This window comes from Amycolatopsis keratiniphila subsp. keratiniphila (assembly GCF_001620365.2).
In the GTDB taxonomy this organism is placed as follows: domain Bacteria; phylum Actinomycetota; class Actinomycetes; order Mycobacteriales; family Pseudonocardiaceae; genus Amycolatopsis; species Amycolatopsis keratiniphila.
This window is the reverse complement of record NZ_LQMT02000007.1, coordinates 69,498-127,168: the sequence shown is the minus strand read 5'-3', so window position 1 is coordinate 127,168 and position 57,671 is coordinate 69,498. Positions and strand designations below refer to the sequence as shown.

The following is a 57,671-nucleotide window of genomic DNA, read 5'->3' as shown; positions in this document are numbered from 1 at the left end:
TCCACCACGAGCCGTTCCCGCTGCGCCAGCTGCTCGACTACGTCGGCACGACCTTCCGGCCGCTGACCGCGGAGAAGGGGCTCGACTTCCAGGTCACCGTCGAACCCAACGTGCCGGAGCTGCTGTTCACCGACGAGCAGCGGCTGCGGCAGGTGCTGCGGAACCTGCTGTCGAACGCGGTCAAGTTCACCGAAGACGGCAGCGTCGAGCTACGGGTGAAGATGGTCGACACGGTCGTTTCGCCATCGAGAGGGCTCCCGCACGAATCCCTGGTGGCCTTCAGCGTCACCGACACCGGGATCGGGATCGCCGAGGAGAACCTCGATTCGATCTTCGGCGCCTTCCAGCAGGCCGACGGGACCACCAGTCGCAAGTACGGCGGCACCGGGCTCGGCCTGTCGATCAGCCGCGAGGTCGCGTACCTGCTCGGCGGCGAGATCCGGGCGGACAGCGTCCTGGGGACCGGCAGCACGTTCACCCTCTACCTGCCGGTGGCCAGGTTCACCGCGCCCGCGAGCCTCGACGAGTCCACTGTGGACATCGCGGCCGCGGAGCGACGGGTGCTGGTGGTGGAGAGCGAGCAGAACAGTCTGCTGACCCTGCTCGCCCGCGGGGTCGCGGCCGACATCGCGGACAGCCACGGCTCGGTCCAGGTCCGCGCGGTGTCGGATCCGGCGGAAGCGTTCGAGGAACTGCGGCGCGACAGCTACCGCTGCGTCGTGCTCGACACCAGCATCCCCGGGACGAGTGCCTTGACGTTCCTCAAACGGCTCGTCGACGGGCCGGATCCGGTCGAGGTCCCGGTGCTGGCGTACGCGACCCGCAAGCTCAGCGCCGCGCAGGAACGGTTGCTGCACGGGCACGCGCGGGTGCATCCGGTCGAACTCCTGCCGTCGCTGGACATGCTGCGGGAACGGATCATGCTGCACATCTCGGCGAGTGAACTCGAAGGCATCCTGCCGCTGATGCGCCAGCCCGAGGTGTCCCCGGAGGAGACGGTGCCCGCCGTGGACCAGCCGTCCGATCCGCCCGCCGGACCGGCGAGGCTGCAGGGACGCAAGGTCCTGCTCGTCGACGACGACGCCCGCAACGTGTACGCGATCTCGGGAATGCTCGAACTGCACGGACTTTCGGTCGTGCACGCGCCCAACGGCCGCAAAGGTATCGAGGAACTGCTGGCCGACGACGGGATCGACCTGATCCTGATGGACGTGATGATGCCGGAGATGGACGGCCACGCGACCACGGCGGCGATCCGCGAGATGCCGAAGTTCGCGGGCCTGCCGATCATCACCGTGACCGCGAAGGCGATGGAGGGGGACCGCGAGAAGAGCCTCGCCGCCGGGGCGAGCGACTACGTGACCAAACCCGTGAACGCGGAGGAACTCCTGGCTTGTATGGAACGCTGGCTCACGGACTGATGGCCCGGCTACTCGGTCCCGTTGGCCCTGTTCGCGCAGATACGGCGGATGGCCGCGACGATCTCGGTGTTGGGGCTGCCCTTCACGAGGTACTCGGTGACGCCCGCGGACGCCATCTGGGCGATGGACCGGGTGTCGCTGTGCGCGGAGAACGCCATCAACCGCGTGTGGGGCACCCGCCGCCGGATCTCCCGTGCCATCCACGCGCCGCCACCGCCGGGGATCCGGACGTCCAGCACGGCGACCTCGGGGGAGAGCAGCTCGGCGAGCGCGACCGCTTCGCCGGCGTCCAGCGCGACGGCGACCACTTCGATGTCGGGCTCGGAGTCCAGGAGGGCGCGCAGGGCATCGCCGATGACCGGGTTGTCGTCCGCGACGAGCACCCGAAGTCTGGGGGGCGGCGTACGGTTCATCACCCAGTCCGTGCCCGCGCGGTCTGCGGCGCCGGTGGTGGTCGCGGGCCCCCCTCCGAACATGGTGTGACTCAGCAGGAGATCCGGCTGTCGCCTTCGCTCGGCTGCTCGATGAGCGTCCTCGCGACGTCGTGGATCTTCATGTTGTTGTTGCGGCAGAACGAGCGCAGCAGCTCGAACGCGGCGTCGATGTCGATCTGGTACCGCTCGGCGAGAATCCCCTTCGCCTGCTCGATGGGGAGCCGGTGATCCAGCGCGTACTGGAGTTGCTCGGCGCGGTTCCGGTAGAAGCGGATGCGGTCGCGCATCGCCACGAGGTCGTCGGCCGGGTCGGACGACGGGGAAGGCGAAAGCGTGGTCTCGGGCATGAAGCGATCGTCGCAGCGGCCGGACTGCTTCGGGAAGAACAGAACGTCCTGACTCGAATGATGCAAATGAACCTGGTCCGGTCGGCGGCAGCCACCCGAACGGGCGCCGAACAGGGCCCTTTGGCCTGTCGCAGTGACCGGCCGTGCACCGTACGCTCAGCCGAGGAGAGGGAACCGTGGAGGTCGGAATGCTCCGGGTGTTTCTGGTCGACGACCACGAGGTGGTCCGCCGAGGGGTCGCGGACATGCTCGAGGACGATGCCGCCCTGTGCGTCGTCGGACAGGCGGCGACCTTTTCCCAAGCGCTGGCGAGGATCCCGGCGCTGCGGCCGGATGTCGCCGTGCTCGACGTGCGGCTGCCGGACGGCAACGGCGTCGAACTCGCGCGGGAACTGAGATCCCGGATGCCCGAACTGAAATGCCTGATGCTCACCTCCTACACCGACGAACAGGCGATGCTGGACGCGATCATGGCGGGCGCGAGCGGTTACGTCATCAAGGACATCCGCGGCATGGACCTGGTGGCGGCGGTCAAGGAGGTCGGCCTCGGCCGGTCGCTGCTGGACGCGAGGGCCGCCGCGACGCTGATGGCCAAGTTCCGCGACGACGCCGCCAAGAAGGGCCCGCTGGCCGGCCTTTCCGATCAGGAACGCACGCTGCTGGAGCTGATCGGTGAGGGGCTGACCAACCGGCAGATCGCCGAACGGATGTTCCTCGCCGAGAAGACGGTGAAGAACTACGTGTCGCGGTTGCTGACGAAACTCGGGATGCAGCGGCGTACCCAGGCGGCGGTGCTGGCGACGGAACTGCGGCGGCAGTGACGGGTGATCGCTGGTCCAGCGGGTCGTGAGTGGCGATTCGGGTTCTAACCCGAATCGCCACTCACGACCACCGCGGTTTGGGTCCCTGAAGTACGTGAAGGCCCCCTTCATTGCGACTGGCGCAGTGAAGGGGGCCTTCATGTACTTGGGGAAGGTGTGAAGGTCGAGTTTCCTCGGCTGAGCCGAGGGAAGGGGGCCTTCACGCGCCGTCGTGGTGGTTGCTGTGGTTGCTGGTGCAGGTGGGCTGCGGGTGGCGATCGCTGATGGTAGTGAAGGCCTCCTTCACTACCTTCAGGGTAGGCAAGCAGGCCTTCACGGACCCGACCCGCGATCAGCCACGGCCAAAGTCCAGCGCAACAACACCATCGGCTGCCGCACGCGCCGGCCGGACGTCGGCAGCCGGGTCTCGTAGATGAGGGATTTGGCACGCTCAAGCCGAAATGAGCGTATCGAGCAGCACGTCGTCCAGCGGGCGGCGCGGCGTCCACGGCAGCGGAGAGCCGTAGCCGAGCCGAAGCAGCACTTGCGGCCACACCCCGCAGCCGAGAATCCGCCGCAGTTCGGCACGTGCCTCGCGGACCATGATCGGCGGCGAGATGAACGACGCGTCGAGACCCGCACCGGTCGCGGTGAGCAGCACCCGTTGCAGGGCCTGGCCCGCCTGTAGCCGGTCGAGCCGGTCGTCGGTCAGCGATCCGATCGCCACCACGAGCGGGGCGGGCCGCGGATCGCCCGCCGTTTCGCCGAATTCGTCGAGGAGCCAGCTTTCGTCGGCAGGGCTGCCCTCCAGCGCATAGGACGGCACACCGTCGCGGACGTTCGCGCCCAGTCCGGTCCAGCGGCCGAGTTCGGCGAGGAAGGCGGGGTCGGAGAGCTGCTCCCGGCGGGCGCGGGCGGTGAGGTCGCGCAGGAGACGGCACTGCTCGGCGTCGAGGTTCGGCATCCACGCGTGCTCCAGCTCGGTGGCGTGGCGAAGCGCCGCGAGCGTCGGTTTCGGGACGACGCTGGAGAGGAACGGCCGCCGGTTGGTCCGGCGGTGGGGGATCGCGCGCGCGAGCCGCACGACCTTCTGATCGGGCATGCGTTCGGCGAGCGGGCGCACGACGGCCAGCAGATCGGGATCGGCGCGGCTGGGCATCAGGGTCGTCGCCGGGTGGAAGCCCAGTGCGTGAATCGCCGTCCGGAGCGTGAACAGGGCGGCACCACACGAGAGCACGAGTTCGCGTCCGTCCGGGTCCGTGACGGGTAAAATACGACGCGGATCGGCGTGGAGTTCGATCCCGGTGCCGGTGCACCGGAAAAGCCACGGCTGGGTGTTGTGCGTCGACGGGGCCAGCATGGCCGACCGGAGCACGGAATTCACCTGTTCGGAGTTCAAACGTCCGACCCTGGTGACTTGTATGGTCATGGTTTCCCCCGCCGCTGCGCCACGGGCAATACGGTTGTCTGATGAGACGGTCCCGCCCGCGGTGCGGGGCCGAAAGAGGAGAAAGTCACCACGGCCGGGAGTCGTCCCGATCTTCGGAGGCGGAGCAGGATGTCGGCTCATGACCGGCTGGGCGGAAGCGACGACCGGATCACCGGCGCCCTGTCCCAGCTGAGGGTTCGTGAGGTGCTGCGCGATCTCCAGGACCGCATCGAGCGGCTCATCGGCACGCGCGACAAGATGGACGGCCTGCTCGAAGCGGTGCTCGCGGTCGCGTCGGGGCTGGAGCTGGACACGACGCTGCACCGGATCGTGCAGGCGGCGATCGATCTCGGTGAAGCCACTTATGGCGCACTCGGGGTGATCGCGGACGACGGTTCGCTCGCCGAATTCGTCTATCACGGCATCGACGGCGAAACGAAGGAACAGATCGGGCATCTCCCGAAAGGTCACGGTCTGCTGGGTTTCGTCATCGACGAGGCGAAACCGGTGCGACTGGCCGATATCTCCCGGCATCCCGCGTCGGTCGGCTTCCCGCCGTGCCATCCGCCGATGAGTTCGTTCCTCGGCGTGCCGATCCGGGTCCGCGACGAGGTGTTCGGGAATCTCTACCTCACCGAGAAACGCGGGGAAAGCTTCACCGACGACGACGAGGTGGTCGTCCAGGCGCTCGCCGCCGCGGCCGGGATCGCGATCGAGAACGCCCACCTGTACGAGCAGACGCGGATCCGCCAGCGGTGGCAGGCGGCCACCAGCGAGGTCACCACGGAACTGCTGGGTGGCACCGACCCGGTCGACGCGCTCAACCTGATCGCCGGCCGGGCGCTCGAACTCACCGGTTCCGATCTCACTTTGCTGGCACTGCCCGGTCCCGGCAGGCTCGACGTCGGGCCGGACGGCGAGGACGAGGCCGACGAACTCACCATCGCCGTCTGCGCGGGCGCGCGGGCGGTCGAGCTGACCGGGGTGCGGATCTGCGTAGCCACGTCGTTGCCCGGTGCGGTCTACCGCGACCGGACCCCGCGCAGCGTGCCGGAACTGGTACTCGGTTCCGACGGGGAGATCGGCCTCGGCCCGACGCTCGTCGTGCCGCTCCGCGCGCGGGAGCGGACGTCCGGGGTGCTGATGGCGGTGCGGAACGCGGGCGCGGTCCCGTTCGAGCTCGCTCAGCTGCCGGTGGTGGCCTCGTTCGCCGACCAGGCCGCGCTCGCGCTCCAGCTGGCCGCGCGGCAGCGCACCGCCAGGGAGCTCGACGTGCTCGCCGACCGCGACCGGATCGCCAGGGATCTGCACGACCACGTCATCCAGCGGCTGTTCGCGGTCGGTCTCGCCATGCAGAGCACGCACCGCCGCGCGGACTCGCCGGAACTGCGGCGGCGGATCGGCGAGAGCATCGACCAGATGCACGAGATCGTGCACGAGATCCGCACGGCGATCTTCGATCTCCACGGTGGTGAGGCGGGCCAGCAGGGCGTGCGGTTGCGGCATCGCCTCTACGACTCGATCACCGAGCTCACCGACGACACTCCCATCCATCCGACGGTCAGCCTTTCCGGACCGCTCGACTCGATCCCGCTGCCGTTCGCCGAACACGCCGAGGCGGTGGTGCGGGAGACGGTCGGCAACGTGGTCCGGCACGCGCGGGCGAGCGGCGTTTCGGTGAGTGTGTCGGTGAAGGACGACGTCCTGCGGATCGTGGTCACCGACGACGGCACCGGGATCGGCGAGTCCGGTGGGTTCGGCGGGCTGCGGAATCTGCGTGAGCGCGCGGAGAAGGCGGGCGGGACGTTCCGGGCGGAGACGCGCGAAGGGGGCGGAACCAGGATCGACTGGTCCGCCCCCTTGCGCTGACCGGTTTTCAGTTCTTCGACGGCGTGGCGAGGAGCCCGTCGACCTCGATCGAGCGGGCGACGTCGGAGGCGACGGTCTCCAGCAGTTCCGCGGTGAGGTCAGAAAGCGCCCGGGTGACCGCGAGATAGGCCCCGATCTGGGAGGTCGAGCCGTTTCTCAGCCCGGCCTCCGCGATTCCGACACCGACGAACTCGCCACCGTCTTCGAGACGGAGCAATGCTTCCGCGCGTACCCGGTACGGCTCGTGCTGCAGGGACACGTCGATGGTCCATTTGTCCGTCATCGTGGGCTCCGTTCCGGTCATCGAGACTCTCATCGCGGCCGTCCGTGGCACAGGGTCCTTGGTCCTCGCTCTCCGCGAATCGGGGGCGAAAGTCCTCGGAACTCGTGACCGGCGGCCGCTGCGGTCGCCGGATACCCCGGCCGATGGTGGATCAACCGCTTTCCTTGGGAGCCCACGATGAAGATCCCGTTGCCGACCCACGTCGACCAGGCGGTGGCGGCCGCCGTCCGCGCGCCGTCCCCGCTCAACACCCAGCCGTGGCGGTTCGTCGTCGACCGGAGGCGGGTCGAAGTGCGGCTCGATCGCGCCAGGGTGCTGCGGATCGCCGACCCGGACGCCCGCGAGGCGCGGCTTTCGTGCGGCGCGGCGCTGTTCAACCTGATCGTTTCGTTGCGGTCCAACGGCAAGACCGTCTCGCTGCGGGTGGTGCCGAAGCCGGCGGAGCCGGACCTGCTCGCCGAACTCGTGATCGGTGGCGACCGGTTCTCGTCGCCGGAGGAACGGAGACTGGCCGAAGTCGTCTTCCGCCGTCACACGAACCGCCGTCCGTTCTCGGACCGGCCGGTACCCGTCTGGGCGCGGACGACGTTGCGCGCGGCGGCGCTGGTGGAAGGCGGGCTGCTGGAACTGTTCGGCCGCGGCGACCGGGCGAACGCGGTCGCGCGCGTGCTGCACCGGGCCGAGGCCGCGCAGGCGCGCAACGGCGCGTTCCAGGCGGAGGTCGCGCTGTGGACGCGGCGGACGGCTCACGCGCCGGACGGTGTCCAGGCGCCGGCCAGACCGCCGTCACCGCACGGCATTCCCGCACAGGAGTCCTTCATCGCCGCCGAACCCGAGGGCAGTGAGCCGGTGCTCGGCGCGGTCCTCACCACCGACGGCGGGCCCGCCGCGGACCTGCGGGCGGGAATGGTGCTGCAGCGGGTACTGCTGACCGCGACGGCCGCCGGTCTCGCGACGTCGTTCGTCGGCAGGCCGTTCGAAACCCCGGAGACCCGGGCGGCGATGGACCGGGTGTTCGCCGACCTCGGCCGCCCGCACGCCGTGCTGCGCTTCGGATACGGCCGCCCGGCTCCGATGACGGCACGCCGTCCGATCGGTGAAGTACTGTTCCGGCGGTCCGAGGCGAGCCTCTGAGCAGAGTCACCTCGTCGACATCCACGTTTCCGATCGCCGCCACCCACCGGTCATCCCGGGCGGGTTCGGTCTGGGTATGAAGATCATGCGGAAATCCTTGGTGGCGCTGGCCATCGCGGGCCTTTCGGTCGCGGCGTCCGCGCCGGCGGACGCGGACGCCGCCGGGCGCGATCGCGGCTCGATCGTCATCACCGAGCAGGCGTCCAAGCGGATCCTGGTCCTGCCCGCCGACCGTGCCTCCTGGCGGGAGCGGAAGGTGAGCTGGGCGTGGGCGCCGAACGCCGCCAACGGGCTGGCGGACCTGGCGGGCTCCTGGAGCAACCCGAGCGACGCGAAGCTCGCCGAACGAGGCGGCGAGAAGTACCTGTTGACGTCGGCGTCCGGTGGTTTCGCGGCCGTCGTGCCGTACCCGGCGGGCGACCGGGCGTACTGGGCTGCGAACGTAGGGGGCCCTGCCAATCCGCACAGCATCGAACTGCTGCCGGACGGGAACGTCGCGGTGGCGGCCAGCACCGGCGGCTGGGTACGGGTCTACACCGCCTCGCAGGGGCAGCGCTCGACGACCTACGCCGAATACCGGCTGGTGGGGGCGCACGGAGTGGTGTGGGACGCCGGACGAAACGTGTTGTGGGCCCTGGGCACGGACGCGCTCGTCGCGTTGAGCATCGGCGGGACACCCACCGCTCCGGTGCTCACTGAACAGCGGTCCGTCCCGGTCCCGACCAAGGGCGGGCACGACCTCCAGCCGGTCCCGGACCGGCCGGATCTGCTGTGGGTGACGACGGAAGCGGGCGTGTACCAGTTCTCGAAGACGAGCGGCGGGTTCAGCCGGCACTACGCGGGCGCTCGGGAGATCGACCGGCCGCATGTGAAGAGCGTGTCGACGAACCCGCGGACCGGGCAGATCCTGACGGCCTCGGTGCAGGAAGGTCACCTGTGCACCTGGTGCACGGACACCGTCCGGCTGGCCTTTCCACGCGCCGAGCTGGCGCTGCACGGCGCGTGGATCTACAAGGCCCGCTGGTGGATCGGTTGAGCTGAACTTCCATGTCGGTACCGGCCGTTCGGGGGGCTGCCCGGCCGGTACCGACACACCAGAGAAGAGGGGACCTCGCCGCGAGAATGACGCCTCGCCGCGTCTTTCACCTGACCGAGTGAATCGGCGCGCTCGGCGCGCGGCGTTGACCCATTCGGGGTATACGCCTCACCCGAGGAAGGACCGCAACTCGTCGATGACCGTCCGCGGCTGTTCCTCGGCGACGAAGTGGCCGGAACCGGCGACCTTCCGCACCCGGACATCGGCCGCCTTGGACGGCAGGACGGCGGCGAGGTAGTCGAAGTTGAACTCGGAGCCCAGCCCCAGCATGGGCGCGGTGATCTTCCCGTACGCCTTCTGATCCTCGATGTCCTGGCCGAACGCCTGGTACCAGCCGTTCCCGGCGCGGATGGCGTCCGGGCGGTCGTACGCGGCGGCGTAGATGGCCCGGTCCCGGCTCCCGATGGAGGCCGGGTCGGCCGCCAGGTGGTCGAACATCCAGTCGACGAGGAAGCGCGACCGGCCGGCCAGCAGCTGCTCGGGCAGCGTCGCGACCTGGTTGAAGGCGAACCACCAGACGTTCACCGGCTGCCCCAGCGGGGCCAGCATCGGAAGCTGGTACAGGCTTTCGTCGGGGTGGGAGACGTCCATGAGCGTGACGGTCTTCGTGGCTTCGGCGTGGTTGGCGGCGAAGGCGAACGCGACCATGGCGCCGATGTCGTGCCCGGCGACATGCGCCTGCCGGTGGCCCAGCGCGCGGACGAGTTCGAAGATGTCGCGGGCCATCGTCTTCTTGTCGTACCCGCCTCGGGGCTTGTCCGAGCCGCCCATGCCCCGCAGGTCGACGGCGATCACGCGATACCGCTTCGCCAGCTCCGGCATGACCTTGCGGTACTGCCACCAGGTCTCCGGCCAGCCCGGCAGCAGGATCAGCGGTTCACCCCGGCCGCCGGCGACGTAATGCAGCCGGACCCCGTTGACCTGGGCGTACTCGCTGCGGAAACCGCCGGGCAGCGACCGCGCGAGTTCGGCGTCGGAGGCGGTCGGCCTGCTCGCCTCGGCGACGCCACCCGACGCCACCAGCGCGGCCGCGGCCCCCGCGCCGAGGGTGAGCATGGACCGGCGGTTGAGGAAGGAACGGCTGTTTTCGGTCATGCCCTGATCGTGGCCCGGCCGCGGCGCCCGTCGTGAGTGGTGTTTTCGCCAACCGGCGGCAGTTTTAAGACAGGATGGGTTCCGGTACGCCCAGCCTGGTCCCGAACGTCTCCCGATACGACACCGGCGTCACCCCGACCTGACGGCGGAAATGCGGCCGGAGCGCCGCGGACGAGGAGAACCCGCAGTATCTGGCGATCTCGTCGACCGGGAGATCGGTGGATTCGAGCAGTTGCTGCGCGCGGATGACGCGCTGATGGGTGAGCCACGTGCCGGGTGCGGCGCCGGTGATCTCGCGGAACCGGCGGTCGTAGTTACGCCTGCTCATATGCGCCCGCCTGGCGAGTTCGTCGACCGGGAGCGCCGTGTCCAGCCTGGTCAGCGCCCAGGCCATCGTCTCCGACACCGGGTCGCCCTCGTCGAGTTCCGGCATCGGCGATTCGATGTACTGCGCCTGTCCGCCGGGCCGGTGCGGAGGGACGACCATGCCCTTCGCCAGCCGGTTCGCCACCTCCGCGCCGCACCAGGAGCGGATCAGATGCAGGCCGAGGTCCATCCCCGCCGCGCCACCGCCCGCGGTGAGGATGTCGCCGTCGTCGATGTAGAGCACCGATTCGTCGAGGCGGACGGCGGGGAACCGGGCCGCGAGCAGCGGCGCCATCGCCCAGTGCGTGGTCGCGGGGCGCCCGTCGAGCAGTCCGGCGGCGGCCAGCACGAAGGCTCCGCTGCACAGTCCGGCCACCCGGGCACCACGGTCGTGCGCCGCGCGGAGAGCCGCCAGCGCCGCTTCCGGCGGATCCTCCATCGGCGACCGCCAGTTGGGGACCAGTACCAGATCCGCGTCGCGGACCGCGTCGAGGTCTTCGGGGACCGGGACGGTCAGGCCGCCGCCCCGCAACGCGGTGCCCGGTTCGCCGCCGACGACCTTGAGGTCGAGGTCGGGCAGCTCCCCGAAGGCCGAAGCCATCTCGAACACGCCGAACGCGAAGGACATCGCGCCGAGCGACGCCCCGTTGAAGACCACCACGGCCAGTCGTCTCATGGGTCGATTCTAGGGAGACCCGACCTGCGACGGAGCCGGTTTTCGACTGTCCGAAGGGGACGGTAGATTCCTCGCGCACCAGCCGGCCGGGGGAAGGAACCGTCGATGTCGTATCCGCAGGGACCGCAAGGGCCGCAGTGGCATCCGCAGCAGCAGTATCCCCAGCAGCAGTACCCGCCGCAGGGTTATCCGCAGCAGGGGTACCCGCCGCCGAAGAAGGGCAACGGCCTGCTGATCGGCTTGATCGCCGGTGGTGGCGCGCTCGTGGTGGTCGTCTTCGTGATCCTCGCGTTCGTCGCGCCCGGATTCCTGCTGAGCGACAGCAAGTCTTCGAGCTCGGCCGAGGCGACGCAGACCCCGTTGCAGCTCAACTGGGGCCCGGTGCTGGCAGGCAAATTCATCCTCGCGGTGTTCGGTGACGAGCCCGACAAGGCCGCCGAGTCGGCCTGTGCGGACGCCAAGGACAAGGTCCGTCAGGCCGCGAAGGAGTACGGCGACCGAAACGCGTCGCTCAGCGCGAAGGATCCGCGTGCGGCGAGCCCGGACCTGATCGTGGTGACGATGACCGGGACCCTGGACCGGACCGAGCCCCACAGCGGGACGATGGAGGTCCGGCGAGAGGCGGGCGACAAGTACTGCATTTCCTCGGTCTCGCCCGTTCCCGCGGGTTGAGTCAGGGGAGCAGCCCCGCCCGGCGCGCGTGCGTGACGGCCTGCAACCGCGAGGTCGCGTCGAGTTTGCGCATCGCGTCCCGCAGGTAGCTCTTGACCGTTTCCGCGGTCAGGCCCAGCCGGTGCGCGATCTCGGCGTTCGTCAGCCCGAGCGCGACGAGCGAGACGGTGTCCAGCTCCCGCGGCGCGAGGCGCAGTGCCGGGGAAACCGCGCCGGTGAGGTTGTCGCACACCGCGTCGAGGCGGTCACGGAGAACGCCGTCGCCGATCTGGGCGGAGAGCGCCCGTAATTCCGCGTAGACCTCGCGAAGACGCTCACGCGGCGCGGCCTCCTCGCGGTGTTCGGCCAGAGGCTGTGCCTCGGCCAGCCTTTTCTCGATTTCGTCCTCGACGGCCAGCGTCTGTTCGAGGTCGCGCGCGGCGTGCAGGGCGGCGGTGATCGTCCGGTCGGAAAGGGTCGCCTCGTCCCGCAGGCCGCCGTAGAGCACGGCGCGGACGCGACGGCGCACGACCACCGGGATGGCGACCACCGAGTGGATCCCCTCGTCGCGGACCGGCTCGTCGTAGTCGTGACTGATCGTGGTGGCGCGGTGGTAGTCGTTGGCGACCACCGGCCGGGTCAGCGCGAGCGCCTTGCCGCCGAGGCCGCAGCCCGCGCGGACGGACAGGCCGTTCAGTGCGGTGCCCCGGTTGCCGAGGAACGCGGTCAGCCGCATCCGCGGCGAGGTGCCGGCGATCCCGGCGAATCCGACCGGCAGGCCGGTGTCCCGGCGCAGGTCCGAGACCGCGCCGAGCAGCTGGGCGTCGTCGACCGGCATCGGCTCACCCTCCTCGGTGATCCCCCTCGATCGGGGGTGGTGGGCAGGTCGGGCCCGCCCGCACGATTTCCGGAACTGTACGCCTTCGCCACGTCCCGGGAGAAACGATGACCGAAGCTCACGTCCGGCGGTTGCTCGAGGTCTACGACGACGAGCGGGCCGGTGCGGCGACGCTGTTGTGCGACCGGCATCCGGCGGAGGCGGTCGCGTTCACCGTGGTCGACGCGGATCTGACCAGTGTGGACCTCACCTACGGCGAACTGCGTGAACGGTCGGAGCGGTTCGCCGGGGCACTGCTCGAACTCGGGGTCGGACCAGGGGACCGGGTGGCGACGCTGATGGGCAAGTCGGCGGAGCTGGTGGTGGCGCTGCTAGCGATCTGGCGGCTGGGCGCGGTGCACGTCCCGCTGTTCACCGCGTTCGCCCCGCCCGCCATCGCGCTGCGCATCACCGGCAACGGCACCAAGGTCGTCATCGCCGACGCCGGTCAGCGTTCGAAGCTGACGCCGTCCGCCGATCTGCCCGCCGACCCGTCGCGGCGGATCGTGGTGGTCGGTGACGGCGAGGACGGCGACCTCTCGTTCCGCGAGATGCCGGCCGGCGCCGCGCCGCTGTCCGGAGCCGCGGAGACCGGTGGGGCAGGGGTCCTGGTCGAGCTGTTCACCTCCGGGACCACGGGTACGCCCAAAGCCGTCCCGATCCCCCTCCGTGCGCTCGCGGGTTTCCAGGCGTACCAAGACTTCGCGCTCGACGTCCGCGCCGACGACGTGTTCTGGAACGCCGCCGACCCGGGCTGGGCCTACGGTCTGTACTACGCGATCATGACCCCGATGGCGACCGGCAGGCGGAGCCTGTTGCTGCACGCGGGTTTCTCGGCCGAGCTGACCTGGGCGGTGCTGGAGAAGTACGGCGTCACCAACTTCGCCGCCGCGCCCACGGTGTACCGCGCGCTCCGGAACTCGGCCGCCCCGGTGCCGGACGGCCTGAGGCTGCGGCACTGTTCGTCGGCGGGCGAACCGCTGACCCCGGACGTCCTGGAGTGGGCGGAGTCGAAGCTCGGTGTCGGCGTTTACGACCACTATGGACAGACGGAACTGGGCATGGTGGTCGGCAACGCGTGGCATCCGGACCTCCGCTCGGAGGTCAAGCCCGGTTCGATGGGACGCGTCCTGCCGGGTTTCGCCGTCGAGGTCCTTCGCGAAGACGCCGACGTAGTGGCCGAGCCGGGTGAACGCGGACGCGTCGCCGTGGACCTCTCGGCGAGCCCGCTGGTGTGGTTCCGCGGCTACCGCGACGCCCCCGAGCGCACCGCCGCGCGATTCAGCCCCGACGGCCGCTGGTACTACACCGGCGACGTGGCCGCCAAGGACGCCTCCGGCTACCTCACCTTCGCGTCGCGGGATGACGACGTCATCCTGATGGCCGGCTACCGCATCGGCCCGTTCGACGTGGAAAGCGTTCTGCAGCAGCATTCCGCGGTGGCCGAATGCGCCGTGATCGGGGTCCCGGACGAGCTGCGCGGCGAGGTGGTCGTGGCGTACGTGGTGGCGCGCGACGGCGTTTCCGCCGATGCCGCACTGGTTTCCGAACTGCAGCAGTTGGTGAAGACCCGGTTCGCCGCGCACGCCTACCCGCGTGAGGTGCGTTTCGTGCCGGAGCTGCCCAAGACACCCAGCGGGAAGATCCAGCGATTCCTCCTGCGGAAGCGGCACTCGAACCCGGAACTCGCGTGATCGGAGGCGTAACTCGCGTGATTGGAGGCGGAACACCGTCTTCCGGCCCCAATCACGCGTGATCCGCCTTCAAACACGCGAGTTGCGGGTCGGCTCACTGATCGATCGGCCAGGTTTCGTCCCGTAGCAACCGTTTGAGCACCTTTCCGGTCGCGTTCCGGGGCAGCTCCTCGACGAAGTACACGTCTCGTGGGACCGCGAAGCGGGCCAGCCGGTGGTGGATGTAGGCGCGGACGTCGTCCGCGCTCATGCGCGCGCCGCGTTTCGGGACGATGTACGCCGCGAACCGTTGCCCGAACTCGCGGTCCGGAACGCCGATCACGGCGGCTTCGTGGACGCCGGGCAGGGCGACGATGGCCTCCTCGACCGGGCGCGGGGACACGTTCTCCCCACCGGAGACGATCATCTCGTCCGCCCGGCCGGTGACGAAGAGGCGGCCGGCGGCGTCCTGGTAGCCGACGTCGCCGGTGGCCATCAGGTTCTCCGCCCGGGGCACGCTGGCGCCGTCGGTGTAGCCCTCGAACAGCATGTCGTTGCCGACGAAGATCTGTCCCTCCCAGCCCGGCGGGACACGGTTGTGGTCGTCGTCGAGGATGGCGACCCGGGTGCCCGGCGGGCAGCGGCCCGCGGTGGTCGGCGCGGCGCGCAGGTCCTCGGGCGTGGCGATGCTGGCCCACGAAACCTCTGTGGAGCCGTAGAAGTTGTAAAGCACGTCGCCGAAGGTGTCCATGAACTCGGTGACGATCGTGCCCGGCAGCGCGGATCCGCTGCTGGCGACGATCCTCAGCGAAGAGAGGTCGTAGCGGCTGCGGATCCGTTCCGGCAGGTCGAGGATGCGCTGCAACATGATGGGCACGGCGAACAGCACGCCGCACCGATGTTCGGCGATGGTCCGCAGGATCTCTTCGGCGTCGAACCGGCGGATCAGCGACAGCGACGCCCGCACGGCCATCCCGATCTGCATCCCGGCGAGCCCCCAGCTGTGGAACAGCGGGGCGGCCACGACGAATCGGTCTCCGGAATGGAGCGGAATGCGGTCGAGCATGGCGGCCGACGTCGACAGTCCCTTCGGCGTCGGACGGCGTGCGCCTTTCGGGGTTCCCGTGGTACCCGAGGTGAGGACGACGAGCCTGCCGATCCGGTCCACCGGTTTGAGTTTGGTGGCGGGCACCCCGGCGATGAGCTGATCGATCGTCGGGTAGCCGTTCTCGGTCTCCGGCCAGGTGGACAGCCGCAGGAAATCGCCGGGAATGTCGGCGATGATCCGCGAGAACTCGTCGTCGGCGAGCACCGCGACCGGTTTGTGCAGCCCGATCACGTCCGCGACCGCGCCGGCGGACAGACCGGTGTTGAGCAGGATCGCGTCCACCCCGAGTTTGCTGCACGCGATCAGCGACTCGACCATCGCCGCGTGATTGCGGCACAGCAAGGCGATCCGGTCGCGGGCGCGCACGCCGCGGGCCGCCAGCGCGTTCGCGAGCTGATTGCTGCGATCGGCCGCCTGCTTGAACGTCCGGACGTTGCGTTCGTCGCGCAATGCGACTTCTTCGGGGACGCGGGCGGCGTTGGCCGAGTACCCGCCGGCGACGGTGGCGCCCCACTGCGAAAGCGAGGTGAGCTGCCGCGCGATCTTGTCCGGTCGCGCGGCGGCGAGCACCCCGGCCTTGATCAGCGTGCTCGCCGTGTGCAGCGTGGTGGCCTTGGTATGCGCCGGTTCGTCCTGGGGTGACGCCGCCCGGCCCGACAGGTGGAGATCGATCCGCCGGGCCGCGGCGCGGACGGTGCGTTTGAAGGACGCGGCGGAAACGAGAGCGGAGTGCGGCGCGGGAAGCATCAATTGCGCGAGGAGTTCCGTGCCGCCACCGGGAGCCTGCCGCAGCTCGACCGAAACCCAGATGCCGTCGTTCTCGACGCCGCACCACACGACGTGTTCGCCCGGCCGCCAGACGCGGGCCTCGATGTCGCCGACGACGAGCGTTCCCGGCCGCGGTTCCAGCCGGACAAGGCATTTCGGGCCGCGCCCGCGTTCGGCGGGACGCTGGATCTCGCACCAGCTGATCTCCGCGACGAACCTCGAATAGGACTCGGGATCGCCGAGCACTTCCCAAACCTGGCCGGGGGAATGCCCGAGAATCGAGCTCGCCTGGACCACATCGTCTCGCATGCGATTCGCCTCACCACGCGCGTTCGGGTGTTGACCGGGCCGCTGCCGGCGCCTCCTTCGTCGTTCAAGTTCGGCGAACCTACCAGCAATCGGCCGAACGCAATACTCCGAACGACCGCGGGTTCGCGTCCGCCCAAGGGAACCGTCTCGGAAGAGGGTAAGTGCTCGGACGGTGCTGTGCCGTCCGCCGACGGTGTTGATCGCGACGTCCGATTCTCGCCAGCCTCCGGTGCGTGAGGCGGCGAAGCTGACGAACGTGACAGTTTCCACGACGGCGGCCGAGGCCGCGCACACCCGTATCGAGCCCGGAATCCTCTACTTCGGCACCCCGGTGGTGCTCCTTTCGACGGCCGACCAGGCGGGCACCGCGAACCTGGCCCCGATGTCGTCGGCGTTCTGGCTCGGCTGGCGGGGCATGCTCGGGCTGGGCGCGAAATCCAAGACCGCGCAGAATCTCATGCGCAATCGTGAATGTGTTCTGAATCTCCCTTCCGACGCGCTGGCGGCCGCCGTCGACCGGCTGGCGCTGACCACCGGAGCCGATCCGGTCCCGTCCCGCAAGTACGAACGCGGCTACCGGCACGAACCGGACAAGTTCGCCCGCGCCGGGCTCACCCCGGTCGGCTCGGAGACGGTCCGGCCGCCCCGCGTCGCGGAATGCCCGGTGACGATGGAGGCCGTCGTCGAGGCCGTGCACCCCCTCGCCGAGGACGATCCGAAACAACGCGGCGGCGTGCTCGTGTTCGAGGTGCGGGTCCAGCGCGTCCACGTCCACGACGACGTGCGGATGCCGGGCACCGAGGACCGCATCGATCCCGACCGCTGGCGTCCGCTGATCATGAGCTTCCAGAAGCTTTACGGCCTCGGCCCGCAGGTCCATCCGTCGACACTGGCGAAGATCCCGGAGCGGCTCTACCGCGGGCCCGACATCGAGCGTTCGCGGGCGAACGAGAACCGGTTCACCAACGGCAGCCAGCGCTGATAGGAGCCGGCCAGGAGCGGCCACGAGCCGCCGGACAGGCCGCGTTCGAGCTTCGGCCGCAGTTCGTGGTCGTTCATCGACGACACGACCTCGAGGGCGCTGTCGCCGGGATCCGTCCCGTCGAGGTTGGTGAACCATCGGACGGCGTCCGGATGCCCGACGTGGACCGCGAGCAGCACCAGCACCGCGCGGAACGGTGCCTCGCGGTCGCCGTCGGCGAGGAATCCGGCCAGTTCCTCTCCGGAAAAGCGCGCTCGTAGCAGGCGATACAGGTTCAGGAGCCGCTTCGCGGCCCGCGGCGACCGGATGAACGGGGCCAGCGTCGGCAGGAAGTCCAGCTCGGCCGAAGAGATCACCAGACGAGGAGGGCGGACGTCTATTGTGGACTGTTCGGACGACGGTGCCGGTTCTTCCGAGGGAGGAGGCGGAGCGACCGTCGCCGGAGGGCGGTCGCCGGTGGCCAGACCCGTTCCGGCGGGTGCGGGCGCCGGGGTGGAGTCCGGGACCTCGGTTTCGGCGAGCCCGCGCACGAGCCCCGCGAACCCTGGATCGTCCATGGGGGACAACGTGAACGGCACCTGGAAGATCTTTTCGAGGTAGTTCTCGGCGAAGGTTTCCGGGTTGTCGCCGAGCATCTGCTCGTAATGCTGCTCGACGGCCTTCTTGAGCCATCGGGAGTCGACCCCCACCACGACGACGAACACCGGCAAGGCCAGCAGGAGGTGGATGGCTTCGAGGACCTGGACGACGACCTTGGGCGGGCAGCGATCGAGGTCGTCGATGTAGAGCACGGTCCGCTCGATCTTGCCGGAACCGTGCGGCACCTCGGCGAGCATCGTCGCGAAGGTTTCGAGATCCTTGCGCAGCAAGGAAACCACGCCCAGGTGCTCGACGTAGTCCGAGACCCGGGACTCGGCGAACGACACGAGGTCCAGCCCTGGCGCGAGTTCGGCGACCGCCTTCTCGAGCCGGTCGGATTCCGCGTCCAGTTCGGCGAGGCGCCGCTCGGTCTCTTCGTCCTCTTCGGACGGACCGCCGAGTTTGCCCAACGCCTGGTGGATCCGTTCCGCACTGGCGCGCATCCGCAGGACGACGGTCAGCACGGAACTCACCACCGTGAGCCCGCCGAGCACGCCGGACACCTGCGACCGGCCGACGAGCAACGTGACGACCAGTACCGTCACCAGCCCGCCGATCAGGACCAGCAGCGGGACGGGGTCCTGCCGGAGCCGTCGCCAGAATTCGGCGACGTCCGAACGCAGCCCGCCGGTTTCCTGTGCCAGCCGTTCGAGGTCTTCGGCGGTCGGCCGGTCGACACCGATCCTGGAGGCGATCCACGCCTTGTCCGCGTCGGTGAGGCTGTCGAAGACCGCGCGGACGTACTCGCGCGGTTTCCGTCGCCTCCGGCTCGCTTGTTTCTGCTGGGCCGTCAGGGTTCTGCGTTCGAGCCGGACCGCGCTGAGCCTGCCGAGCAGGGTCTTCTCGGTCTTGCGGCGCTCCGCGAGCAGGTCGGCCTGGCGCTGAAGGTCGTTCTCGGCGCCGCTCGCGGCGAGGTTGTCGAAGATATGCGTGGCGAGGCTGGCGAGAAGGTTCGCTTCGCTGTAGTGCCAGGCGTTGAAGCTGATCTGACGGACACTCGAACAGTAGGAGGAGACGGACTTCCCGTGCGCGCCCGCCTCGGTTTCGGCCGCCCGCGCGGAATCGGCGAGTTCGCGGACGCGCAGTTGCATCTGCCGCATGAAGAAGCTCTTGCCCGAACCCCAGCTGCCGAACAGGCCGATCGACAGGGGAGGGGTGATCATCCGGGAGACCACCAGATCGGCGAGCATGCGCACGTCGGTGCCGATGCCGAGGCGGTCGACACCGTCGTCGGTATCGGGCCGGTAATCGGCGACGTGGGCGGCGAACGGGTCCGGATCGGCGTGTTCGGCACCGGCGGAATTCGAGGCTACGGCGATCTCGTCGATCGTGAGGATGGGGCCCGCCCCTGGGAACATTTGTTCGGCGAGCATGCGTTCCCGCGAGGAGAGGACTCCATTGACCCGGACAACGGTGGGCCGGAGGGAATCGATCGCCGCGCGCAGGCCGGAGTGGTCATACTGGCTTTCACCGACGAGACCGAGAAGCCGCCGCTGGGGATCCTTCTTCAGCCATGCGCCGATCGCGGCTGAATCGTTGAGCAGGGTCTGAGGCAGATTTCGATCGAGCCAGAGCACGGCCGGGCCGTTGTGCGCATCCGCGGTGAGCTGGTGGATCTCGGGCTCCACCAGCAGTTCTGCTCCGGCGTGTGTCGCGGTCAAAGCTTCCAAGGCCGACCGCCGTGCGCCCGAGTAGACCTCGTAGACGACGAGAGTGAACGGTGTGGCCGAGAGCGCCTCGATGAGCTGCCGGTCGATGTCCCTGGGCAGATACCGTCCCGGTTTCGTGCCCGGCGACTTGTTGATCAGCAGGATCGCCGGATCGACGTCGCGCACCAGTACCATCCGTGGTCCCCTCCCAAGGCCGAACGGAAGGGCAGTCTAGAGGGCGATTACTCAGCTGTGGGTGAAACTCCGCATCCGCTCGGTCACCGGTCGCTACGTTCGATCTCATGACTGGGGAGCGGTTGGACGGCAGATACGTGAAGCTCTGGGCGGCCAGTACGACGTCCGCGCTGGGCAGTGGCCTCGCCACGGTGGCGGCGCCGCTGCTGATCGCTTCCCGCACCGACGAACCGCTCGTGGTCTCGGGCGGATTCGCGGTGGCGTGGTTGCCTTGGCTGCTCTTCGCGCTGCCGGGCGGGGTGCTGGTCGACAGGGTGGACCGGCGGAAGCTGATGATCATCCTGGATTGGATCCGCGTACCCGCCGTCGCGTTGCTGGCCGTCGCGATCACGGCGGGGGACGTCGGCATCGCCCTGCTGTACTCGGTCCTCTTCGTGATCAACGCGAGTGAGGTCGTGTTCCGGACGGCGAGCGGGGCGATGCTGCCCGCCATCGTTCCGAAGTCGTTGCTGGAGCGGGCGAACGGGCGGCTGTACGCGGGAACGACGCTGGCCCACGGCATGCTTTCCGGTCCGCTGAGCGGATTCCTGTTCGGCGTCGCGGCGAGCATCCCGTTCTACGTCAACGCCGGCACATACGCGGTCAGCGCCCTGCTGCTCGGCCTCATCGCCGGTGCGTATCGATCGCGGCCCGGCGACTATCCTGTCGTGCGTCGTTCGATGCGGTCGGAGGTGGCCGAGGGATTCCGGTGGCTGGCCGGTCAGCGTCTGCTGCGGACCATGGTCGGGCTGATCGGCATGCTGAACCTGACACTCGTCGCGGCCACGTCGGTGCTGGTGTTGCTGGCGAAGGAGCGGCTCCAGCTGGGTGCCGTCGGATACGGCCTGCTCTTCACCTGCATGGCGGTGGGCGGCCTGCTCGGCTCGGTCACCGGAGACCGGCTGATCGCGTGGTGCACACCGACCTGGACGTTGCGGATCGGGCTGCTGATCGAGGCCGCGACGCATCTGGTGCTGGCGACGAGCACGAACGCGCCGGTCGTCGGGGTGACGTTGTTCCTGTTCGGGGTGCACGGCGCGTTGTGGGGCATCGTCGCCAGCTCCCTTCGGCAACGGCTCACCCCGCCCGACATGCTCGGCCGGGTCGGAAGCACCAGCCTGTTCATCATCGCGGGCGGCAATTGCGTCGGCGCGTTGCTCGGCGGGGCGGTGGCGTCGAAGTTCGGGCTGACGACGCCGTACTGGGCCGGTTTCGTGGTGGCGGTGCTCGTTTCCGCGCTCACTTGGCGGGTGTTCGACCGTGAAGTCGTCTCCGCGGCCTACGCGGAAGAGCCCGCTGTCAGCCGTTGATACCGGTGAGAGCGAAGAACTCCTGCCGGGAGCGGGCGTCTTCGCGGAGCGTGCCGAGCAGGGTGGAGGTGACGGTGCTCGACCCGACGGCCTGGACGCCGCGCAGCGTCATGCACGAGTGCTCCGCCTCGATCACCACGCCGACGCCACGGGGTTCGAGCTGCTCTTCGAGCCAGTCCGCGACCTGCTTCGTCAGGCGCTCCTGAACCTGCGGACGGCACGCGAAATGCTCGACGATCCTCGCCAGCTTGGACAGGCCGAGGATCCGGTCGCCGGGCAGGTAACCCACGTGCGCGACGCCGACGAACGGCAGCAAGTGGTGCTCGCAGACGGACCGGACCGGGATTCCCCTGGCGAGGACGAGTTCGTCGTAGCCCTCGTCGTTGGGAAAGGTCGTGAGGTCGAACGGCCGAGGGGTGAACAGCTCGGCGTACGCGCGCGCCATCCGGCCCGGGGTGCCGCGGAGGCTCTCAGAATCCAGCGGGATGCCCAGCGCGGTGAGGAGATCGGCGGCCGCGGCCTCGGCGGCCACCAAGTCCGGCCCCGGCCCGGGTTCATGCACGACGCGCAAGGCGGGAGTGGACATTGGGCCTCCTAGGCTGGACGTGATCCCCAGTGGTTATTTAACCAAGACTTTTGGGTGTTTTGCCACCCGCGGGCTCATCTTACATGGTAGATCCGTGATCCAAGGTGTTCCGTCGGTTGAGATAGGCGATATCGTGGTGTACGTGACAGTGCCCGATCCGGACGGCCTCGACGTCCCCGCCATCGCCGCGGTGGCGGCTCTCGACGACGACCTTCGCCGGGGTATGTACGCCTACGCGCGGCGCGCGCGGCGCCCGGTCACCCGGGACGAGGCGGCGGCCGCGGTGGGGATCTCCCGCAAGCTCGCCGCCTTCCATCTCGACAAACTCGTGGACGCCGGCCTGCTCAGATTCGGGTTCGCGGCGGGCCCGGTGGTGAAGGTGGGGCGCAGGCCGAAGGTCTACGAACCCGTCGACGACACCATTCAGGTGCAGCTTCCCGCGCGACGGCACGAAGTCCTCGCGGGGATCCTCGCCGAGGCCGTGCTCGCCGAAGAGAGCGGCGAGACGGCGAGGGAAGCGGTGCGCCGGGTCGCGGGGGAGCGCGGCTTCGCGGCGGGCGAGGAGGAACGCGCGCGGACGCGGCCCGGCAGGCTCGGTCCCGAACGCGCGCTCACCGTGGCCGAAGGGATGCTTCGCCGCTACGGTTTCGAGCCGAGCCGGGACAGCAGGACCTGCGTCCGGCTGCGGAATTGCCCGTTCCACCCGCTGGCCGCGAAGGCCCCGGACCTGGTCTGCGGGATCAACCAGGCCTTCTTGGCCGGTTTCCTGAACGGCGTCCGCGCCGGGAACGTGGAAGCGGCCCTCGTTCCCGGCGTGGCCGAGTGCTGTGTGGAGCTGCGGCAGGCCGAATAGCCCGGTCAGGCGGCGCCGGCGATCTGCCGGGTGGCGACGTTGAGCCGGTTCCAGGTGTTTATGGCGGCGATGGAGAGGACCAGGCTCGAGAGCTGCTTTTCGTCGTAGTGACGAGCGGCCTCGTCCCAGACCGCGTCGTCGACCGGGTCGGCCCGGTCCGCGATGCGGGTGAGGGCCTCGGTCAGCGCGAGTGCCGCGCGTTCGGCGTCGGTGTAGTAGGCCGTGTCACGCCACGCGGCCACGGTGAAGATCCGCTCGTCGGACTCGCCCGCCTTGCGCATCTCCTTGGTGTGCATCTCCAGACAGCCGCTGCATCCGTTGATCTGGCTCGCGCGGACGTGCATGAGGTAGTGCGTGGTCTTCGGGACACCGGTGTCGCCGGTCGACTCCGCCAACGCGATCAGGGCCTTCAGTGTGGCGGGATTCGACAGGGCGGGGTTCGGGATTCGGGTTTCCATACCGTGCTGACGGATCCCGAAGCGGAGATGTGACCGCTCAGGCGGGCACCGACGCGCGATCGCGGAGCGAGACCTTCAGTTTGAAACCTTCCGGCTTGAGAGTGAGCAGCTCCTGCACCTTCAGCCGATAGGACGGGTCGCTCCGCAGGTCGTACCGGCTCAGCAGCATGCCGAGCACCAGCGTCGCCTCGTGCAGGGCGAACTGCCGTCCGATGCAGGCGCGCTCGCCGGTTCCGAAGGGTTTGTAGACGTGTGCCGGACGGGCACGGTTGCGTTCCGGGGAGAAGCGATCCGGGTCGAAGGACTCGGGGTCGTCGCCCCAGACGGGATCGCGGTGCAGCGCCGGGATGAGGACCAGGGCCCACTGCCCCTTCCGCATCGGGTACTCGCCGCCGACGACGGTGTCCACCTGGGCTTGGCGGGCGAACGCGGGCGCCGTCGGCCAGAGCCGGAGTGCTTCGTCGAGCACCCGCCGGACGTAGCGGAGCTTGGCGACCTCCTCGTAGGACGGATCCGGGTTCTCGCCCCAGACCTTGTCCACTTCGGACCGTGCGCGGGCAAGGACGTCCGGATTGCGGGCGAGGTAGTACAGGGCGAACGACAGCGCGCCCGACGTGGTTTCGTGGCCCGCCACCAGGAAGGTGATGATCTGGTGCCGGATGTTGTCCTCGTCCAGCGCCGCGCCGGTGCTCGGCTGCGTGGTGTTCAGCATGAGCCCGAGCAGGTCTTCGGTACTCGGATCGTTCCGGCGTGCCTCGATGACGTCGGCGACGACGGAGTGCAGGAACGCGAGGTCTGCTTCGTTGCGCTGGTTGGCTTTCCGGCTCAAGAGCGGGCCGATGACCGGCGGCTGGATCGCCGTCCGCTGCGCGTGCCGCAGCGTGCGGACCATCGCGGCGACGAACGGATGCGGTTCGGCGCGTTCGAACGACGAGAAGCTGTAGCCGAAGCCCGTCCGGCCGATGGTCTCCAGCGTCAGCTTGGTCATGTCGTCCGCGACGTCGACCTCGCCGCCCCTATCCCACGTCGCCAGCAGTTCGCGGGTGATCGCCAGCATCGTGGGGTGGTAGCGCTGCATGGCGTTGCGGCTGAAGGCGGGCGCGAGGATCTCGTGCGCGCGCCGCCAGTTCGCCTCTTCGTTGTGCGCGGTGAACAGCCCGTCGCCGCCGAGCGGCCGGAGATTCGCGATCGCGGGGGTGACGTGCTTCGCGAACCGCTTCTCGTCGGAGAGGTCGGCGACGATCCCGGCGCCGTGGACGAACACGATGCTGCGGCCGAACACCTTGCGCTCGAAGACGGGGCCCAGCTCGGCCGCGTGCCGCATCGAATCCTGGACCGGCGTCTTCGGCGAGACGCCGAGCACGTCGCCGATCAGCGGAATCCGTCGCGGGGGATGGGGGAGAGCGGTGGCCATCGAGCCCCTCCAGGGTGAGCGCTGTTGAACCGGCATCCAATAGCGAGCGTGGCCTGTTACTGAACCCGTGTCAAGTAAGTACGATGCCCGGATGGCGCCGAGTACTTCCGGGAAGCCCCGCAGCAGGCTGACCACCGCCGAGCGGCGGGAACAACTGCTGCGGATCGGTGCCCGCCTGTTCGCGGAGCGGCCGTACGACGACGTGTGGATCGAGCAGGTCGCGGACATCGCCGAAGTGTCCCGGGGGCTGCTGTACCACTACTTCCCGACGAAACGGGACTTCGTCACCGAGGTCATCAGGTCACAGGGCGAACGCCTGCTCGAGATGACCAAGTCCGACCCCACGCTGCCGGTCGAAGAACAGCTGACGGCCGGCCTCGACGCGTACCTCCGCTACGTCGAAGCCAACGAGGACGGGTACCGGGCGCTGCACTCGGGCACGTCGATCGCCGTCGACGGTGTCCGCGAGGTCCTGGACAACAACTTCGCCGAACAGGGCCGCCGTATCCTCGAGGTGCTGTGCCCGGACGGCGAGCCGCCGGAGGCCCTGCGGGTGCTCGTCCGCGGTTGGCTGGCCTTCGTCGTGGCTGTCTGCCTCGACTGGCTCAAGTACCGGAGGCTGACCCGGGACGAGATCCGGGATCTGTGCGCGAAGGCGTTGCTCGACATCGTCGACCTGCCGACATGACCTCGGCGCGTTCCCCGATCAGCCTCATCCGCGCGAGCCGCTCGCCGTCGTCGTTGTGCGCCGCGGACCTGGTGACCTGTCCGGGCCACTTGCGGTAGAACATGCCGCACGTGGCGATGAAGTAGCCGTCCGAGCAGGCGTTGGCGGCGAGGACCAGCCCGGTGTCCTCCGACGCGGGCAGCGCCATCCAGCCGCCGAGCTCCAGCAGCAGTTCGCGGCGGATGCACAAGGTCCCGGCCACCACCGACGACACGTAGCCGTTGCGCTGCCAGTGCCGCAGGATCGCTCCGCGCTCGATGGGTCCCTCGTCGGGGTCGCTGTCGAAGCCGGTCGTGGTGCCGTCCGGCAGGAGGTCCAGGACCCGGCACGTGGTCCAGTCGATCGCGGGGTCCGAGAGCGCGGCGATGTCCCGGGAGAGTGCGCCGGGCGCCAACAGGTCGTCCGCGTCGAGGGCTTTGATCAGCTCCCCGGAGGAGCGGGACAGGGCCATCATCCGCGCGACCCCGGGGCCGCCCCGGCGGCCCGAGCCGGGCAGCACCCGTGCGTCCGCGGGGAGGGCGCCGTCGAGCAGCCCGGTCTCGCCGTCCTCCTGCACCAGCCATTCCCAGGCCCAGCCCGGCGGGAGTTCCTGCGCGGCGAGGGATTCGAAGGCCTCGGCCAAGTACGGCAGGCTCGGCGGATGGACCGGGGTGATCACGCTGATGGTCGGCATGATCAGGCCGGACGCCGGGCGGTGATCAGGAGGTGTTCCTCCGGCGGGGTCCCCGGCTCGTCGGCGGTGAAGACCTCGGAATGCGTGCCGGTGACCTCCAGCCCGGCCGCCTCGACCCGCCGGACGAGGTCGTCCGGCGCGAAACTGGTCACGAGGAAGGAGCGGCTGAAGAACTCAGCCGGCGCGTCCTCGGCGTCCTTCGGAACGGTGACCAGCGCGAAAAGACCTCCCGGGACCAGCCAGCGCGCGATGTCGGCGAGTACGGCTTCGGTGTCCTTGCGGGGCATCTGGAGGAACGGGAAGAAGGCGCAGACGGCTTCCCAGGTCTCGGGCGGCGAGGTCCACTCGCGCACATCGGCGTGCACGAACGTGGCGGCCGGAACCTGCTCGCGCGCGATGTCGATCATCACCGACGACACGTCGAGCCCGGTCACCCGATGGCCTGCGGACGACAGGTCCTCGGCGACCGGTTTTCCGGTGCCGCTGCCGATGTCGAGCACCCTCGACGACGGCGGCAGGGCGCTCAGCAGATGCCGCACCGCCCGGTCGACCGCCGGGGCCCGCCCGAAGACGTCTTCGTAGTCGGAACCGATGGCGTCGAACAGTTCCGCCGCGGTGACGGGTCGGTCCATTACGCAGCTCCCCGGATCGAGTGGATCTTCCTCGGGCGAATCTACCGCTGCTTCGTATCGCCGTCTCGCGTCCTCAAAGGAAGTGGCCGTTTAGACTGGGACGGACGGAGTTCCTGGGGTTTGGGGTTCAGATGAGCGTGTCGAGTGACGAGTTCCACCGGATGCTGAAGACGCTCGCCGACGTCGAGCGCTCCGACGCGAAGGAGTGGGAGTCGTTCAGCGTGCGCGGGAAGCGGTTCGGCTACTACTGGCCGCGGACCCAGACCGTCGGCCTGAAGCAGACCCTCTCGGAGCAGGAAGCCCTCGTGGCCGAACGGCCCGACGTCTTCGAGGTGCAGTTCACGGCCGGGGGATTCGGCTGGGTGGTGGTCTACCTCGACGGCATCGAATCCGACGAGCTGACCGAATTGGTCTACGAGGCGTGGCGGCTTTCCGCTCCCGAGGAACTCGTCGCCCAGGTTCCGCCGCCTTGCTGAGCGTTAGCGCATTCGTGTGTTGACGCGCGTCACTCTTTTCGGGGGGAACGTTTTCGGGGGCGTGGCGTTGTAGAGGGTGTCGGTACGGATGGTGCCCCCGGGCCTCACCCTTCGCCTTCATGGAATACCGGTCCGGCCGGAGCCATGTCGTGCCTTTCGCCGAGAGGCGGCCCACCGTATCGGCCTTTGCTCCCGCTTCCGCTCGCAGGTAACCCCCAGGCCTTCGCTGAGCGGGAGCGGGTCTTTTTGTTCGTTGTAGACGCGGGTCACATCGATTCGGGCACGCCGACGGGGAACATTTCCGGCGGTGGTGCGTTGTAGAGAGTGTCGGTACGGATGGTGCCCCCGGGCCTCACCCTTCGCCTTCACGGAATACCGGTCCGGCCGGAGCCGTGTCGAGCCACTCGCCGAGAGGCGGCCCCCGTACCGGCCACAAACTCCCGCTTCCTGCTCGCAGGAACCCCCAGCCTTCGCTGAGCGGAAGCGGGACCTTTTCTTTTCTGCGGGGGATTGTCGCTATTCGGTCGAGCGTCGGCGACGGACTGTGTGGATTTTGGGGCGTTGGACGACCTGATATCCACACGTAACGAATTTCTAGCCAAGGGTGTCTTAGGTACCTACGGTCGCGCGGTGGTAGCGCTCGGCCGTCGCCGCCGACGTTGCGAAAGCCACTTTCGCAACCTTCAACGTTGCGAAAGTGGCTTTCGCAACCTCGACCGCGGCCGGGCCCGATACCGCACTGGCGATCATGTCGCGAAAGCCACTTTCGCGACGTCAGACGTCCTGAAAGTGGCTTTCGCGACACACCTCCAGCACCGGAAGCCGGTAGGCAGCCAAGGCCCCCTTGGTCAGAACCGTCCTTACCACTGCCGAGCCACTCAACCCGCCGCCGAATCAGGACTCCACAAGAGCCCCATCGGCCAACCGAACCCGCCGATCCACCTTGATCTCCTTCAGGAACCGCTCATCGTGGCTCACCACCACGAAAGCCCCCTGATAGGCCCCCAGCGCGCTCTCCAGCTGTCCGACGCTGACCAGGTCCAGATTGTTGGTCGGCTCGTCCAGCAGGAGCAGTTGCGGCGCGGGTTCGGCGAACAGGACGCAGGCCAGCGTGGCTCGCAGGCGCTCGCCGCCGGAGAGCACGCCGACGGGAAGCTGGCTTCGCGCGCCTCGAAACAGGAAGCGGGCGAGGAGGGTCATCCGCTGCGACTCGGGGAGGCTCGGGGCGAACGTGGCGAAGTTCTCGGCGATGGTCCGGTCGAGGTCCAGCAGATCGAGCCGCTGGGAGAGGTACGCGATCCGGCCCTCCGACCGCTTCAGCACGCCGCTGTCCGGGACGAGGTCGCCGTTGAGCACCCGCAGGAGTGTCGACTTCCCCGTACCGTTCCCGCCGGTCAGCGCGATCCGCTCGGGGCCGCGGATCGTCAGGTCGACGCCGTCGCCCGCGAAGATGTTCCGGTCGCCGTAGCGGACTTGGATGTGCTCGCCGTGGAACATCGTGCGCCCGGCGGGGACGTTGGTGCCCGGCAGGATCAACGCGATCTTGTGATCGTCGCGAAGGGAGCGTTCGGCCTCGTCGAGACGGTTCTTCGCATCGCTGACGCGGGCCGCGTGCGTCTCGTTCGCCTTGCCGGCGGACTCCTGGGCGTTGCGTTTCATGGTGCCGGCGAAGATCTTCGGCAGACCGGCGTTGCCGAGGTTGCGTGCCGCGTTGCCCGCGCGCCGCGCCGCCCGTTCGCGCGCCTGCTGCATCTCCCGCTTCTCGCGTTTGACCTCTTGCTCGGCGCTGCGGACGTTGCGTTCGGCGACCTCCTGCTCGGCCTTGACCGCCGCTTCGTATTGAGTGAAGTTCCCGCCGTGGTACCGGAGATCGCCGCGGTCGAGTTCGGCGATCCGGTCCATCCGGTCGAGCAATTCCCGGTCGTGACTTACCAGCAGAAGGCAGCCGGACCAGTCCTCGAGCACGCCGTAGAGCTTGCGGCGGGCGTCGAGGTCGAGGTTGTTGGTCGGTTCGTCCAGCAGCAGGACGTCCGGCCGTTTGAGCAGCTGGGCGGCCAGGCCGAGGGAGATGATCTGCCCGCCGCTCAACGTCCGCAGGCTCCGGTCCAGCGAGATGCCGTCGAGGCCGAGCCGGTCGAGTTGCGCGCGGGTGCGCTCCTCGATGTCCCAGTCGGTCCCGATGGTGGTGAAGTGCTCGTCGCTCGCGTCACCGGACTCGATGGCGCTCAACGCCGCGAGCTGCGGCGCGATGCCCAGCACCTCGGCCACGTCCAGGTCGGCGGTGAGCGGCAGCGACTGCGGCAGATAGCCAAGGACTCCCTGGACGGAGACGGATCCGGAGAGCGGCCGAAGCTCGCCGGCGATCAGTTTGAGAAGCGTGCTCTTGCCCGCCCCGTTCGGCGCGACCAGGCCGGTGCGGCCTCCGGGCACGGTGAAGGACAGGTCGTCGAAGACCTGGGTGTCGTCCGGCCAGGCGAACGACAAGGCGGACACGACGACGAAGGCGTCTGACATGGAAATGACCTCGTGAAAGACAGCGGGCGCCGCAAGGCAGCACCGCGGTGGACGTGGCTTAGAGGGGACGACAAAGTGGCCACATCGGCATCAACGCCGGTGGCCTGCCAACTCCGGCTCACCCGGAGATGTCGTCTTCACCTGCCACGTCTGGTCTCCCTGTTTCTCGATCAGGTCCGCTCCACGATAACAAGACCCGCCGGGACGCGGCCACCGCAATCCCGGCGGGGTGACTCAGCTCAGCCCGTTCCGGCTGATCGTCCTGGCGTACCAGAGCGCACTCCGCTTCGGCGTCCGCCGCTGGGTCTCGTAGTCGACGTGCACGAGGCCGAACCGTTTGGCGTACCCCTCGGCCCACTCGAAGTTGTCGAGCAGCGACCAGTAGAAGTAGCCGCGCAGGTCGACGCCCGCCTCGATCGCGTCGTACGCGGCGCGCAGATGCGAGTCGAGGAAGGCGATCCGGTCGGTGTCCGCGATGTCCCCACCGATCAGCGCGTCGGGATAGGATGCGCCGTTTTCGGTGATGTACAACGGGATCGGCCGATAGTCGCGGTGGACTCGCAGCAGGCATTCGGTGAGCCGCGACGGCTGGACCTCCCAGCCCGAGTCGGTGCGGGGCGCCGCCTCGTCGGGGACGAAGTGGACGTCGGGGGCGCCGAGCCAGTCGGCGCCCGCCGGTTCACTGCCGGGCAGGGGAGTGCCCGCGACCTGGTAGCCGCGGTAGTAGTTGATGCCCAGCCAATCGATCGGGGCGGCTATGGTCGCGAGATCGCCGTCCCGCACGAGTTCCTCGATGCCGAGCGGCGCCAGGTCGGCCCGCAGATCGGCGGGGTAGGAGCCACGAAGCACCGGATCCAGGAACAGCCGGTTCTGCAGGCCGTCGATCCGGCGCGCCGCCTCCGCGTCCACAGTGGACGACGGGTCGACCGCCGACACCGGATACAGGTTCAGCGTCACCCCCGACGACGCGGCCGGGGCGTGCCGCCGCAGGACGTCCATCGCGAGCCCGTGCCCGAGCAGCAGATGGTGCGCGGCCGCGACGGCGGCGCGAGGCTCCTGCCTGCCGGGCGCGTGGATCCCGCGCGCGTAGCCCAGCATCGCGGCGCACCACGGCTCGTTCAGGGTGGACCAGCGCGGCACACGGTCACCCAGGTGTGCGACGACCGTCTCGGCGTATTCGGCGAACCGGAACGCGGTCTCGCGTGCCGCCCAGCCGCCCTGGTCTTCCAAGGATTGGGGGAGATCCCAGTGATACAGCGTTGCCCAGGGTTCCACTCCGGCTTCGAGCAGCTTGTCGACGAGCCGGTCGTAGAACGCGAGCCCCCGCGGGTTCGGGGCGCCGCCGTCGGGCCGGATCCGGGGCCACGACAGGGAGAACCGGTACGCGCCGAGCCCGAGCCGCCGCATCAGGTCGACGTCTTCGGCATAGCGCCGGTAGTGATCGGCGCCGGGCTCCCCGGTGTCGCCGCCGACGACGGCGCCCGGGCGGCGGGCGAAGACGTCCCAGATCGAGTCGGTCCGGCCGTCGGCGGAAGTCGCCCCTTCGACCTGGAAGGCCGCGGTGGCGGCGCCCCACACGAATCCGGGCGGGAACAGCAGCGCGGTCTTCGCCCGGACACTGTCGGGATGAGCGGACATGGTCACCCTTTCACGGCACCTTGCATGATCCCGGCCACGATCTGGCGGCCGAGGAGGAGGAAGACGATGAGGATCGGGATGGTGGCCAGGGTGGTTCCTGCCAGCACCAGCGAATAGTCGACGTAATAACCGCTCTGCAGCTTCTCCAGGGCCAGCTGGACGGTGGGGTTGCCGGCGTCCAGCACCACGAGCGGCCAGAGGAAGTCGTTCCACGACGTCATGAACGTGAACATCGCCAGGATCGCCGCCGCCGGGCGGACCGCGGGCAGGCAGACGTTCCAGAAGATCCGGATCATGCTGCAGCCGTCGACCCTGGCCGCCTCGATCAGTTCGTACGGCACCGCGTCCAGCGTGTACTGCCGCATCCAGAAGACACCGAACGCGGTCACCAGGTTCGGCACGATCACCGACTGCAACCCGCCGGCCCAGCCGAATTCCGACATCGCCATGAACAGCGGGATGATGCCGAGCTGGGTCGGCACGGCGAGGGTGATGACGATGAACACGAACAGGCCGTTCCGGCCGCGGAACCGCAGTTTGGCGAACGCGAACCCGGCGAGCGCCGAGAACAACACCGTGGTGAGGGTGACCGTGCCGGACACGATCAGGCTGTTCGCGAGCGCCTTCCAGAACGGCACCGTGTCGAACACCCTCGCCGCGTTGGCGAAGAAGTTCCCGCCCGGCAGGAAGGGCGGCACCCGCTCGGTGAGCATCCCGCTGTCCCGGCTGGCCACCAGGAACGACCAGTAGAACGGGAAGAGCGAGCCCAGCACGAAGATCGTGAGCACGACATAGGTCGCCCGGCGTGGTTTGCCGAGTGCCGAGACGCCCCGCTTGAGTCCATTGTGGATCGTGGTCATTTCTTCTTCACCGCCGTGAGCCTGCCGGTGAGGAAGAAGTTCACCAGCGCGATCAGCACGATGATCACGAACAGCAGCCACGCGATCGCCGAGGCGTAGCCGAGTTCGTAGTTCTCGAAGGCCGTTTGGTAGAGGTACAACGTCACGGTCTGGAACTGGTTGGACGAGCCGCCGTTGTTCGAACCCGGCATGGCGTCGAACAGCTTGGGCTCGGTGAAGATCTGCAGGCCGCCGATGGTCGAAGTGATCGTGACGAAGATCAGCGTCGGCTTCAGCAACGGCAGTGTGATGCTGAAGAACCGGCGCGCGGTCCCCGCGCCGTCGATCAGCGCGGCCTCGTGCAGTTCCTTCGGGATGGCCTGCATCGCCGCCAGCACGATCAGCGCGTTGTACCCGGTCCAGCGCCAGTTCACCATGATCGCGATCGCGACATGGCTGCTGAACCGGCCGGCCTGCCAGTCGACCGGATCCAGCCCGATCGTCTGCAGAAGACCGTTGACCAGCCCGTACTTCGGCCCGAACAGGTTCGCGAAGATGATCCCGAGTGCCACCAGGCTGGCGGCGTAGGGGAGCAGGACGCCGACGCGCCAGCCGGTCGCCCCGCGGATCCTGGCGCTGAGCAGCGCCGCCAGGAGCACCGCGATGATCAGCTGCGGAACACTGGAGAGCAGGAAGATGCTGACGGTGTTCTCGAGCGCGTTCCAGAACTGCGTGTCGGCGAACAGTTCCTTGAAGTTGTCGAGGCCGAGGAAGGTGGGGTCGTCATCGCCCGCCTCCCAGCTGAACAAGGACACGTATGCCGTGTACAGCAGCGGGAACAACCCGACGATCCCGAACACCACGAAGAACGGGGCGATGTAGAGGTACGGCGAAACCTTGACGTCCCACCGGCTCAGCCGATGGCGGAGGGTGGGCCGGGGCGGCGTGCGCGCCCCGGCCTTCTCCTCGTCCGGCGCGATCTTGTCGACGACGGTCATCGGTCAGCGCGTGATCTTCTTCGCGGCGTCGAGCAGTTGCGTCCAGCCCTCGGCCGCGGACTTGCCCTGTTCGACGGCCTGCAGCGCCGGGCTCGACGCGTTCTCCTGGATCTGGCCGTCACCGGGGCCCTTGTACTGCGGCTTCGCGACCTTCTTGGCCTGCTCGGCGAACAGCTGCCCGATCTTGGCGCCACCGAAGTACGCGTCGGTCTCGCTCAGCAGCGCCGGGTCCTCCAGCGCCTTGACCTGGCTGGGGAAGGTGCCCTTCGCCTTGAACGCCTTGATCTGCTGCTCGGGCGCGGTCAGCCAGGCGGCGAGTTCGGCCGCCTCCTTCGGGTGTTTCGACTGCGTGGGCACAGTGAGGTACGAACCGCCCCAGTTGCCGCCGCCACCGGGGAAGGCCGCGGTGACCGCCCACTTGCCGGCGTTCTCCGGGCCGGAGTGCTCCTCGATCACACCGAGCATCCAGGCGGGGCACACCTTCGTGGCGAAGGCTCCCTGCTTGAACCCGGAATTCCACTCGTTGCTGAACGCGGTGAGCTTGGCCGACTGTCCTTTCGCGACGGCGCCGGTCACCTTGGCCCAAGCGTCCTTGATGCCCTGGTTGGTTTCCACCGCGAGCTTGTCGTCGCTGCCGATGTAGCCGGTGGGGAGCTGGTTGACCATGGCGTTGAAGTTCTGCGCGGCCGAGTCGAACCACGCCTTCCCGCCGGACTTGGCGACGTACTGCTCGCCCGCCGCGAAGTAGCTGTCCCAGGTCGCGAACAGTGGTTTGACCGCTTCGGGGTCGGACGGCATCCCCGCCGCTTCGAGCATGTCCTTGCGGTAGCACATGGCCAGCGGGCCGATATCCGTCCCGTAGCCGATGACCTTGCCGTCCTTGGTCTTCGCCGCGTCGTACTTCCAGCCGAGCCAGCGGTCGGGGGACACCTCCGCCGGGCCGATCTCGGTCAGGTCGTTGAACTTCGAACCCTTGTCGAGGACGTTCGACAAATGCCCTTCCTCGACGGCGGTGACGTCGGCGAGTCCGGAACCGGCGGCCAGTTTCGTGATCAGGTCCTGGTGGTACGGCCCGCCCTGACCGGTCTTGCGGTGGGTGATCTTGATGTTCGGGTGCAGCCGCTCGTACTCGGGGATCAGCTCCTCGTAGCCGAACTCGGTGAACGTCGCCAGTGACAGTTCGACCTTCGCGTTCGGGTCCGACGCGGCGGGCGCGCCGCCGTCGTCACCGCCGCACGCCGCCAGTCCGAACGTCGTCATCGTGATACCCAGTGCCAGCACCAGGCCGTTCCGGATGCTTCTCACGTCAATGTCCCTTGCAGGTGGGTGGGAAGAAATGGGAGCGCTCCCAGGATGGGCAGAGTCTGTCGCCAAGGTATGGCCGTGTCAATAGCTTGTAATGAGAGTGTTTCCGACAGGGGAGCGCTCTCAGTGCGATGCCTCGCCGGACACTAAGCTGTCGGTGTCCGGATGGAGCTGAAGAGTGAAGGTGGCGCTGGTGGGGCCTCGACCAGGGGAAGACGGCAGGCCGACGCTGGAAGACGTCGCCGCGTCCGCCGGGGTCAGCCGGTCGACGGCGTCCCGTGCGCTGAACGACGACGGCTACGTCAGCGCGCGCTCCCGCGAGAAGGTCCAGGCCGCGGCCCGCGAACTCGGGTACTCCCCGAACCAGGCGGCGAGATCCCTGGTGACCAAGCGGACCGGCGCGGTCGCGGTGGTCCTGTCGGAGCCGGAGGCGCGGCTGCTCGACGACCCGTACCGCACCGCGGTCATGCGTGCGGGCTATCGCGAGCTCGCCGACATCGGCTGTCAGATGGTCTTGATCTTCAGTGACACTCGCGAGGACCTCGACCGCACGGTCCGGTTCCTCGACGGCGGGCACGTCGACGGCGTGCTGGTGTTCGCGCCGCATCGCACCGACCCGCTGCCCAAGGCGTTGCGGCAGTTGAGGATCCCGGTGGTGTACGGCGGGCAGGCCGCCGGGCTCAAACGCGGTGTCCACGTCGTCGACTTCGACAACGAGGGCGGCGCGAAGCTCGCGGTCGCGCATCTGGTCGAGGCCGGCCACCGGCGGATCGCCACGATCGCGGGCCCGCAGGACCAGAGCGCGGCGATCGACCGGCTCTCCGGCTGGCGCAAGACCCTTCTCGACGCCGGGCTCGACCCGGCGGATCTGATGGAGGAGGGCGACTTCACCCTGACCGGCGGAGCGAAGGCGATGACGAACCTGCTCGCCCGGCGGCCCGACCTCGACGCGGTCTTCGTGGCCAGCGACATGATGGCCCTCGGCGCGCTCCGCACGCTGCATTCCGCCGGGCGGCGGATTCCCGCGGACGTCGCCGTCGTCAGCTTCGACGACAACGCGACCCTCGCGCCGGAGATGGACCCGCCGCTGACATCGGTCCATCAGGATCCTCGGGAACAGGTCCACGCGATGGTGGAGACGCTGCTCGCGGTGATGGACGACCGGGATCTCAAGCCCCGTCAGCGGATCTTGCCGGTCTCGCTCACGCATCGCGCCTCCAGTTGAGCCGAGGGTGGTCGTGAGTGGCGTTTCGGGTTCTAACCCGAATTGCCACTCACGAGGTCCCTTGTGCGGAGCCGGTCGTTTCGCGTGAGTGGACGGACGGCACCGCGAGTCGTCCCTCGGGACACATGTGTCGTCCAGGCAGTCACGCGAGTTGTCCCGCTGATCACGTGTGTCGTCCATCTGTACACGGCGGTAGGTGCCGAAGGCGTCCTTGGCACGTTCCGGCGACACCTCCCGGCTGGCACACCGAGCGGGTCCGTGACCCGACTGTGACTCGGCGAGCGCTTGACCCGGTTCGTGTTATCGCTAACACTTGCGGCACTCGTCACACGGTACCGGGATTGGGAGACAGGCGATGGCACGCGAAACCACCGAGAGCAAGCAGGCCAGTCTCACCGACGTGGCCGCGCTCGCGGGCGTTTCGCATATGACGGTCTCGCGCGTCATCAACGGCACCGGCCCGGTCCGCGCCGAGACGCGGGTCCGCGTCAACGCGGCGATCGAGCAACTGGACTACCGGCCGAACTCGGTCGCCCGCGCGCTGGTCACCGGCCGTTCGGGCACGCTCGGCGTGGTCGCGCTCGAGGCCAACCTCTACGGCCCGGCCAGCACTTTGAGCGGCATCGAGCACGCCGCTCGCGAGGCCGGCTACGCGACGACCATAACCAGCATCAGCCGCCCGGGCCGGTCGTCCATCACCGACGCCGTGGAGCGCCTCCGCCGCCAGGCCGTCGAGGGCATCGTCGTGATCGCGCCGCACGTCACCGCCGCCCGTGCGCTGGAGGCGGCGCCCAGTGACGTGCCGCTCGTCGCGGTCGGCGGCGGTGAGAAAGCGCCGGTCCCGGTGATCTCGGTCGATCAGTACGACGGCGCGCGCCGCGCCACCGAACACCTTCTCGGCCTCGGGCACGACACCGTCTGGCATGTGGCCGGGCCCGAGGACTGGCTGGAGGCGCTCGACCGCGAACGCGGCTGGCGCGAGACCTTGGAACGGCACGGCGCGCCGATCCCGCCCGTCATCCGCGGTGACTGGAGCGCCCGGTCCGGGTACGCGGCGGGGCGATCCCTCGTCGGTGAAAAGGGCCTGGACGCGGTGTTCGTGGCCAACGACCAGATGGCCCTCGGCTTCCTCCGCGCCTGCACCGAGGCGGGCGTGAACGTGCCGGGGGAGATGCGGATCGTCGGCTTCGACGACGTTCCCGAGGCGGCGTACTACACGCCGCCGCTGACGACGGTGCGCCAGGACTTCGTCGAAGTCGGCAGGCGCACGTTCGACCTGCTCCGCCGCCGCATGAACGGCGGTGAGAACCGAGATCGCGACCTGGTGGTCCCCGAACTGATCGTGCGGGAGAGCACCGGTCTTTCGTAGCGCCGAGAGCGGTCCCTGCGTCTCAAGGCGCGAATGTTAACGCTAACTCAATTGATCAGTGCGGATCTAGGAGTCGATGTGGCAAGAAAACCGTGGACGGCGATCGTGGCCGGAGTGGCCGGGCTGCTCCTGCTCTCCGCGTGCGGCGGTGGCGGCGGGACGGGTGGCGGCGGCGCCCTCACCCTCGGGTTCGCCCAGGTGGGCGCGGAAAGCGGCTGGCGCACGGCGAACACGAAGTCGATCCAGGAGTCCGCGAAGGCGGCCGGGATCGAGCTGAAGTTCTCCGACGCGCAGCAGAAGCAGGAGAACCAGATCGCCGCGATCCGGTCCTACATCCAGCAGAAGGTCAAGGTGATCGCCTTCTCGCCGGTCGTGGAATCCGGCTGGGACACCGTGCTCAAGGAGGCGAAGACGGCGAACATCCCGGTGATCCTCACCGACCGGGCCGTCGACTCGCCGGACAAGTCGCTGTACAAGACCTTCCTCGGTTCGGACTTCGTCGCCGAGGGCAAAAAGGCGGGCGAGTGGCTGGCCAAGGAATTCGGCTCCGCGGCGGGTGACGTCAGCATCGTGGAACTGCAGGGCACCACCGGTTCCGCGCCGGCGAACGACCGTAAGAAGGGCTTCGCCGACGTCATCGCGTCGAACCCGAAGTTCAAGGTCGTCGCGTCGCAGACCGGTGAGTTCACGCGCGCCAAGGGCAAGGAGGTCATGGAGGCCTTCCTGAAGTCCCAGCCCAAGATCGACGTGCTCTACGCGCACAACGACGACATGGCCCTCGGCGCCATCGAGGCGATCGAGGCGGCGGGCAAGGTGCCCGGCAAGGACATCAAGATCGTCTCGGTCGACGGCGTCCGCGACGCCCTGCAGGCACTGGCCGACGGCAAGATCAACCACGTCGTCGAATGCAACCCGCTGCTCGGCCCGCAGCTGATGGACCTGGTGAAGAAGGTCGCCGCCGGGGAGCAGGTGCCGCCGCGCATCGAGACCACCGAGACCGAATTCGACCAGGCCGCGGCGAAGGCCGCGCTGCCGCAACGCCAGTACTGAGCCGATGACGGAAACCCCTGCGATGCTGCGGATGAGCCATATCCGGAAGGAATTCCCCGGCGTGGTCGCCCTCGACGACGTCTCCTTCCGGATGTTCCCCGGCGAGGTGCACGCCCTGATGGGCGAGAACGGTGCCGGCAAGTCCACGCTGATCAAGGTGCTCACCGGCGTTTACGGGGTGGACGCGGGCACCATCGAACTCGACGGCGCCCGGGTCGCGTTCAGCGGCCCGGGGGAGGCACAGCGCTCCGGCGTGAGCACCGTCTACCAGGAAGTGAACCTCTGCCCGAACCTGTCGGTGGCGGAGAACATCTGCCTCGGCAAGGAGCCGCGACGGCGTGGCCGCATCGACTGGCGCGAGACGCGCCGCCGGGCGGCCGCGCTGCTGGCCAGGCTGGACGTCGAAGTGGACGTTTCGGCCGAGCTGGGCAGTTGCTCGATCGCGGTGCAGCAACTGGTCGCGATCGCCAGGGCGCTCGACGTCGAGGCGCGGGTGCTCGTGCTCGACGAGCCGACGTCCAGTTTGGACGCGGGCGAGGTCGAGCAACTGCTGAACGTGGTGCGTTCGCTGCGGGACCAGGGGATGGCGATCCTGTTCGTCTCGCATTTCATCGAACAGGTCTTCGCCGTCGCGGACCGGATGACGGTGCTGCGCAACGGAAAGCTGATCGGGGAGTACCGCACCGAGGAGATCACCCCGGTCGACCTGGTGACCAGGATGATCGGCAAGGAACTCGCGGCGCTCGAAGACATCGAGGACGCGGGGCACAGCCGGTCGGACGTCGCCGGGGCGCCCGTCTTCCTCGAAGCGGGCGACGTCGGCCGCAAGGGCGGTGTCGCGCCGTTCTCGCTCGACATCCGGTCCGGCGAGGTCGTCGGCCTCGCCGGGCTGCTCGGTTCGGGCCGCACCGAACTGGCGCGGTTGTTGTTCGGTGCCGATCACGCGGACAGCGGCTCGGTGCGGATCGACGGCGAGCCGGTGTCGCTCAAGACACCGCGGACCGGCCTCGACCACCGCATCGCGTTCTGCTCGGAGAACCGCAAGACCGAAGGCCTCGTCGAGGAACTCACCGTGCGGGAGAACATCGTGCTCGCGCTGCAGGCCTCACGTGGCTGGACCCGGCCGATCCCGCGGCGGCGGCAGGACGAGATCGCCGAGCGCTACATCAAGGCGCTCGACATCCGGCCCGCCAGCGCGGAGGCGAAGGTCGGCGACCTGAGCGGCGGCAACCAGCAGAAGGTGCTGCTCGCGCGGTGGCTCATCACCGAACCGCGGCTGCTGATCCTCGACGAGCCGACGCGCGGGATCGACATCGGCGCCAAGACGGAGATCCAGCGGCTGGTCGCGCGGCTCTCAGGGGAGGGGATGGCCGTGGTGTTCATCTCCGCCGAACTCGAGGAGGTGCTCCGGCTGAGCCATCGGGTCGTCGTGCTGCGCGACCGCGCGGTGGTCGCCGTGCTGGACAACGAAGCGCTGACCGCGGACCAGGTGATGGCGACGATGGCCGAAGGAGTCGCACGATGACCAAGCATCGGTTGTTCTGGCCGGTCGTCGCGCTGCTGGCGTTGCTGCTCGGCGACCTCATCGCGCATCCGGCGTTCTTCGCGATCGAGTTCCGCGACGGACATCTCTACGGGAACCTGATCGACATCCTCAAGAACGGCGCCCCGCTGATCCTCATCGCGATCGGTATGACGCTGGTGGTGGCGACGCGGGGGATCGATCTCTCCGTCGGTGCCGTCGTCGCGATCAGTGGCGCGCTCGCGTGCCTGCACCTCAGCGGACTCGGCGATCAGAACAGTGTCGGCGGGACGCTCGCGGCGGTCGGGATGGCGCTGGGGCTCGCCCTCGTGCTCGGTCTGTGGAACGGCTGGCTCGTGGCGGTGCTGGGCATCCAGCCGATCATCGCGACGCTGATCCTGATGGTCGCCGGTCGTGGCATCGCCCAGCTGATCACCGGTGGCCAGATCATCACCGTCAATTCGCATCCGTACGAATGGATCGGCAGCGGCTTCACCTTCGGCCTGCCCAGTGCGATCCTCATCGCGCTGGCCGTGTTCGCCATCGCCGCCGTGCTGGTCCGCCGGTCGGCGCTGGGGCTGCTGGTCGAATCGGTGGGCGGAAACCCGGAGGCGGGCAGGCTCGCCGGGCTCAGGTCGGCGCGGCTGATCTGGCTCACCTACGTCTTCTGCGCGCTTTGCGCCGGCATCGCCGGTCTGATGATCAGCGCGAACGTGCACAGCGCCGACGGCAACAACGCCGGGCAGTTCATCGAACTGGACGCGATCCTCGCCGTCGTCATCGGCGGGACGCAGCTGACCGGCGGCCGGTTCTCGCTCACCGGCTCGGTGATCGGCGCGCTGCTCATCCAGACGTTGACGACGACGGTCTACGCGCTCGGCATCGCGCCGCAGGCGATCATGCTGTTCAAGGCCGTGGTCGTGCTGGCGGTCTGCCTGATGCAGTCGCCGGTGTTCCGCCGGAAGCTCGCCCGGCGGCGGAGAACGGCCCCGCCGTCGCCCGCGGTCCGGCCGGAGAAGGTGGAGGCCGGGGTATGACGACACTCGACCGCATCAAGGGTTACCGTCCCCGGCAACGGCATCTGCCGATCCTGGCGACGATGGCGATGCTCATCGGCGCGTACGTCTACGGCGCTTCGAGCTACACGGCGTTCGGGTCCGGCCAGGTCGTGCTCGACCTGTTCATCAACAACGCCTTCCTGCTGGTCGTCGCCGTCGGGATGACGTTCGTGATCCTCACCGGCGGCATCGACCTGTCGGTGGGCTCGGTGGTGGCACTGTCCACTGTGGTCTCGGCCGACCTGCTGCAGAACCAGGGCTGGCCGGTGCTCGCGGTGATCCCCGCGGTACTGGCGATCGGCGCGGCGCTCGGCTTCGGGATGGGCGTGCTGGTCCAGGTGTTCGAGATCCAGCCGTTCATCGCGACGCTGATCGGGATGTTCTTCGCCAGGGGGCTCTGCTACACGATCAGCACCCAGGCGTACTCGATCGACGATCCGACGGTCGCGAGCCTCGCGCAGACGCAGATCCCGCTCGGCGGGGAGCTGCACATCTCGATCGGTGTGGTCGTCGCGCTCGTGGTGGTCGGGGCGGCGGCGTACGTCCTGTACGGGACCAGGTTCGGCCGGACGGTGTACGCGATCGGCGGGAACCCGAAGTCGGCGTTGCTGATGGGGCTCAATGTCGGCCGCACACGGATCACGGTCTACACGCTCAGCGGGTTCTGCTCGGCGCTCGGCGGGCTGCTCCTGGTGCTGTACAAATCCTCCGGCGATCCGCTCAACGGTGTGGGGCTGGAGCTCACCGCGATCGCGGCCGTCGTCATCGGCGGCACGCTGCTCACCGGCGGCTCCGGCTACGTCCTCGGGACGGTGCTCGGGATCATGGTGCTGGGCATCATCCAGACCCTGATCACCTTCGACGGCACGCTGAACTCCTGGTGGACCTCGATCATCACCGGTGCGCTGCTGTTCGCCTTCATCGTGCTGCAACGCCTCGTCGGGAGGCGGGCGACGTAAGACGGAACTCGCGTGATTGTGCCCGTGACTCGCGTGATTGAAGGCGGACCGGCTTCAATCACGCGAGTCACGGCTCCAAACACGGGTGATCGTGGTTTTCGACCAGAAATGTGAACGCTAACAGTTCGGGAGAAGAAGTGAGTACAAGGGAGCCGCTGGTCGTCGGCGTCGACTTCGGGACGCTGTCCGGCCGGGCCGTCGTGGTCCGCGTCCGCGACGGGGCGGAACTGGGCAGCGCGGTTTCGGAGTACCGGCACGGCGTGATCGACCGGATCCTGCCGCAGACCGGCCACGGGCTTCCGCCGGACTGGGCGCTCCAGGTGCCGTCGGACTACGTCGACGTCCTCCGCACCGCCGTGCCGGAGGCCGTCCGTACGGCCGGGGCGGATCCCGCCGACGTGATCGGCATCGGCACCGATTTCACCGCGTGCACCATGGTGCCGACGACGGCCGACGGCACGCCGCTGTGCGAACTGCCCGAGTTCGCCGGGGACCCACACGCCTACGTGAAGCTGTGGCGTCATCATTCCGCCCAGCCGCAGGCCGACCGGATCAACGCGCTGGCCCGGAAGCGCGGCGAGTCTTGGCTGCCGCGCTATGGCGGGCTGATCTCCTCGGAGTGGGAGTTCGCCAAGGCGCTGGAGGTCTTCGAAGAGGCGCCCGAGGTCTATACCCGGATGCGCCACTGGGTCGAACTCGCCGACTGGATCGTCTGGCAGCTCACGGGAACCTACGTCCGCAACGCCTGCACCGCCGGCTACAAGGGCATCCTGCAGGACGGCCACTACCCGAGCACGGAGTTCCTGGAGGAGCTGGCTCCCGGCTTCGGGTCCTTTGTGGACGACAAGCTCGTGCACCCGCTGGGCGCCCTCGGCGCGAAGGCGGGCCGCCTGAGCGCTCAAGCGGCGGAATGGACCGGGCTGCCCGAAGGGATCGCGGTCGCGGTCGGCAACGTCGACGCGCATGTCACCGCCCCCGCCGTCCAGGCGGTGGAGCCGGGGCAGATGGTCGCGATCATGGGCACCTCCACCTGTCACGTGATGAACGGCGCCGAACTGCGCGAGGTGCCGGGGATGTGCGGTGTCGTCGACGGCGGGATCGTGTCCGGGAAGTGGGGTTACGAGGCCGGGCAGAGCGGTGTCGGCGACATCTTCGCGTGGTTCGTCGAACACGGTACGCCCGCGTCCTATGTGGACGACGCCAGGGAGGCGGGAATCTCGGTCCACGAACTGCTCACGCGGCTCGCCTCGATGCAGGAGATCGGCGAACACGGACTGGTCGCGCTCGACTGGCATAGCGGGAACCGGTCGGTACTGGTCGACCACGAGCTGTCCGGCGTCGTCGTCGGGCAGACCCTCGCGACCCGCCCCGAGGACACCTATCGCGCGCTCCTGGAGGCGACCGCGTTCGGTACCAGGACGATCATCGAGACCTTCGAACGCGCCGGGGTACCGGTCACCGAACTGATCGTCGCCGGTGGCCTGGTCAAGAACCCGCTCCTGATGCAGATCTACGCCGACGTCACGAACCTGCCGCTTTCCGTTGCCGGTTCGGCGCAGAGTCCCGCGCTGGGCTCGGCGATCCACGCCGCGGTCGCCGCCGGGGCGCACGCCGACGTCCCGGCCGCCGCGCTCGCGATGGGCTCGGTCCGCCGGGCGGTCCACCGCCCGATCGCCGAGAACGTCAAGGCCTACAACGACCTCTACGCCGAGTACGCCGCGTTGCACGACTACTTCGGCCGAGGGGCCAACGACGTCATGCACCGGCTCGCCGCCCGGCGCCGTTCCGTCCGGAAAGGACTGCACCGATGAGCCTCGCCGTGGAGATCACGGACACCTTCGAAGAGCTGCGCGACACCGTCGCCCGCTTGCACAGCGAGCTGACCCGCTACGAGCTGGTCATCTGGACCGCGGGCAACGTGTCGGCGCGGGTCCCCGGACACGACCTGATGGTGATCAAGCCGTCCGGGGTGTCCTACGACGAACTGAGTGCCGACACGATGGTCGTCACCGACCTGTACGGCGAGGTCGTCCACGGCGACCTCGCGCCGTCCTCGGACACGGCCGCACACGCCTACGTCTACCGGCACATGCCGGAGGTCGGCGGGGTCGTGCACACGCATTCGACCTACGCGACCGCGTGGGCCGCGGTCGGGGAGCCGATCCCGTGCGTGCTCACGATGATCGCGGACGAGTTCGGCGGCGAGATCCCGGTCGGGCCGTTCGCGCTCATCGGAGACGACTCGATCGGCCGGGGCATCGTCGAGACGCTGCGGTCCAGCCGGTCGCCCGCGGTGCTGATGCGCAACCACGGCCCGTTCACCGTCGGCCGCACCGCACGCGACGCGGTCAAAGCCGCCGTGATGGTCGAGGACGTCGCCAAGACCGTCCACCTCGCTTCCGCGCTGGGCACGCCGGAACCACTGTCCCGACAGGACGTGGACCGGCTCTACGCGCGCTACCAGAACGTCTACGGCCAGCAGGGAGAGAAGTGAGCACACAACGCAAGACCGAGGTCTGGTTCCTCACCGGGAGCCAGGCGCTGTACGGCGAGGAGACCCTCGAACAGGTCGCGGGCCAGTCGTTGCAGATCCAGCGGATGCTGGCCGACACCGGCCGGATCTCGGCGGAGATCGTCGCCAAGCCGGTGCTGACGGAGCCGTCGGCGATCCGGCGGGTGATGCTCGAAGCCAACGCGGACGACGCGTGTGTCGGGGTGATCGCCTGGATGCACACGTTCTCGCCGGCGAAGATGTGGATCACCGGGCTCGACGCGCTGCGGAAACCTCTGCTGCACCTGCACACCCAGCTCAACGAGGCGCTGCCGTGGGAGTCCATCGACATGGACTTCATGAACCTGAACCAGGCCGCGCACGGCGACCGCGAGTTCGGCTACATCCAGACCCGGCTCGGAGTGCCGCGCAAGACCATCGCCGGGCACGCCGCGGATCCGTCGGTCGCCGACCGGATCGACGCCTGGGTCCGCGCGGCGGTCGGCCGCCAGACGATCGGCTCGCTCAGGCTCGCGCGGTTCGGTGACAACATGCGCGACGTCGCGGTCACCGACGGGGACAAGGTCGAGGCGGAGCTGAAGTTCGGCGTCTCGGTGAACACCTACGGCGTCAACGAACTCGTCGCCCTGGTCGACGCGGTGTCCGATACGGAGGTCGACAAGCTCGTCCAGGAGTACGCCGACACGTACGCGCTCGCACCGGAACTGACGAAGGCGGGGGAGCGGCACGAGTCGCTGCGCTACGCGGCCCGGATCGAGCAAGGGCTTCGCACGTTCCTGACAGGCGGCGGTTTCGGCGCGTTCACCACGAACTTCGAGGACCTCGGCGGCCTGCGGCAGCTCCCCGGCCTCGCCGTGCAGCGGCTGATGGCCGACGGCTACGGCTTCGGCGGCGAGGGCGACTGGAAGACGTCCGCGCTGCTGACCGCGGTGAAGGCGATGGGCCGCGATTCCGAGCGCGGAACGTCCTTCATGGAGGACTACACCTACCACTTCGGCCCCGGTGAACCGAAGATCCTCGGCGCGCACATGCTCGAGGTTTGCCCGAGTATCGCCGCCGCCAAGCCTTCGTGCGAGATCCATCCGCTCGGCATCGGCGGCCGTGAGGATCCCGTCCGGCTGGTGTTCGACGCCGCCGCCGGTGACGCCGTGGTGATCGGCCTCGCCGACCTCGGCGACCGGTTCCGGCTGGTGGCCAACGAGGTCGAGGTCGTCGCACCGGACGAACCGCTGCCGAACCTGCCGGTGGCGCGCGCGGTGTGGAAGCCGGCGCCGTCGCTGGCGACCTCCGCCGAGGCGTGGATCACCGCGGGCGGACCGCACCACACGGTGCTCACCCAGGCCGTCGGCGCCGAAACGATCCGGGATTTCGCCACCATGCTCGACGTCGAACTGCTGGTGATCGACCAGTCCACGACGCCCGCCTCGATCGCCGACCGGATGCGCTGGAACCAGGCGTACTACCGGCTCGCACAAGGATTCTGATCGGTCCCCACCGGAAAGAAGGAACAATGAAGTTCACGAAACTGGCCACATTGGCCGTGGCGGTCGGCCTCGGTGCCGCGCTGACGGCCTGCGGTTCGAGTCAGAAGACCGTCGATCAGCAGGCGGCCGCGGGAGGTGCCGCGGGTGGGCTCGTCGGCGTCACGATGCCGACCAAATCCTCGGAGCGCTGGATCCACGACGGCGACAACATCAAGGCGGCGCTTGAGAAGCTGGGCTACCAGGTCGACCTTCAGTACGCCGAGGACGACATCCCCACCCAGGTGAACCAGATCGAGAACCAGATCACCAAGGGCGCGAAACTGCTCGTGATCGCCTCGATCGACGGCACCGCGATCACCACCCAGCTGCAGGAGGCCGCGGACAAGAAGATCCCGGTCATCGCCTACGACCGGCTGATCCGCAACACGCCGAACGTCGACTACTACGCGACCTTCGACAACTTCAAGGTCGGCGTGCAGCAGGCGACGTCGCTGCTCACCGGGCTCAAAGTGCTCAAAGAGGACGGTTCGCCGGGTGAGGGCAAGGGCCCGTTCAACATCGAGCTCTTCGCGGGTTCGCCGGACGACAACAACGCGACGTTCTTCTTCAACGGCGCCATGTCGGTGCTGAAGCCGTACCTCGACAACGGGACGCTGGTGGTCAAGAGCGGCCAGACCGCGTTCAACGTCGCGGCGATCCTGCGCTGGCAGGCGGCGACCGCGCAGCGGCGGATGGAAGACCTGCTGACCAAGACCTACAGCTCCGGCGACAAGGTCCAGGGCGTGCTCTCGCCGTACGACGGGCTCTCCATCGGCATCCTCTCGGCGCTCAAGAGCAATGGTTACGGAACACCTGGCCAGCCGTATCCGGTGGTCACCGGACAGGACGCCGAGGTCGCGTCGGTGAAGTCGATCATCGCGAACGAGCAGTACTCGACGATCTTCAAGGACACCCGCAAACTCGCCGAGACCACGGTCAAGATGGCCGACGCGGTGCTCAAGGGCGGCAAGGCCGAGACCAACAACACGACGGATTACAACAACGGCCAGAAGGTCGTCCCGGCGTTCCTGCTGGAGTCGGTGATCCTCAACAAGGGCAACTACCAGAAGGAACTCATCGACTCGGGCTACTACAAAGCGGAACAGCTGAGGTAGGGACGTGACCGACGAAATCCTTCGGATGCGGGGGATCACCAAGACCTTCCCCGGCGTCAAGGCGCTGCAGGACGTCAACCTGTCGGTGCGCCGGGGAGAGATCCACGCGATCTGCGGCGAGAACGGCGCGGGCAAGTCCACGCTGATGAAGGTGCTCTCGGGCGTCTACGCGCACGGCTCGTACGACGGCGAGATCGTCTTCGACGGCGAGCCGTGCGCGTTCTCCGCGATCCGCGACAGCGAACGGCGCGGCATCGTGATCATCCACCAGGAACTCGCGCTGTGCCAGCAGCTGTCCATCGCGGAGAACATCTTCCTCGGCAACGAGAAGGCCCGCGGCGGGCTGATCGACTGGAACCGGACCAACGCCGAAGCCGGCGAGCTGTTGCGGCGCGTCGGCCTGCGGGAGAACCCGGTGACGCCGGTGCTGGACATCGGCGTCGGCAAACAGCAGTTGGTGGAGATCGCCAAGGCACTGTCCAAAGAGGTCAAACTGCTGATCCTGGACGAGCCGACGGCGGCGCTGAACGACGACGATTCGGCGCATCTGCTCGAACTGTTGCGCGGGCTTCGCGACGACGGCGTCACCTGCGTCCTGATCTCGCACAAGCTCAACGAGATCGCCGCGATCGCCGACTCGATCACCATCCTGCGCGACGGCAGGACGATCGAGACGCTGGACGCGAGCACGGTGACCGAAGACCGGATCATCGCCGGGATGGTCGGCCGGAAGCTGGAGAACCGGTTCCCGCCGAGGGAACCGCGGATCGGCGACGAGGTCCTCCGGATCGAGGACTGGACCGTGCACAGCCCGACGCAACACGGCCGGGTGGTCGTCGACGGCGCGAGCCTGACGCTGCGGCGCGGCGAGATCGTCGGGCTGGCGGGGCTGATGGGCGCCGGGCGGACCGAACTCGCGATGAGCGTGTTCGGTCGCTCGTACGGCAAGGACATCTCCGGCCGCCTGATCAAGGACGGCAAGGAGATCGAGGTGCGCACGGTCGGCGACGCCGTCGCGAACGGGATCGCCTACGCCACAGAGGATCGCAAACGCTACGGCCTGAACCTCATCGAGGACATCCAGCGCAACGTCTCCGGTGCCGCGCTGGGCAAACTCGCGCGCCGCGGCTGGGTGGACGAGAACGAGGAACACCGTGTCGCCGAAGAATTCCGCAAGAGCATGAACATCAAGGCACCGGACGTGCGCAGCGTGACCGGCACGCTCTCCGGCGGCAACCAGCAGAAGGTCGTGCTGTCCAAATGGATCCTCACCGATCCGGACGTGCTGATCCTCGACGAGCCGACCCGCGGTATCGACGTCGGCGCGAAGTACGAGATCTACACGATCGTCAACCGGCTCGCCGACGAGGGGAAGGCCGTGCTGGTCATCTCGTCCGAGCTGCCGGAGCTGCTCGGCTTGTGCGACCGGATCTACACGCTGTCGGCCGGCCGGATCACCGGTGAGGTCGGCCGGGCCGAGGCCACCCAAGAGGTCCTCATGCGGGCGATGACCAGGGAACAGGAGTAAGACATGAGCACCGCCTCCGCCGACACCGTCACCGGTGCCGGTGAACAGCAGGGAGCCGCGCCGGCCAGGGCGCCGCGCCGGATCTCGTTCAACCCGCGCGAGAGCGGCATCTACGTCGCGTTCGCGCTGATCGTCGTGTTGTTCTCGATCCTCACCGGCGGCGCGCTGCTGGAACCGCAGAACATCTCGAACCTGATCGTGCAGAACTCGTACGTGCTGATCCTCGCGATCGGCATGATCCTGATCATCATCGCCGGGCACATCGACCTGTCGGTGGGGTCCGTGGTGGCGTTGACCGGCGCGATCTCGGCCGTGCTGATGGTGAACCTCGGCGTGGCGTGGCCGATCGCGTTGCTCATCACGCTGGTCGTCGGCGCGGTGATCGGGGCATGGCAAGGGTATTGGGTCGCGTACTTCGGGATTCCCGCGTTCATCGTGACGCTGGCCGGGATGCTGATCTTCCGCGCGCTGACGCTCACCGTGCTCGGGAATCAGGGGATCGGCCCGTTCCCGGACGAGGTGCGCACGCTGGCGAACGGGTTCACCGGCGGCTATCTCGGCAACATCGGGCTCGGCCCGCTCGGCGGCGCCGACGTGGTCAGCCTGCTCGTGGGTGCCCTTGCCATCGCGGGTGCGATCGTCTCGCGGTGGCGCAAGCGGACGGCCCGGCTGAACTACCTGCAAGAGGTCGATCCGCTGCCGATGTTCCTGCTGAAGATCGCCGCGGCGGCCGCCGTCGTGCTGTTCGTGGTGGTGCAGCTGGCGCGGTACAAGAACCTGCCGTGGGTGCTGATCCTGCTGTCCGTGCTGGTGATCGGCTACTCGCTGGTGACGACGCGGGCGGTGTTCGGCCGCCACATCTACGCCATCGGCGGGAACCTGCAGGCGGCGACGCTGTCCGGCGTGAAGGTCAAGAGCGTGACGTTCTGGATCTTCGTCAACATGGGCGTGCTCTCCGCGCTCGCCGGGATCATCGTGGCCGGACGGCTCAACCAGGCCGGGCCGACCGCGGGCAACATGTTCGAACTCGACGCGATCGCTGCGGCGTTCATCGGCGGCGCCGCGGTGCAGGGCGGGGTCGGCAAGGTGGTCGGCGCGATCACCGGCGGGCTGATCATGGGCGTGATCAACAACGGCATGTCCCTGATCGGCGCGCCGACCGAGAGCGTGAACCTGGTGAAGGGCTTCGTGCTGCTCGCCGCCGTCGCCTACGACATCTGGACCAAACGGCGGGCCCGGACCGCCGCCTGACGTCGTGAGTGGCGATTCGGGTTCTAACCCGAATCGCCACTCACGACCAACTTGACCGACGCCTCACCCCCGGTTTCCTCGCAACGTCGCGAAAGGAAGTGCTGTGCGCAGCAGATCAGCCCGGATAAGTGTGCTGTCCCTGACCATCGCCGCCGGTGTCCTCGTGCCCGTTCAGACCGCTTCGGGCCAGACACCGGCGACCGACTACAGCCTCGCCGTGGACGCGGCGGGACGTGGTGCCACGATCGACCGTTCGATGTACGGCGTCTTCTTCGAGGACATCAACCGTGCCGCGGACGGCGGGCTGTACGCGGAACTCGTGCAGAACCGCTCCTTCGAATACGACAAGGCCGACAACGCGTCGTACACCCCGTTGACGTCGTGGGCACCCACGTCGGTCGACGGGGGCACCGGCACGGCGACGGTGGCCGACGACGACCTGCGGCTCAACGAACGGAACCGGCGCTATCTCAAGCTCCAGTTGTCGAGCGGCGAGTACGGCGTCGCGAACTCGGGCTACAACTCGGGGATCCGGGTCGAAAGGGGCAAGCAGTACGACTTCTCGGTGTTCGCCCGGACCGATCGCGCGGCGGGCACCCCGCTCACGGTGGCCGTCACCGACCCGGCGGGGAAGACGCTCGCCGATCCGCTGCGGGTCCAGGTCCGCGGCGATGGCTGGGTCAAGTACACAGGCACCGTTCGAGTGCGGGAGTCGAGCGCGCTGGGCAGGCTCGCGCTGACCGCGTCCGGCGGTGGCACGCTGCGGCTGGACATGGTGTCGCTCTTCCCTCGCGACACCTACAAGAACCGTCCCAACGGCATGCGGGCCGACCTCGCGGAGAAGATCGCGGCGCTCAAGCCCGGTTTCGTGCGCTTCCCCGGCGGCTGTCTCGTCAACACCGGCAGCCACCAGGGCTACGAGGCGCCGAACTGGGAGCGGAAGCGCTCGTACCAGTGGAAGGACACGATCGGCCCGGTCGAGCAGCGGGCCACGAACGCGAATTTCTGGGGCTACAACCAGTCCTACGGCATCGGCTACTACGAATACTTCCAGTTCTCCGAGGACATCGGTGCGATGCCGCTGCCAGTGGTGCCGGCGCTGGTCACCGGCTGCGGGCAGAACAAGGCGACCGATGATCCGGCGCTGCTGCGGCGGCACATCCAGGACACCCTCGACCTGATCGAGTTCGCCAACGGCCCGGCCACCTCGACCTGGGGCAAGAAGCGGGCCGAGATGGGGCATCCGGCGCCGTTCAACCTGACGCATCTCGGTGTCGGCAACGAGGAGAACCTGCCCGACGAGTTCTTCGCCCGGTTCACCGAGTTCCGCAAGGCGATCGCGGCGAAGTACCCGGGCATCACGGTGATCAGCAACTCGGGACCGGACGACACCGGCACGACGTTCGACCGGCTGTGGGACCTGAACCGGAACGCGAAGGTCTCGATGGTCGACGAGCATTACTACAACAGTCCACAGTGGTTCCTGCAGAACAACCAGCGGTACGACTCCTACGACCGCAACGGTCCGAAGGTGTTCCTCGGGGAGTACGCGTCGCTGGACAACAAGTTCGGCAACGCGCTGGCCGAGGCCGCGTACATGACCGGGCTGGAACGCAATGCCGACGTCGTCAAGCTCGCGTCGTACGCGCCGCTGCTGGCGAACACCGACTACGTGCAGTGGAAACCGGACATGATCTGGTTCGACAACCAGCGCTCGTGGGCGTCGGCCAGCTACGAGACGCAGAAGCTGTTCATGACCAACGTCGGTGACCACGTCGTCCCGAGCAAGGCGTCGGCCACACCGGCCACGGTCGCGCCCATCTCAGGTGCGATCGGGCTGTCCACCTGGGCGACGAGCGCGGCGTACGACGACGTCAAGGTCACCTCGGCCGACGGCGTGCCACTGTTCTCGGACGACTTCTCCGGCGACGATTCGCGCTGGTCGAAGGTGGCCGGACGGGGATCGTGGGCGGTGTCGAACGGTGCCTACGTCCAGTCGGATCAGGCGGCCGAGAACACCCTCGTGACCGCCGGCGATCCCTCGTGGAGCAACTACGACTTCTCCGTGAAGGCGACCAAGACTGGCGGCAAGGAAGGCTTCCTGATCGCGTTCGGCGTGAAGGACACCGGCAACAACTACTGGTGGAACCTCGGCGGCTGGAACAACACCGTCTCGGCCGTGGAGAAGACCGAAGGCGGCGGCAAGCAGACCCTGCTTCAGAACGACACCAGGATCGAGACCGGCAGGCAGTACGACCTGCGGGTGGAGGTCCGGGGCCGTCAAGTGACGTTGTTCCTCGACGGGCAGAAGTGGGGTTCGTTCACCGACGACAAGGTCGCCGAGCCGTTCCGTCAGGTCGTCACTCGGGACGTCAAGACCGGGGAACTGGTGGTCAAGGTGGTCAACGCCCAGGCATCGGCCGCCCGGACCCGCGTCGACCTCGGAGCTCACGTCCAGCCTGGCGCGACCGCCCGCGTGACGACGTTGCAGGGCTCGCCGGACGACGTCAACACCGCCTTCACCACGCCGATCGCACCGCGCGAATCGCGGTTCTCCGGCGTTTCGAACACCTTCACGTACACCTTCCCGCCGAACTCCGTGACCTTCCTGCGGTTCCCGGCCCGAGTGAGGGGATGACCATGACCATCGACCGTCGTGACCTGTTCAGAGCGGGAGGCGGGCTGCTGGCCGCCACCGCCGTCGGAAGCCTGGCGCCGGGTACGGCTCAGGCCGCTGACGCCGCACCGACGTCGTTGACCACCCGGAACCCGCTGGTCGAGCAGCGGGCGGATCCCTTCATCACCCGGCCGGTGAACGGGATGTACTACCTGACCGGTTCGGTGCCCGAGTACGACCGGATCGTCGTCCGCGGTGCAGCCACGCTCGACGGCCTGGCCACCGCCCGGGAGACGACGATCTGGCGACGTCCGTCGTCCGGGAAGATGGGCGGCCACATCTGGGCGCCGGAACTGCACCGGATCGACGGGCGCTGGTACGTCTACTTCGCCGCGGGCGACTCCGACGACGTGTTCCGCATCCGGACCTACGTGCTGGAGTCCACTTCGGACGATCCGCGTGCGGGCACCTGGGTCCTTCGCGGACAGATGGTGACGAAGTGGGACACCTTCACCCTGGACTCGACGACGTTCGAGCATCGCGGCAAACGGTACTTCGCCTGGGCGCAGAGCGAACCCGGGATCGCCACCAACAGCAATCTGTACCTCGCCGAGATGGCGTCACCGCTCGCGCTGAAGGGCGATCCCGTCCGGCTCGCGGTGCCGACGCCGCCCTGGGAGATCCAGGGGTTCAAAGTCAACGAAGGGCCGGCGGTGCTCATCCGCAACGGGCGGGTGTTCATGACGTACTCGGCCAGCGCCACCGACGCCCGCTACTGCATGGGGCTGCTCACCGCCGACGAACGTTCGGATCTGCTGGACCCACGGTCGTGGACGAAGTCGCCGCAGCCGGTGTTCACCACGAACGAGGCGACCCGGCAGTACGGTCCCGGGCACAACTCGTTCACCGTCGCCGAGGACGGCTCCGACGTCCTCGTGTACCACGCCCGCGACTACCGCGACATCACCGGCGACCCGCTTTACGACCCGAATCGGCACACCCGGATCCAGCGGCTGTACTGGAACGACGACGGGACGCCGAGTTTCGGCGTCCCGGTCGGCAAAGGCGGACCTTGCGTGCGACTGTCCCCGTTGGACGATCCCGCGTCGTACGTGCGGCACTACGAATACCGGCTGACCGCGGACGGCAATGTCCGGGAGCTGGCCGATTCCCAGTTCCGCATCGTCGCGGGGTTCCGCGGCGCGGGCACCGTCGCATTGCAGTCGGTGAACTTCCCGGACCGATATGTCCGGGTCGTCGACGCGACGACCGTGCGGATCGACCCGTACGACGAAAGCGACGCCTATGGCCGGGCGGCGAGTTTCACCCAGGTGCCGGGCCTTTCCGACCGGCTGGCGGTGTCGTTCCGTCTCCCGGGTGAACCTGCCACCTATTTGGCCCACGACAAGGGAAGGATCTTGGTCTTCCGTCCCGGTACCGCGGTGCGGGATCGTCAACGGGTCAGCTTCCGGCTCGGCTGAACTCCCTGGGAGGTTGAACGCAGTGCTGCGAACACGCCCCATCGTCCTGGTTCTGGCGATGCTCGCCGGGACCCTCGTCGCGACCGGCTCTCCGGCGGCCGCCGACGTCCAGTCCTATCTCGACGATCCACGAAAAGTCTCCGAAGGACAGGAGCCACCGCACGCCCACCTTCGTCCGTACGCGGATGTTTCCGCCGCGGCCCGCCGTGACGAACGCAGCCCCTACACGATGTCGCTCGACGGCAAATGGCGGATCGCCATGGCGGACAATCCCTCTCTGGTGCCGAAGGGGTTCCACGACGACGGATACGACACGTCGGGCTGGCGCGAGGTGTCCGTGCCGCACACCTGGCAGACGGACGGTCTGGACCACCCGATCTTCCGCAACATCGCCACCGAGATCCAGCCCGACGACCCGCCGCGCGTCCCCCGCGACGTGAACCCGACCGGCGCCTACGTCCGCGACTTCACCCTGCCCGCCCAGTGGTCGGAGCGCGAGACCTTCCTGCGCTTCGAGGGCGTCACGTCGGCGTACTTCGTCTGGGTGAACGGGACGTACATCGGCTATGACCAGGGCGGCTACACGCCTGCGGAGTTCGACATCTCCTCCGCGCTGCGGCCGGGGCCGAACCGGATCGCCGTGCAGGTGCACCGCTGGAGTGCCGGTGCGTACCTGGAAGACGTCGACCAGTGGCGATACTCGGGCATCTTCCGCTCGGTGACCCTGCATTCGACGCCGGGGACGTTCATTCAGGACGTCGGGCTGACGACCGATCTCGACGCGACCTACACCGATGCCACCCTCAAGGCCGCGGTCGAGGTCGCCACCAAACCCGGCGGTACCGCCGGCAAGCACCGCGTGGGGCTCAGCTTGCGCGACGCGGCGGGCAAGGAGGTCGGGACCACGAGTGCGGAGGTCGACGCGGGCGGCAAGACCGCGTTGAGCCTGCCCGTCCGCAACCCGGCGAAGTGGACCGATGAGACGCCGAACCTCTACACGGCCGTCCTCACGCTGACCGCGCCCGACGGCCGCGTCACGCACATCACCAGTGAGACGACCGGGTTCCGCGAGATCGAAATCCGCGACAAGCAGCTGCTGGTCAACGGGAAACGGGTGCTGTTCAAGGGCGTCAACCGCGCCGAGACCGACCCCGATCACGGCAGGCACGTGCCCCGGCGCGCGCAGGAGCGTGACGTCGCGCTGATGAAGCAGCTCAACGTCAACGCTGTCCGCACTTCGCACTACCCGTCGGATCCCTATTTCTACGAACTGGCCGACCGGCACGGGCTCTGGATCGACGACGAGATCGACATCGAGACCCACAACCACGAGAACTGTGCCCGCTATTGCCAGGCGAACGACCCGGCCTGGCGGGACGCGTTCTTCGACCGCATGATCGGCATGGTCGAACGGGACAAGAACCACCCGAGCGTCTTCCTGTGGGACACCGGTAACGAGGCAGGTCTCGGCGCGCACCACTTCGCGCTGGCGGAATGGCTGGACGCGAACGAGCCGACCCGGCCGATCTACCACCAGTCGAACAGCCCGGACGGTGACGCGCCGTTCGCCGACGTCTGGGGGCCGCGGTATCCGTCGCCGGAGAAGTTCGCCGAACAGGCGAAGAACACCACGAAACCGCTGATCTTCGGGGAGTACGCCCACGCGATGGGCAACAGTCTCGGCAACTTCCGGGAGTTCTGGGACACGATCCGGGCGAATCCGCAGACCCAGGGCGGGTTCATCTGGGACTGGGCGGAGCAGAACATCCGGCAGCCGATCCGGCTCACGCCGGATTCGTCGGGTAACGACATCTCGGCGCATCTCAGTGGAAAACCGGAGCTGGTCGACGGTCATCGCGGCAAGGCGCTGGCGTTGTCGGGTCTCGACGATTTCGTCGAGGTCTACCGCGACCGGAAACTCGACATCACCGGGAAGGCGCTCACGCTGGACGCCTGGGTGAAACCGGGGAAATGGACCGGTGACTTCCGCATCCTCGGCAAGGGCGACCACCAGTACGCGCTGAAGATGAAGACGCAGGACACGCTCGAGTTCTTCATCCACAGTGGAACGTGGCAGGCGGTGCAGGCGAAGGTGCCCGCCGACTTCTACGGGAACTGGCACCGGGTGAGCGGCACCTACGACGGGACGGCCCTGCGGCTGTATCTCGACGGCAAGGAGATCGGGAGCAAGCCGTTCACCGGCGCGATCGACTCGTCCTCGGCCGAGGTCAACGTCGGCCGCGACTTCGAGACGTCGTGGAACGACCCGTCGACCATCGGCTGGATGGGCCGCGGAGCCGTCGACGACGCCCGCATCTACGACAAGCCGTTGTCCGCCACGGAGCTGTCCGGCGCGGCTCCCGCGGACGGGGCCGTGCTGGCACTGGACTTCGACAGCGTCACGGAGCGGGGGAGTCACCTGTCCTACGGCTCCAGTCTGTCCGGTGTGGACGGCCTGATCGGCTCGGACCGTTCACTGCAACCGGAAACCGCGCAGATGGCTTGGGCGCATCAGCCGCTGCGATTCGCCTACTCGGGCGGCACGGTCTCGGTGACCAACGAGCGGCAGTTCAAGGGCACGGACGAGCTGAACCTGCGGTGGCGGATCCAGGAAGGCTCTCGGGTGGTTGCCCGCAGCGAGCAGCCGTTGCGGGTCGCCGCGGCGTCGACCGGGAAGGTCGCCGTCCCGGTGCCGCCGAATCCCGCGGATCGCGAACGGTTCCTCACCGTCGAAGCGGTGACGACCCAGGGCGAGCCGATGCTCGCGCGAGGTCACGTCCTGGCGCACGACCAGTTCTCCCTTGGCGGGACACGGGTTCCGGGCCTGGACAGGACTCCGCTCGACGGGAAGTCGGTCGGAGTCGTGGAGGACGCCGCTTCGGTGACGGCCTCGGCGGCCGGCGTCACGTACCGAGTCGACAAGACCGACGGCACGCTGACGTCGATCCGGTACCAGGGCAAGGAACTGCTGAGCGGCGGGCCGAAGCTCGACACCTGGCGGGCGCCGATCAGCAACGAGACCTTCGCCTGGGGCCGGGCCGAGGGCGAGGATTGGCGCAAGGCCGGGCTCGACCGGCTGAAGACCACGGTCACCGGCGTCCGGGTCGAGAGGGACGGCTCACGCGGTGTGCGGGTGATCGTCGACAGCCGGGTCGCGGCGCCGGACGTCGCCGGGGCGTGGTTCGACCAGACGATGACCTACGCCGTCGACCGGACCGGGACGCTGAGCCTCGGCAATCGGGTGGTCCCGCAGGGGAGTGTGCGCACTCTGCCGTATCTGCCGAGGATCGGTGTCTCGCTGGCGGTGCCGGACCGGTATGACCGGTTCGCCTGGTATGGACGGAAAGCCGAGAGTTACGTCGACCGCAAGGACGGGACGCCGATCGGCGTGCAGTCGAGCACCGTCGACGAACAGTACGTCGAGTACCACCGGCCGCAGGACCACGGCAACCACACCGACAGCCGGTGGGCGCTGCTCACCGACGGTCGGACCGGTGGCCTGCTGGTCGGGGGCGCGAGCGACGTCAGCGTGACCCCGTTCGACGACCTCGACCGGGCGGCGTACCCGTTCCAGTTGCAGCGCAACAAGGGCTGGTTCACGCTGCACGCGAGCCACGCGGTGACCGGCGTCGGGGACACGCCCAACCCGGTGCGGGAACGCAGTCAGGTCCAGCCGGACAGCACGTACGAGTACACGCTGTCGCTGCGTCCCTTGACCCCGCAGGAGGCGCGGGCGGGGCTGCCGACCGGCGGCTGACCCCGCGGCTTCGTAAGTGGGTGGTGAAGGCCTCCTTGCCTACTCTGAAGGTAGGGAAGGAGGCCTTCACCATTGCCCGGCTAGCGGAACAACTTGTAATTGAGGACGAGGTAGCCGGAATTCGTGGCGATCTTGACGTCGTTCACGCTGAGCCATCCGACCGTTCCCTTGGATGTCCTCAGGCAATGTTGGCCACCGGTGAATATCACCTCGGGCCCGGGCACCGTTCCCTTTCCCTCGGAAACGATCTTCGGGCACTGTGTCGTGGCTTCCTGTTCGGTTCCGTGGTAATAGAACAGGCCCGACCGATTGGAGGCCAAATTGCTTCCGTCGAAGTGGAGGTCCAGGTCGCCATTGGGGCCGGGCGCGGATACCGGGGTGGCGCCCGGTACGTCGAGGTCGACCGCCGTATCCGCCTCGAGCTTTACCTGCTCAGGGATG

The 57,671-nt window shown here is 68.4% G+C and carries 47 protein-coding genes (2 of these 47 cut by a window edge); 27 read left to right on the top strand and 20 right to left on the bottom strand.

Annotated elements, in window-relative coordinates; all coding sequences use genetic code 11:
- A protein-coding gene (locus AVR91_RS04950; protein ID WP_076857268.1) for a HAMP domain-containing protein crosses the window boundary here: on the top strand, positions 1 to 1,421 show its end. 3,094 nt of this gene lie to the left of the window's left edge; 1,421 of the gene's 4,515 nt are visible here — the last part of the coding sequence; the start codon falls outside the window, past its left edge; it ends in the stop codon at positions 1,419 to 1,421.
- Between the two features lie 8 nt (positions 1,422 to 1,429).
- Here the strand turns inward: AVR91_RS04950 and AVR91_RS04945 are convergent, their stop codons facing one another.
- Positions 1,430 to 1,804, bottom strand: coding sequence for a response regulator (locus AVR91_RS04945; protein WP_063270819.1), 375 nt, complete (start codon positions 1,802 to 1,804; stop codon positions 1,430 to 1,432).
- A gap of 101 nt (positions 1,805 to 1,905) precedes the next feature.
- A complete protein-coding gene (locus tag AVR91_RS04940; RefSeq protein WP_063270857.1) occupies positions 1,906 to 2,202 on the bottom strand; it encodes an ANTAR domain-containing protein in 297 nt (98 codons plus the stop codon).
- 188 nt (positions 2,203 to 2,390) lie between these two features.
- Between AVR91_RS04940 and AVR91_RS04935 the strand changes: the two genes are divergently transcribed.
- Positions 2,391 to 3,023, top strand: coding sequence for a response regulator (locus tag AVR91_RS04935; protein ID WP_063270856.1), 633 nt, complete (start codon positions 2,391 to 2,393; stop codon positions 3,021 to 3,023).
- 430 nt (positions 3,024 to 3,453) lie between these two features.
- On the opposite strand, the gene AVR91_RS04930 is transcribed toward AVR91_RS04935, so the two are convergent.
- Complete coding sequence (locus tag AVR91_RS04930) at positions 3,454 to 4,431, bottom strand: Acg family FMN-binding oxidoreductase (RefSeq protein WP_083737385.1); 978 nt, start codon at positions 4,429 to 4,431, stop codon at positions 3,454 to 3,456.
- 129 nt (positions 4,432 to 4,560) lie between these two features.
- Between AVR91_RS04930 and AVR91_RS04925 the strand changes: the two genes are divergently transcribed.
- Positions 4,561 to 6,300, top strand: a complete 1,740-nt coding sequence (locus AVR91_RS04925; protein WP_063270818.1) for a sensor histidine kinase — start codon at positions 4,561 to 4,563, stop codon at positions 6,298 to 6,300.
- A gap of 7 nt (positions 6,301 to 6,307) precedes the next feature.
- On the opposite strand, the gene AVR91_RS04920 is transcribed toward AVR91_RS04925, so the two are convergent.
- A complete protein-coding gene (locus AVR91_RS04920) occupies positions 6,308 to 6,604 on the bottom strand; it encodes a dsRBD fold-containing protein (RefSeq protein WP_063270817.1) in 297 nt (98 codons plus the stop codon).
- 156 nt (positions 6,605 to 6,760) lie between these two features.
- Here AVR91_RS04920 and AVR91_RS04915 point away from each other — a divergent pair, with 156 nt between their 5' ends.
- A complete protein-coding gene (locus tag AVR91_RS04915) occupies positions 6,761 to 7,717 on the top strand; it encodes an Acg family FMN-binding oxidoreductase (RefSeq protein WP_063270816.1) in 957 nt (318 codons plus the stop codon).
- Between the two features lie 76 nt (positions 7,718 to 7,793).
- Positions 7,794 to 8,753 carry a DUF6528 family protein gene (locus tag AVR91_RS04910; protein ID WP_063270815.1) on the top strand — a complete coding sequence of 320 codons (960 nt, stop codon included), beginning with the start codon at positions 7,794 to 7,796 and terminating at the stop codon, positions 8,751 to 8,753.
- A gap of 168 nt (positions 8,754 to 8,921) precedes the next feature.
- Here AVR91_RS04910 and AVR91_RS04905 read toward each other — a convergent pair whose 3' ends face one another.
- Positions 8,922 to 9,908, bottom strand: coding sequence for an alpha/beta fold hydrolase (locus AVR91_RS04905; protein WP_063270814.1), 987 nt, complete (start codon positions 9,906 to 9,908; stop codon positions 8,922 to 8,924).
- Between the two features lie 64 nt (positions 9,909 to 9,972).
- The gene (locus tag AVR91_RS04900; protein ID WP_063270813.1) at positions 9,973 to 10,950 is read right to left on the bottom strand and encodes a GlxA family transcriptional regulator; all 978 of its coding nucleotides are present in this window, start codon (positions 10,948 to 10,950) and stop codon (positions 9,973 to 9,975) included.
- Between the two features lie 105 nt (positions 10,951 to 11,055).
- Here AVR91_RS04900 and AVR91_RS04895 point away from each other — a divergent pair, with 105 nt between their 5' ends.
- Positions 11,056 to 11,622, top strand: a complete 567-nt coding sequence (locus AVR91_RS04895; RefSeq protein ID WP_063270812.1) for a hypothetical protein — start codon at positions 11,056 to 11,058, stop codon at positions 11,620 to 11,622.
- A gap of 1 nt (position 11,623) precedes the next feature.
- Here the strand turns inward: AVR91_RS04895 and AVR91_RS04890 are convergent, their stop codons facing one another.
- Positions 11,624 to 12,439 (bottom strand): helix-turn-helix transcriptional regulator, encoded by an 816-nt coding sequence (locus tag AVR91_RS04890; protein ID WP_063270811.1) that lies wholly within the window; start codon positions 12,437 to 12,439, stop codon positions 11,624 to 11,626.
- A 107-nt stretch (positions 12,440 to 12,546) separates the two neighbouring features.
- Here AVR91_RS04890 and AVR91_RS04885 point away from each other — a divergent pair, with 107 nt between their 5' ends.
- Positions 12,547 to 14,172 carry an AMP-binding protein gene (locus tag AVR91_RS04885; protein ID WP_063270810.1) on the top strand — a complete coding sequence of 542 codons (1,626 nt, stop codon included), beginning with the start codon at positions 12,547 to 12,549 and terminating at the stop codon, positions 14,170 to 14,172.
- Positions 14,173 to 14,266: 94 nt separating this feature from the next.
- On the opposite strand, the gene AVR91_RS04880 is transcribed toward AVR91_RS04885, so the two are convergent.
- On the bottom strand, positions 14,267 to 16,336 hold the full coding sequence (locus AVR91_RS04880) for an AMP-binding protein (RefSeq protein WP_063270809.1): 2,070 nt from the start codon (positions 16,334 to 16,336) through the stop codon (positions 14,267 to 14,269).
- A gap of 256 nt (positions 16,337 to 16,592) precedes the next feature.
- On the opposite strand from AVR91_RS04880, the gene AVR91_RS04875 reads away from it, so the two are divergent.
- On the top strand, positions 16,593 to 17,318 hold the full coding sequence (locus AVR91_RS04875; RefSeq protein ID WP_211282630.1) for a flavin reductase family protein: 726 nt from the start codon (positions 16,593 to 16,595) through the stop codon (positions 17,316 to 17,318).
- Here AVR91_RS04875 and AVR91_RS04870 read toward each other — a convergent pair.
- The gene (locus AVR91_RS04870) at positions 17,249 to 19,801 is read right to left on the bottom strand and encodes a P-loop NTPase fold protein (RefSeq protein ID WP_063270808.1); all 2,553 of its coding nucleotides are present in this window, start codon (positions 19,799 to 19,801) and stop codon (positions 17,249 to 17,251) included. The genes AVR91_RS04875 and AVR91_RS04870 overlap by 70 nt on opposite strands.
- Positions 19,802 to 19,908: 107 nt before the next feature.
- On the opposite strand from AVR91_RS04870, the gene AVR91_RS04865 reads away from it, so the two are divergent.
- The gene (locus AVR91_RS04865; RefSeq protein ID WP_063270807.1) at positions 19,909 to 21,150 is read left to right on the top strand and encodes an MFS transporter; all 1,242 of its coding nucleotides are present in this window, start codon (positions 19,909 to 19,911) and stop codon (positions 21,148 to 21,150) included.
- On the opposite strand, the gene folE is transcribed toward AVR91_RS04865, so the two are convergent.
- Complete coding sequence (gene folE, locus AVR91_RS04860; RefSeq protein ID WP_063270806.1) at positions 21,140 to 21,736, bottom strand: GTP cyclohydrolase I FolE; 597 nt, start codon at positions 21,734 to 21,736, stop codon at positions 21,140 to 21,142. The two genes, AVR91_RS04865 and folE, sit on opposite strands and share 11 nt — an antisense overlap.
- Before the next feature lie 136 nt (positions 21,737 to 21,872).
- Between folE and AVR91_RS04855 the strand changes: the two genes are divergently transcribed.
- Positions 21,873 to 22,589, top strand: coding sequence for a helix-turn-helix transcriptional regulator (locus AVR91_RS04855; RefSeq protein WP_083737383.1), 717 nt, complete (start codon positions 21,873 to 21,875; stop codon positions 22,587 to 22,589).
- A 5-nt stretch (positions 22,590 to 22,594) separates the two neighbouring features.
- On the opposite strand, the gene AVR91_RS04850 is transcribed toward AVR91_RS04855, so the two are convergent.
- Positions 22,595 to 23,047: a carboxymuconolactone decarboxylase family protein gene (locus AVR91_RS04850; protein WP_063270805.1), complete on the bottom strand. Its 453-nt coding sequence runs from the start codon at positions 23,045 to 23,047 to the stop codon at positions 22,595 to 22,597.
- A 37-nt stretch (positions 23,048 to 23,084) separates the two neighbouring features.
- Positions 23,085 to 24,461, bottom strand: a complete 1,377-nt coding sequence (locus AVR91_RS04845) for a cytochrome P450 (protein ID WP_083737381.1) — start codon at positions 24,459 to 24,461, stop codon at positions 23,085 to 23,087.
- Positions 24,462 to 24,552: 91 nt separating this feature from the next.
- On the opposite strand from AVR91_RS04845, the gene AVR91_RS04840 reads away from it, so the two are divergent.
- Positions 24,553 to 25,149 carry a TetR/AcrR family transcriptional regulator gene (locus AVR91_RS04840; RefSeq protein ID WP_063270803.1) on the top strand — a complete coding sequence of 199 codons (597 nt, stop codon included), beginning with the start codon at positions 24,553 to 24,555 and terminating at the stop codon, positions 25,147 to 25,149.
- Here AVR91_RS04840 and AVR91_RS04835 read toward each other — a convergent pair.
- Complete coding sequence (locus AVR91_RS04835) at positions 25,067 to 25,861, bottom strand: glycosyltransferase family 2 protein (protein WP_063270802.1); 795 nt, start codon at positions 25,859 to 25,861, stop codon at positions 25,067 to 25,069. The two genes, AVR91_RS04840 and AVR91_RS04835, sit on opposite strands and share 83 nt — an antisense overlap.
- A gap of 2 nt (positions 25,862 to 25,863) precedes the next feature.
- Positions 25,864 to 26,493 (bottom strand): class I SAM-dependent DNA methyltransferase, encoded by a 630-nt coding sequence (locus AVR91_RS04830; RefSeq protein ID WP_063270801.1) that lies wholly within the window; start codon positions 26,491 to 26,493, stop codon positions 25,864 to 25,866.
- A gap of 131 nt (positions 26,494 to 26,624) precedes the next feature.
- Between AVR91_RS04830 and AVR91_RS04825 the strand changes: the two genes are divergently transcribed.
- Positions 26,625 to 26,969: an MmcQ/YjbR family DNA-binding protein gene (locus tag AVR91_RS04825; RefSeq protein WP_038512763.1), complete on the top strand. Its 345-nt coding sequence runs from the start codon at positions 26,625 to 26,627 to the stop codon at positions 26,967 to 26,969.
- A gap of 894 nt (positions 26,970 to 27,863) precedes the next feature.
- Here the strand turns inward: AVR91_RS04825 and abc-f are convergent.
- From abc-f to AVR91_RS04800, 5 genes are all read right to left on the bottom strand, one after another.
- Entirely contained in the window at positions 27,864 to 29,483 is a 1,620-nt protein-coding gene (abc-f, locus tag AVR91_RS04820; protein WP_063270800.1) for a ribosomal protection-like ABC-F family protein, read from the bottom strand.
- A 234-nt stretch (positions 29,484 to 29,717) separates the two neighbouring features.
- On the bottom strand, positions 29,718 to 31,127 hold the full coding sequence (locus AVR91_RS04815; RefSeq protein ID WP_063270799.1) for a GH1 family beta-glucosidase: 1,410 nt from the start codon (positions 31,125 to 31,127) through the stop codon (positions 29,718 to 29,720).
- Positions 31,124 to 31,981: a carbohydrate ABC transporter permease gene (locus tag AVR91_RS04810; RefSeq protein WP_016334661.1), complete on the bottom strand. Its 858-nt coding sequence runs from the start codon at positions 31,979 to 31,981 to the stop codon at positions 31,124 to 31,126. Before AVR91_RS04810 ends, AVR91_RS04815 begins: the two co-directional genes overlap by 4 nt.
- A complete protein-coding gene (locus tag AVR91_RS04805) occupies positions 31,978 to 32,958 on the bottom strand; it encodes a carbohydrate ABC transporter permease (protein WP_063270798.1) in 981 nt (326 codons plus the stop codon). Before AVR91_RS04805 ends, AVR91_RS04810 begins: the two co-directional genes overlap by 4 nt.
- A 3-nt stretch (positions 32,959 to 32,961) precedes the next feature.
- A complete protein-coding gene (locus AVR91_RS04800; RefSeq protein WP_063270797.1) occupies positions 32,962 to 34,263 on the bottom strand; it encodes an ABC transporter substrate-binding protein in 1,302 nt (433 codons plus the stop codon).
- 178 nt (positions 34,264 to 34,441) lie between these two features.
- Here AVR91_RS04800 and AVR91_RS04795 point away from each other — a divergent pair, with 178 nt between their 5' ends.
- From AVR91_RS04795 to AVR91_RS04725, 15 genes are all read left to right on the top strand, one after another.
- On the top strand, positions 34,442 to 35,488 hold the full coding sequence (locus tag AVR91_RS04795) for a LacI family DNA-binding transcriptional regulator (protein ID WP_083737379.1): 1,047 nt from the start codon (positions 34,442 to 34,444) through the stop codon (positions 35,486 to 35,488).
- A 355-nt stretch (positions 35,489 to 35,843) separates the two neighbouring features.
- On the top strand, positions 35,844 to 36,857 hold the full coding sequence (locus tag AVR91_RS04790; protein WP_063270796.1) for a LacI family DNA-binding transcriptional regulator: 1,014 nt from the start codon (positions 35,844 to 35,846) through the stop codon (positions 36,855 to 36,857).
- A 78-nt stretch (positions 36,858 to 36,935) separates the two neighbouring features.
- A complete protein-coding gene (locus tag AVR91_RS04785) occupies positions 36,936 to 37,907 on the top strand; it encodes an ABC transporter substrate-binding protein (RefSeq protein ID WP_016334656.1) in 972 nt (323 codons plus the stop codon).
- Positions 37,908 to 37,929: 22 nt separating this feature from the next.
- The gene (locus AVR91_RS04780; protein ID WP_063270795.1) at positions 37,930 to 39,432 is read left to right on the top strand and encodes a sugar ABC transporter ATP-binding protein; all 1,503 of its coding nucleotides are present in this window, start codon (positions 37,930 to 37,932) and stop codon (positions 39,430 to 39,432) included.
- Entirely contained in the window at positions 39,429 to 40,466 is a 1,038-nt protein-coding gene (locus AVR91_RS04775; RefSeq protein WP_063270794.1) for an ABC transporter permease, read from the top strand. The genes AVR91_RS04780 and AVR91_RS04775 overlap by 4 nt, the downstream gene beginning before the upstream one ends.
- The gene (gene yjfF, locus AVR91_RS04770) at positions 40,463 to 41,446 is read left to right on the top strand and encodes a galactofuranose ABC transporter, permease protein YjfF (RefSeq protein ID WP_016334653.1); all 984 of its coding nucleotides are present in this window, start codon (positions 40,463 to 40,465) and stop codon (positions 41,444 to 41,446) included. Before AVR91_RS04775 ends, yjfF begins: the two co-directional genes overlap by 4 nt.
- Before the next feature lie 137 nt (positions 41,447 to 41,583).
- Complete coding sequence (araB, locus tag AVR91_RS04765; protein ID WP_063273682.1) at positions 41,584 to 43,257, top strand: ribulokinase; 1,674 nt, start codon at positions 41,584 to 41,586, stop codon at positions 43,255 to 43,257.
- Positions 43,254 to 43,940 (top strand): L-ribulose-5-phosphate 4-epimerase, encoded by a 687-nt coding sequence (locus tag AVR91_RS04760; protein WP_063273683.1) that lies wholly within the window; start codon positions 43,254 to 43,256, stop codon positions 43,938 to 43,940. The genes araB and AVR91_RS04760 overlap by 4 nt, the downstream gene beginning before the upstream one ends.
- A complete protein-coding gene (araA, locus tag AVR91_RS04755) occupies positions 43,937 to 45,442 on the top strand; it encodes an L-arabinose isomerase (RefSeq protein ID WP_063273684.1) in 1,506 nt (501 codons plus the stop codon). Before AVR91_RS04760 ends, araA begins: the two co-directional genes overlap by 4 nt.
- Before the next feature lie 26 nt (positions 45,443 to 45,468).
- Positions 45,469 to 46,596: a multiple monosaccharide ABC transporter substrate-binding protein gene (gene chvE, locus AVR91_RS04750; protein ID WP_063273685.1), complete on the top strand. Its 1,128-nt coding sequence runs from the start codon at positions 45,469 to 45,471 to the stop codon at positions 46,594 to 46,596.
- Between the two features lie 4 nt (positions 46,597 to 46,600).
- A complete protein-coding gene (gene mmsA / locus AVR91_RS04745) occupies positions 46,601 to 48,124 on the top strand; it encodes a multiple monosaccharide ABC transporter ATP-binding protein (RefSeq protein ID WP_199750191.1) in 1,524 nt (507 codons plus the stop codon).
- Between the two features lie 3 nt (positions 48,125 to 48,127).
- Complete coding sequence (gene mmsB / locus AVR91_RS04740) at positions 48,128 to 49,375, top strand: multiple monosaccharide ABC transporter permease (RefSeq protein WP_063273686.1); 1,248 nt, start codon at positions 48,128 to 48,130, stop codon at positions 49,373 to 49,375.
- 103 nt (positions 49,376 to 49,478) lie between these two features.
- A complete protein-coding gene (locus AVR91_RS04735) occupies positions 49,479 to 52,013 on the top strand; it encodes an alpha-L-arabinofuranosidase C-terminal domain-containing protein (RefSeq protein ID WP_143253886.1) in 2,535 nt (844 codons plus the stop codon).
- 2 nt (positions 52,014 to 52,015) lie between these two features.
- Positions 52,016 to 53,473 carry a family 43 glycosylhydrolase gene (locus AVR91_RS04730; protein WP_228709126.1) on the top strand — a complete coding sequence of 486 codons (1,458 nt, stop codon included), beginning with the start codon at positions 52,016 to 52,018 and terminating at the stop codon, positions 53,471 to 53,473.
- Positions 53,474 to 53,495: 22 nt separating this feature from the next.
- Positions 53,496 to 57,230, top strand: a complete 3,735-nt coding sequence (locus AVR91_RS04725; protein ID WP_063271778.1) for a glycoside hydrolase family 2 TIM barrel-domain containing protein — start codon at positions 53,496 to 53,498, stop codon at positions 57,228 to 57,230.
- An 80-nt stretch (positions 57,231 to 57,310) separates the two neighbouring features.
- Here the strand turns inward: AVR91_RS04725 and AVR91_RS04720 are convergent, their stop codons facing one another.
- Positions 57,311 to 57,671: the 3' portion of a hypothetical protein gene (locus AVR91_RS04720; protein WP_228709125.1), read on the bottom strand. Its footprint extends 275 nt past the window's final position; 361 of the gene's 636 nt are visible here — the last part of the coding sequence; its start codon lies off the right edge, out of view; its stop codon occupies positions 57,311 to 57,313.

Excerpts from the sequence above, each read along its gene's own strand:
- AVR91_RS04895 (WP_063270812.1), top strand. The coding sequence starts at position 11,056 with ATGTCGTATCCGCAGGGACCGCAAGGGCCGCAGTGGCATCCGCAGCAG.
- AVR91_RS04775 (WP_063270794.1), top strand. The coding sequence starts at position 39,429 with ATGACCAAGCATCGGTTGTTCTGGCCGGTCGTCGCGCTGCTGGCGTTG.
- AVR91_RS04845 (WP_083737381.1), bottom strand. The coding sequence starts at position 24,461 with ATGGCCACCGCTCTCCCCCATCCCCCGCGACGGATTCCGCTGATCGGC.
- AVR91_RS04920 (WP_063270817.1), bottom strand. The coding sequence starts at position 6,604 with ATGACCGGAACGGAGCCCACGATGACGGACAAATGGACCATCGACGTG.
- AVR91_RS04730 (WP_228709126.1), top strand. The coding sequence starts at position 52,016 with ATGACCATCGACCGTCGTGACCTGTTCAGAGCGGGAGGCGGGCTGCTG.
- AVR91_RS04805 (WP_063270798.1), bottom strand. The coding sequence starts at position 32,958 with ATGACCGTCGTCGACAAGATCGCGCCGGACGAGGAGAAGGCCGGGGCG.
- AVR91_RS04890 (WP_063270811.1), bottom strand. The coding sequence starts at position 12,439 with ATGCCGGTCGACGACGCCCAGCTGCTCGGCGCGGTCTCGGACCTGCGC.
- AVR91_RS04780 (WP_063270795.1), top strand. The coding sequence starts at position 37,930 with ATGCTGCGGATGAGCCATATCCGGAAGGAATTCCCCGGCGTGGTCGCC.
- AVR91_RS04850 (WP_063270805.1), bottom strand. The coding sequence starts at position 23,047 with ATGGAAACCCGAATCCCGAACCCCGCCCTGTCGAATCCCGCCACACTG.
- AVR91_RS04900 (WP_063270813.1), bottom strand. The coding sequence starts at position 10,950 with ATGAGACGACTGGCCGTGGTGGTCTTCAACGGGGCGTCGCTCGGCGCG.
- AVR91_RS04865 (WP_063270807.1), top strand. The coding sequence starts at position 19,909 with ATGACTGGGGAGCGGTTGGACGGCAGATACGTGAAGCTCTGGGCGGCC.
- AVR91_RS04910 (WP_063270815.1), top strand. The coding sequence starts at position 7,794 with ATGAAGATCATGCGGAAATCCTTGGTGGCGCTGGCCATCGCGGGCCTT.
- AVR91_RS04840 (WP_063270803.1), top strand. The coding sequence starts at position 24,553 with ATGGCGCCGAGTACTTCCGGGAAGCCCCGCAGCAGGCTGACCACCGCC.
- AVR91_RS04830 (WP_063270801.1), bottom strand. The coding sequence starts at position 26,493 with ATGGACCGACCCGTCACCGCGGCGGAACTGTTCGACGCCATCGGTTCC.
- yjfF (WP_016334653.1), top strand. The coding sequence starts at position 40,463 with ATGACGACACTCGACCGCATCAAGGGTTACCGTCCCCGGCAACGGCAT.
- AVR91_RS04930 (WP_083737385.1), bottom strand. The coding sequence starts at position 4,431 with ATGACCATACAAGTCACCAGGGTCGGACGTTTGAACTCCGAACAGGTG.
- AVR91_RS04880 (WP_063270809.1), bottom strand. The coding sequence starts at position 16,336 with ATGCGAGACGATGTGGTCCAGGCGAGCTCGATTCTCGGGCATTCCCCC.
- AVR91_RS04870 (WP_063270808.1), bottom strand. The coding sequence starts at position 19,801 with ATGGTACTGGTGCGCGACGTCGATCCGGCGATCCTGCTGATCAACAAG.
- AVR91_RS04760 (WP_063273683.1), top strand. The coding sequence starts at position 43,254 with ATGAGCCTCGCCGTGGAGATCACGGACACCTTCGAAGAGCTGCGCGAC.
- AVR91_RS04885 (WP_063270810.1), top strand. The coding sequence starts at position 12,547 with ATGACCGAAGCTCACGTCCGGCGGTTGCTCGAGGTCTACGACGACGAG.
- AVR91_RS04825 (WP_038512763.1), top strand. The coding sequence starts at position 26,625 with ATGAGCGTGTCGAGTGACGAGTTCCACCGGATGCTGAAGACGCTCGCC.
- AVR91_RS04905 (WP_063270814.1), bottom strand. The coding sequence starts at position 9,908 with ATGACCGAAAACAGCCGTTCCTTCCTCAACCGCCGGTCCATGCTCACC.
- abc-f (WP_063270800.1), bottom strand. The coding sequence starts at position 29,483 with ATGTCAGACGCCTTCGTCGTCGTGTCCGCCTTGTCGTTCGCCTGGCCG.
- AVR91_RS04790 (WP_063270796.1), top strand. The coding sequence starts at position 35,844 with ATGGCACGCGAAACCACCGAGAGCAAGCAGGCCAGTCTCACCGACGTG.
- AVR91_RS04915 (WP_063270816.1), top strand. The coding sequence starts at position 6,761 with ATGAAGATCCCGTTGCCGACCCACGTCGACCAGGCGGTGGCGGCCGCC.
- mmsB (WP_063273686.1), top strand. The coding sequence starts at position 48,128 with ATGAGCACCGCCTCCGCCGACACCGTCACCGGTGCCGGTGAACAGCAG.
- AVR91_RS04810 (WP_016334661.1), bottom strand. The coding sequence starts at position 31,981 with ATGACCACGATCCACAATGGACTCAAGCGGGGCGTCTCGGCACTCGGC.
- AVR91_RS04835 (WP_063270802.1), bottom strand. The coding sequence starts at position 25,861 with ATGCCGACCATCAGCGTGATCACCCCGGTCCATCCGCCGAGCCTGCCG.
- AVR91_RS04935 (WP_063270856.1), top strand. The coding sequence starts at position 2,391 with ATGCTCCGGGTGTTTCTGGTCGACGACCACGAGGTGGTCCGCCGAGGG.
- AVR91_RS04925 (WP_063270818.1), top strand. The coding sequence starts at position 4,561 with ATGTCGGCTCATGACCGGCTGGGCGGAAGCGACGACCGGATCACCGGC.
- AVR91_RS04940 (WP_063270857.1), bottom strand. The coding sequence starts at position 2,202 with ATGCCCGAGACCACGCTTTCGCCTTCCCCGTCGTCCGACCCGGCCGAC.
- folE (WP_063270806.1), bottom strand. The coding sequence starts at position 21,736 with ATGTCCACTCCCGCCTTGCGCGTCGTGCATGAACCCGGGCCGGGGCCG.
- chvE (WP_063273685.1), top strand. The coding sequence starts at position 45,469 with ATGAAGTTCACGAAACTGGCCACATTGGCCGTGGCGGTCGGCCTCGGT.